53 protein-coding genes and 4 tRNA genes (2 of these 57 cut by a window edge) are annotated in these 57,671 nt (G+C 70.1%); 39 read left to right on the top strand and 18 right to left on the bottom strand.

Translation table 11 applies throughout. The features are described from left to right. A protein-coding gene (gene hflX / locus H483_RS29525; RefSeq protein ID WP_017836911.1) for a GTPase HflX crosses the window boundary here: on the top strand, window positions 1-54 show its final stretch. It extends 1,395 nt beyond the left edge of the window; the window shows 54 of its 1,449 coding nt (coding positions 1,396-1,449); the start codon falls outside the window, past its left edge; the stop codon is at window positions 52-54. A 98-nt stretch (window positions 55-152) separates the two neighbouring features. Here hflX and lexA read toward each other — a convergent pair whose 3' ends face one another. Beyond that, the gene (gene lexA / locus H483_RS29520) at window positions 153-821 is read right to left on the bottom strand and encodes a transcriptional repressor LexA (RefSeq protein WP_017836910.1); all 669 of its coding nucleotides are present in this window, start codon (window positions 819-821) and stop codon (window positions 153-155) included. A 229-nt stretch (window positions 822-1,050) separates the two neighbouring features. On the opposite strand from lexA, the gene H483_RS29515 reads away from it, so the two are divergent. The 3 genes from H483_RS29515 to H483_RS29505 all read left to right on the top strand — a co-directional run bounded on the left by H483_RS29515 (window position 1,051) and on the right by H483_RS29505 (window position 2,612). Then, window positions 1,051-1,413: a hypothetical protein gene (locus H483_RS29515; protein ID WP_017836909.1), complete on the top strand. Its 363-nt coding sequence runs from the start codon at window positions 1,051-1,053 to the stop codon at window positions 1,411-1,413. Window positions 1,414-1,527: 114 nt separating this feature from the next. Continuing rightward, on the top strand, window positions 1,528-1,986 hold the full coding sequence (nrdR, locus tag H483_RS29510) for a transcriptional regulator NrdR (protein WP_031264877.1): 459 nt from the start codon (window positions 1,528-1,530) through the stop codon (window positions 1,984-1,986). An 80-nt stretch (window positions 1,987-2,066) separates the two neighbouring features. Beyond that, complete coding sequence (locus H483_RS29505) at window positions 2,067-2,612, top strand: hypothetical protein (RefSeq protein WP_141244194.1); 546 nt, start codon at window positions 2,067-2,069, stop codon at window positions 2,610-2,612. A 30-nt stretch (window positions 2,613-2,642) separates the two neighbouring features. Here H483_RS29505 and hrpA read toward each other — a convergent pair whose 3' ends face one another. Together hrpA and H483_RS29495 are read right to left on the bottom strand one after the other, a co-directional pair. Next, window positions 2,643-6,554, bottom strand: coding sequence for an ATP-dependent RNA helicase HrpA (gene hrpA / locus H483_RS29500; RefSeq protein ID WP_017836906.1), 3,912 nt, complete (start codon window positions 6,552-6,554; stop codon window positions 2,643-2,645). A gap of 47 nt (window positions 6,555-6,601) precedes the next feature. Then, on the bottom strand, window positions 6,602-6,790 hold the full coding sequence (locus H483_RS29495) for a hypothetical protein (RefSeq protein ID WP_017836905.1): 189 nt from the start codon (window positions 6,788-6,790) through the stop codon (window positions 6,602-6,604). 47 nt (window positions 6,791-6,837) lie between these two features. Between H483_RS29495 and H483_RS29490 the strand changes: the two genes are divergently transcribed. Then, window positions 6,838-7,596: a hypothetical protein gene (locus H483_RS29490; protein ID WP_017836904.1), complete on the top strand. Its 759-nt coding sequence runs from the start codon at window positions 6,838-6,840 to the stop codon at window positions 7,594-7,596. A gap of 56 nt (window positions 7,597-7,652) precedes the next feature. Here H483_RS29490 and H483_RS29485 read toward each other — a convergent pair whose 3' ends face one another. Both H483_RS29485 and H483_RS29480 read right to left on the bottom strand, forming a co-directional pair. Beyond that, window positions 7,653-8,312, bottom strand: a complete 660-nt coding sequence (locus tag H483_RS29485; protein WP_031264876.1) for a TrkA family potassium uptake protein — start codon at window positions 8,310-8,312, stop codon at window positions 7,653-7,655. Window positions 8,313-8,448: 136 nt separating this feature from the next. Next, window positions 8,449-9,111, bottom strand: coding sequence for a TrkA family potassium uptake protein (locus H483_RS29480; protein ID WP_017836902.1), 663 nt, complete (start codon window positions 9,109-9,111; stop codon window positions 8,449-8,451). Between the two features lie 114 nt (window positions 9,112-9,225). On the opposite strand from H483_RS29480, the gene H483_RS29475 reads away from it, so the two are divergent. From H483_RS29475 to dxs, 3 genes are all read left to right on the top strand, one after another. Further along, entirely contained in the window at window positions 9,226-11,217 is a 1,992-nt protein-coding gene (locus H483_RS29475; protein WP_042329852.1) for an APC family permease, read from the top strand. Window positions 11,218-11,230: 13 nt separating this feature from the next. Further along, window positions 11,231-12,556: a class I SAM-dependent RNA methyltransferase gene (locus H483_RS29470; RefSeq protein ID WP_017836900.1), complete on the top strand. Its 1,326-nt coding sequence runs from the start codon at window positions 11,231-11,233 to the stop codon at window positions 12,554-12,556. Between the two features lie 143 nt (window positions 12,557-12,699). After that, on the top strand, window positions 12,700-14,589 hold the full coding sequence (gene dxs, locus H483_RS29465) for a 1-deoxy-D-xylulose-5-phosphate synthase (RefSeq protein ID WP_017836899.1): 1,890 nt from the start codon (window positions 12,700-12,702) through the stop codon (window positions 14,587-14,589). Between the two features lie 13 nt (window positions 14,590-14,602). Here dxs and H483_RS29460 read toward each other — a convergent pair whose 3' ends face one another. Both H483_RS29460 and H483_RS29455 read right to left on the bottom strand, forming a co-directional pair. Continuing rightward, window positions 14,603-15,841 carry an HRDC domain-containing protein gene (locus H483_RS29460; RefSeq protein ID WP_017836898.1) on the bottom strand — a complete coding sequence of 413 codons (1,239 nt, stop codon included), beginning with the start codon at window positions 15,839-15,841 and terminating at the stop codon, window positions 14,603-14,605. After that, window positions 15,838-16,425, bottom strand: a complete 588-nt coding sequence (locus tag H483_RS29455) for a DUF3000 domain-containing protein (protein ID WP_017836897.1) — start codon at window positions 16,423-16,425, stop codon at window positions 15,838-15,840. Before H483_RS29455 ends, H483_RS29460 begins: the two co-directional genes overlap by 4 nt. A 106-nt stretch (window positions 16,426-16,531) precedes the next feature. Here H483_RS29455 and hemE point away from each other — a divergent pair, with 106 nt between their 5' ends. The 3 genes from hemE to hemQ are packed head-to-tail and all read left to right on the top strand — an operon-like array spanning window position 16,532 to window position 19,731. Next, window positions 16,532-17,647 carry a uroporphyrinogen decarboxylase gene (hemE, locus tag H483_RS29450; protein ID WP_017836896.1) on the top strand — a complete coding sequence of 372 codons (1,116 nt, stop codon included), beginning with the start codon at window positions 16,532-16,534 and terminating at the stop codon, window positions 17,645-17,647. A 2-nt stretch (window positions 17,648-17,649) separates the two neighbouring features. Then, the gene (locus H483_RS29445) at window positions 17,650-19,032 is read left to right on the top strand and encodes an FAD-dependent oxidoreductase (RefSeq protein WP_017836895.1); all 1,383 of its coding nucleotides are present in this window, start codon (window positions 17,650-17,652) and stop codon (window positions 19,030-19,032) included. A gap of 3 nt (window positions 19,033-19,035) precedes the next feature. After that, entirely contained in the window at window positions 19,036-19,731 is a 696-nt protein-coding gene (gene hemQ, locus H483_RS29440) for a hydrogen peroxide-dependent heme synthase (RefSeq protein WP_017836894.1), read from the top strand. On the opposite strand, the gene msrB is transcribed toward hemQ, so the two are convergent. The 4 genes from msrB to H483_RS29420 are packed head-to-tail and all read right to left on the bottom strand — an operon-like array spanning window position 19,732 to window position 23,707. Further along, complete coding sequence (gene msrB / locus H483_RS29435) at window positions 19,732-20,172, bottom strand: peptide-methionine (R)-S-oxide reductase MsrB (RefSeq protein ID WP_017836893.1); 441 nt, start codon at window positions 20,170-20,172, stop codon at window positions 19,732-19,734. Window positions 20,173-20,181: 9 nt separating this feature from the next. After that, window positions 20,182-21,378, bottom strand: a complete 1,197-nt coding sequence (locus H483_RS29430) for a glycosyltransferase family 87 protein (protein ID WP_238556290.1) — start codon at window positions 21,376-21,378, stop codon at window positions 20,182-20,184. Between the two features lie 50 nt (window positions 21,379-21,428). Then, window positions 21,429-22,958: an alpha/beta hydrolase gene (locus H483_RS29425; protein ID WP_152427951.1), complete on the bottom strand. Its 1,530-nt coding sequence runs from the start codon at window positions 22,956-22,958 to the stop codon at window positions 21,429-21,431. Continuing rightward, window positions 22,955-23,707, bottom strand: a complete 753-nt coding sequence (locus tag H483_RS29420) for a dihydrofolate reductase family protein (protein WP_017836890.1) — start codon at window positions 23,705-23,707, stop codon at window positions 22,955-22,957. Before H483_RS29420 ends, H483_RS29425 begins: the two co-directional genes overlap by 4 nt. Window positions 23,708-23,758: 51 nt before the next feature. Between H483_RS29420 and zapE the strand changes: the two genes are divergently transcribed. After that, the gene (zapE, locus tag H483_RS29415; protein ID WP_017836889.1) at window positions 23,759-24,775 is read left to right on the top strand and encodes a cell division protein ZapE; all 1,017 of its coding nucleotides are present in this window, start codon (window positions 23,759-23,761) and stop codon (window positions 24,773-24,775) included. Here zapE and H483_RS29410 read toward each other — a convergent pair. The 4 genes from H483_RS29410 to H483_RS29395 all read right to left on the bottom strand — a co-directional run bounded on the left by H483_RS29410 (window position 24,749) and on the right by H483_RS29395 (window position 25,806). Then, on the bottom strand, window positions 24,749-25,381 hold the full coding sequence (locus tag H483_RS29410; protein ID WP_017836888.1) for a GNAT family N-acetyltransferase: 633 nt from the start codon (window positions 25,379-25,381) through the stop codon (window positions 24,749-24,751). The genes zapE and H483_RS29410 overlap by 27 nt on opposite strands. A 127-nt stretch (window positions 25,382-25,508) precedes the next feature. Then, window positions 25,509-25,583: transfer RNA gene (locus H483_RS29405), tRNA-Val, on the bottom strand. A gap of 28 nt (window positions 25,584-25,611) precedes the next feature. Continuing rightward, window positions 25,612-25,685, bottom strand: a tRNA-Cys gene (locus H483_RS29400). A gap of 48 nt (window positions 25,686-25,733) precedes the next feature. Next, window positions 25,734-25,806 (bottom strand) — tRNA-Gly (locus H483_RS29395). A gap of 269 nt (window positions 25,807-26,075) precedes the next feature. Between H483_RS29395 and H483_RS29390 the strand changes: the two genes are divergently transcribed. The 19 genes from H483_RS29390 to H483_RS29300 all read left to right on the top strand — a co-directional run bounded on the left by H483_RS29390 (window position 26,076) and on the right by H483_RS29300 (window position 44,466). Continuing rightward, window positions 26,076-26,147: transfer RNA gene (locus tag H483_RS29390), tRNA-Val, on the top strand. A 334-nt stretch (window positions 26,148-26,481) separates the two neighbouring features. Further along, a complete protein-coding gene (thrS, locus tag H483_RS29385) occupies window positions 26,482-28,569 on the top strand; it encodes a threonine--tRNA ligase (RefSeq protein WP_031264873.1) in 2,088 nt (695 codons plus the stop codon). Then, the gene (locus H483_RS29380; RefSeq protein ID WP_017836886.1) at window positions 28,566-29,144 is read left to right on the top strand and encodes an HIT domain-containing protein; all 579 of its coding nucleotides are present in this window, start codon (window positions 28,566-28,568) and stop codon (window positions 29,142-29,144) included. The genes thrS and H483_RS29380 overlap by 4 nt, the downstream gene beginning before the upstream one ends. Before the next feature lie 13 nt (window positions 29,145-29,157). Then, a complete protein-coding gene (gene pgsA / locus H483_RS29375; RefSeq protein WP_017836885.1) occupies window positions 29,158-29,802 on the top strand; it encodes a phosphatidylinositol phosphate synthase in 645 nt (214 codons plus the stop codon). Beyond that, window positions 29,799-30,707, top strand: a complete 909-nt coding sequence (locus H483_RS29370) for a phosphatidylinositol mannoside acyltransferase (RefSeq protein WP_017836884.1) — start codon at window positions 29,799-29,801, stop codon at window positions 30,705-30,707. The genes pgsA and H483_RS29370 overlap by 4 nt, the downstream gene beginning before the upstream one ends. A 7-nt stretch (window positions 30,708-30,714) precedes the next feature. Then, entirely contained in the window at window positions 30,715-31,830 is a 1,116-nt protein-coding gene (locus tag H483_RS29365) for a glycosyltransferase family 4 protein (RefSeq protein WP_017836883.1), read from the top strand. Next, window positions 31,820-32,455 carry a hypothetical protein gene (locus tag H483_RS29360; RefSeq protein ID WP_017836882.1) on the top strand — a complete coding sequence of 212 codons (636 nt, stop codon included), beginning with the start codon at window positions 31,820-31,822 and terminating at the stop codon, window positions 32,453-32,455. Before H483_RS29365 ends, H483_RS29360 begins: the two co-directional genes overlap by 11 nt. Window positions 32,456-32,550: 95 nt before the next feature. Then, the gene (gene pdxS, locus H483_RS29355) at window positions 32,551-33,456 is read left to right on the top strand and encodes a pyridoxal 5'-phosphate synthase lyase subunit PdxS (RefSeq protein ID WP_017836881.1); all 906 of its coding nucleotides are present in this window, start codon (window positions 32,551-32,553) and stop codon (window positions 33,454-33,456) included. 7 nt (window positions 33,457-33,463) lie between these two features. Further along, entirely contained in the window at window positions 33,464-34,342 is an 879-nt protein-coding gene (locus H483_RS29350; RefSeq protein WP_017836880.1) for an acyl-CoA thioesterase II, read from the top strand. Next, on the top strand, window positions 34,339-34,956 hold the full coding sequence (gene pdxT / locus H483_RS29345; RefSeq protein WP_017836879.1) for a pyridoxal 5'-phosphate synthase glutaminase subunit PdxT: 618 nt from the start codon (window positions 34,339-34,341) through the stop codon (window positions 34,954-34,956). Before H483_RS29350 ends, pdxT begins: the two co-directional genes overlap by 4 nt. 81 nt (window positions 34,957-35,037) lie before the next feature. Further along, complete coding sequence (locus H483_RS29340) at window positions 35,038-35,790, top strand: YebC/PmpR family DNA-binding transcriptional regulator (RefSeq protein WP_017836878.1); 753 nt, start codon at window positions 35,038-35,040, stop codon at window positions 35,788-35,790. A gap of 59 nt (window positions 35,791-35,849) precedes the next feature. Next, on the top strand, window positions 35,850-36,521 hold the full coding sequence (locus H483_RS29335) for a crossover junction endodeoxyribonuclease RuvC (protein WP_017836877.1): 672 nt from the start codon (window positions 35,850-35,852) through the stop codon (window positions 36,519-36,521). Next, on the top strand, window positions 36,518-37,117 hold the full coding sequence (gene ruvA, locus H483_RS29330) for a Holliday junction branch migration protein RuvA (RefSeq protein WP_017836876.1): 600 nt from the start codon (window positions 36,518-36,520) through the stop codon (window positions 37,115-37,117). Before H483_RS29335 ends, ruvA begins: the two co-directional genes overlap by 4 nt. Next, complete coding sequence (ruvB, locus tag H483_RS29325) at window positions 37,117-38,208, top strand: Holliday junction branch migration DNA helicase RuvB (protein ID WP_017836875.1); 1,092 nt, start codon at window positions 37,117-37,119, stop codon at window positions 38,206-38,208. Before ruvA ends, ruvB begins: the two co-directional genes overlap by 1 nt. Next, on the top strand, window positions 38,205-38,639 hold the full coding sequence (gene yajC / locus H483_RS29320; RefSeq protein ID WP_017836874.1) for a preprotein translocase subunit YajC: 435 nt from the start codon (window positions 38,205-38,207) through the stop codon (window positions 38,637-38,639). The genes ruvB and yajC overlap by 4 nt, the downstream gene beginning before the upstream one ends. A 126-nt stretch (window positions 38,640-38,765) precedes the next feature. Further along, entirely contained in the window at window positions 38,766-40,427 is a 1,662-nt protein-coding gene (gene secD, locus H483_RS29315) for a protein translocase subunit SecD (protein WP_017836873.1), read from the top strand. Beyond that, window positions 40,424-41,479, top strand: a complete 1,056-nt coding sequence (gene secF, locus H483_RS29310) for a protein translocase subunit SecF (RefSeq protein WP_017836872.1) — start codon at window positions 40,424-40,426, stop codon at window positions 41,477-41,479. The genes secD and secF overlap by 4 nt, the downstream gene beginning before the upstream one ends. Further along, complete coding sequence (locus tag H483_RS29305; RefSeq protein ID WP_017836871.1) at window positions 41,476-42,033, top strand: adenine phosphoribosyltransferase; 558 nt, start codon at window positions 41,476-41,478, stop codon at window positions 42,031-42,033. The genes secF and H483_RS29305 overlap by 4 nt, the downstream gene beginning before the upstream one ends. A gap of 45 nt (window positions 42,034-42,078) precedes the next feature. Beyond that, the gene (locus H483_RS29300) at window positions 42,079-44,466 is read left to right on the top strand and encodes a bifunctional (p)ppGpp synthetase/guanosine-3',5'-bis(diphosphate) 3'-pyrophosphohydrolase (protein WP_017836870.1); all 2,388 of its coding nucleotides are present in this window, start codon (window positions 42,079-42,081) and stop codon (window positions 44,464-44,466) included. A gap of 51 nt (window positions 44,467-44,517) precedes the next feature. Here the strand turns inward: H483_RS29300 and H483_RS29295 are convergent, their stop codons facing one another. After that, window positions 44,518-45,465: a peptidylprolyl isomerase gene (locus H483_RS29295; RefSeq protein ID WP_017836869.1), complete on the bottom strand. Its 948-nt coding sequence runs from the start codon at window positions 45,463-45,465 to the stop codon at window positions 44,518-44,520. Between the two features lie 204 nt (window positions 45,466-45,669). Here H483_RS29295 and H483_RS29290 point away from each other — a divergent pair, with 204 nt between their 5' ends. Continuing rightward, complete coding sequence (locus H483_RS29290) at window positions 45,670-46,335, top strand: MBL fold metallo-hydrolase (protein WP_017836868.1); 666 nt, start codon at window positions 45,670-45,672, stop codon at window positions 46,333-46,335. Between the two features lie 50 nt (window positions 46,336-46,385). Continuing rightward, window positions 46,386-47,666, top strand: a complete 1,281-nt coding sequence (hisS, locus tag H483_RS29285; protein WP_017836867.1) for a histidine--tRNA ligase — start codon at window positions 46,386-46,388, stop codon at window positions 47,664-47,666. A 16-nt stretch (window positions 47,667-47,682) separates the two neighbouring features. Here the strand turns inward: hisS and H483_RS29280 are convergent, their stop codons facing one another. Next, window positions 47,683-48,597 (bottom strand): neutral zinc metallopeptidase, encoded by a 915-nt coding sequence (locus H483_RS29280; protein ID WP_017836866.1) that lies wholly within the window; start codon window positions 48,595-48,597, stop codon window positions 47,683-47,685. A 273-nt stretch (window positions 48,598-48,870) separates the two neighbouring features. Between H483_RS29280 and aspS the strand changes: the two genes are divergently transcribed. After that, window positions 48,871-50,673, top strand: coding sequence for an aspartate--tRNA ligase (gene aspS, locus H483_RS29275; RefSeq protein ID WP_017836865.1), 1,803 nt, complete (start codon window positions 48,871-48,873; stop codon window positions 50,671-50,673). 22 nt (window positions 50,674-50,695) lie between these two features. On the opposite strand, the gene H483_RS29270 is transcribed toward aspS, so the two are convergent. Continuing rightward, entirely contained in the window at window positions 50,696-52,000 is a 1,305-nt protein-coding gene (locus H483_RS29270) for an alkaline phosphatase family protein (protein ID WP_017836864.1), read from the bottom strand. Between the two features lie 156 nt (window positions 52,001-52,156). On the opposite strand from H483_RS29270, the gene H483_RS29265 reads away from it, so the two are divergent. From H483_RS29265 to mltG, 5 genes are all read left to right on the top strand, one after another. Further along, window positions 52,157-53,536, top strand: coding sequence for a replication-associated recombination protein A (locus H483_RS29265; RefSeq protein ID WP_371204451.1), 1,380 nt, complete (start codon window positions 52,157-52,159; stop codon window positions 53,534-53,536). Between the two features lie 85 nt (window positions 53,537-53,621). Then, window positions 53,622-53,777: a hypothetical protein gene (locus H483_RS39625; protein WP_017836862.1), complete on the top strand. Its 156-nt coding sequence runs from the start codon at window positions 53,622-53,624 to the stop codon at window positions 53,775-53,777. A 187-nt stretch (window positions 53,778-53,964) separates the two neighbouring features. After that, window positions 53,965-56,625, top strand: coding sequence for an alanine--tRNA ligase (alaS, locus tag H483_RS29260; RefSeq protein ID WP_017836861.1), 2,661 nt, complete (start codon window positions 53,965-53,967; stop codon window positions 56,623-56,625). Continuing rightward, window positions 56,622-57,095, top strand: coding sequence for a Holliday junction resolvase RuvX (gene ruvX / locus H483_RS29255; RefSeq protein WP_017836860.1), 474 nt, complete (start codon window positions 56,622-56,624; stop codon window positions 57,093-57,095). The genes alaS and ruvX overlap by 4 nt, the downstream gene beginning before the upstream one ends. Window positions 57,096-57,186: 91 nt before the next feature. After that, a protein-coding gene (mltG, locus tag H483_RS29250) for an endolytic transglycosylase MltG (protein WP_017836859.1) crosses the window boundary here: on the top strand, window positions 57,187-57,671 show its 5' end (the start). It continues 688 nt past the right edge of the window; the window shows 485 of its 1,173 coding nt (coding positions 1-485); its start codon is at window positions 57,187-57,189; the stop codon falls past the right edge of the window.

Raw genomic sequence — 57,671 nt, 5'->3', positions numbered from 1 at the left:
GCGGGAGAACTCGGCGAGTATCGCGTCGCCGACCAGCGTGACGGGGTCGCCTGACCAGAGCGCCGTGCGGGTCGGAACCGCCCCGGCTCTCGTGGTGATGGAGGCGCCCGCCTCGGTCGGGTGAGGTCAGGCGACGCACCATCGGCACAGGCTCAGAGCTTGCGGAAGACGGTCACGACCTTTCCGAGGATCGTCGCGTGCTCACCGGGGATCGGGCGGAACGACGGGTTGTGGGGTAGGAGCCACACCCCGGTCGAATCCCTGCGGAACGTCTTGACCGTGGCCTCGCCGTCGATCATCGCCGCCACGATCTCGCCGTTATCGGCGACATTCTGCCGACGGACCACTACATAGTCGCCGTCACAGATCGCGGCGTCGATCATCGATTCGCCGACAACCCTGAGCATGAACAGGTCCCCGGATCCCACCAGGTCGGAGGGGAGGGGGAAGACCTCCTCCACAGCCTGTTCGGCGAGGATCGGACCGCCCGCCGCGATCCGCCCCAGGACCGGGACGTAGACCGGTTCGACGGCTCCGCCGGGCCGCACGTCCTCCTGCGCGGGTGCACGTCGCCCCCGCGATCGCTGACCAGGGACACCGTGAACGTCGACCGCCCGCGGCTTGTGGGGGTCGCGGGTCAGGAAGCCCTTCTTCTCCAGGGTCCGCAGCTGATGCGCCACGGAGGAGGTCGACTGTAGGCCGACCGCATCACCGATCTCCCGGATGCTCGGCGGATACCCCCTCTCCTTGACGGTGTCGTGGATGTGCAACAGCACGCTCTTCTGGCGTGTGGTCAGGGCCTCGAAGTCTGGTTTGGGCATGCGGCGGTCCCTTCAGCGAATGGGTGTTCGACGTCTTCTGTCTGTGTACACCCTACGTCGCCCCGGGCGGGTGCGCCACACAGGTGTTCGAAAAATGTGCTCGCGAGTGTCGACTCTGTCGGACCCGCGTGATACAACTCTAGTCACGTTCGAGTTCGAACAGATGTGCACAATGAGGCACACGCGTGTGCGAATAGGGTTCGCACATCGTATCGAGTGGGGAGTTGTCATGACCGTCCTGGAGATACAGCAACGATCGCGTCCGTCCATCCCGTGGACAGAGGTCTGCCTGGCCGCGCACGACCGGTTCGATCCGCCTAGGGCAGGTACCCGCGTCCACGCCGAGGTCCCGTCCGTCACCCGCACCCTCGACCGTGGCCGGAAGGTGCCCACGCGGTCGGTGGCGCCCGGTCGCCGGGTGAGCGTGCGGCCGGCGTCCACGGGTCAGGTCAGGGCGTGCGGAGTGGAGGCGCGATCGGTCGCACCGGTGGTGGACGACGTGCCGACCTGGGCACTGGTGGTCGGGGGCATCGTCTTCGGAATCCTGATGTTGTTGGCGTTGGCCCTCGTGGGTGGGCCCGCCTACGCGTGACCCACGGCATCGCCTTCTAGAATGGTCCCGGGACGGCGGCCCGTCGCCCTCGCACCGCCGTCGGCTCCGGCCGGTGGACAGGTTCGGACCAGGTCGACGAATGGCGAAGCTGGAATGTACTGCCCCATATGTCACCACGAGGACTCTCGGGTGATCGACTCGCGGTCGGTCGACGAAGGGCAGGCGATACGGCGTCGACGCGAGTGCCCCGATTGCGGTCACCGGTTCACCACCCTTGAGACGCCGCTGTTGACCGTCCTCAAACGCAACGGCGTGACGGAGCGTTTCAGCCGCGACAAAGTGGTCCGCGGCGTCCGCCGTGCGTGCCAGGGCAGGTCGGTCGACGAGGACGCGCTCCGGCGGCTCGCTCAGCAGGTCGAGGACGCCGTCCGGGCCGGCGGGGCTTCCGAGGTCCCGGCTCATGAGATCGGGCTTGCCATCCTCGGACCTCTCCAGGACCTAGACGAGGTCGCCTATCTGCGTTTCGCCTCCGTGTACAAGCAGTTCAGTTCTGCCGCGGACTTCGAGAGGGAGATCATCGCTCTTCGAGAGCGACACGCCGCCCACCGGTGATCGAGCATTCGTCGCCGTATCGACGAGCGCGGGTGCGCCGCGCTGAGCCCCATTTCGCGGCCCTGTTCTACTCTCAGACCATGCTCCGCGTGGTTGCGAGCGCCGTGCTGTCGGTGCTGTTCGTCGTGAGCGCCTGGCTTGTCATCGGGCCTCACCACCCGGTATTCCCGTGGGCGTTCTCGGCCGGAGTCTTCGGGATCCTGGGCGTCATGGGCCCCGTGCCCGAAGCGGTGATTCCGAGATGGGTGACCACGACGTCGCAGCGGACGATCCCCCGCGCCCGGTTGTTCGGTATCCCCTCCACCCTCCGTGTGCTGGATCGGGTCGGGTGGAACCGCGCTCTGGGGCGACGAGGCAACAGCGGTCGCGGTCGAGCCGGTCTGGTGGGGATCCGCGCGGACGCCATGCAGAGCCAGATCGCCCACGGGGTCGGCGCGGGGATTCACGCCTTGGTGGCCATCCCACTCGTGTTCGTGAGCGCCTGGTCGAGCGCGGTGATCGTGGTGGTACTCGGTGTCCTGGTGCACCTGCTCCCGGTCGCGATGCAGCGGTACGTGCTGGCGCGGGTGGACCGGGTCGCCCGAGTGACACAGGGTCGCGGGGCGGGCGACACTCGGGACTGGTGACGGTGGTGACGCACGGCGGGCGTCGTGGGCTCACCGCCCGGGGCGACGGGAGAGAGAGGCGGCCACCGCCTTGTCGATCCTCTCGGCGGAGACAGGGCGCGAGGTTCCCAGGGACTGTGCGAAGAGTCCGACGCGATACTCCGCCAGCATCCATCGCAGATCCCGGGACGTCCTCGCCCCACCCGGCCGCCCGCGAAGTGCCGCCGTCGCCTGCGCAACGGTCGCCTCCGACTCCTCGAGCCGGGCGGTGAGCTCCCGATACCTCGACGGTGACTTCTCCGCCAGGTCGAGCCTGAGATCGATCGCTCTCACATGACGTTCCAGTTGCGGCAGGACCTCGACGGGGTGTCGCGCGAGGAACCCCTTGCCCACGAGGAAGTCCAGCGCGGGCCGGACGTCGTCTGCGACGTCACGCGGAGCCTGCTCCAACCGCGCCATCACCGATCGCGCGGCAACCAGTGCCGGGAGAGCGGCGGTAATCGACGCCGAGACGGCGGCCGGCGCTTCGGCCCTGGCCTTCGCACGCAGCTCCTCGAACTCCTGAACGGTGAGGACCGGCACTCCCTTACGTGCGGCGACGATCCGTCCACACGCAGCCAGGGCCGCGTCCGAGACCAGACCGTCGGCCCCGCCGTGGGGATACTGGGTGAGCGCGAGGCGCTGCTCCACCGGACGGCCCCGGACTACCGACGCCGCGGAGATCACGTCCTTCGAGATCATCGTCAACACGGCCGCGGTCTGCGCGGCTCTCCTCTCCTCCTCGGTGGCGCACGCGATCCGGTGGAGGCCGTCGGGGCGCACCTGCAGCGCCGGATAGACCGTCACCTCGACACCGTCAACGGTCCCGCTGATCGAGGTCTCCAGGTCCCCGATCGTGTCCGCGGTCCAGTTCCGATGAGGCCCGTCATCGGGGACGAGTCGCGAGTTGAGAGTTGCTCGGACCTTCTCCACCAGGCGGCTGCGCAGGGCGGCCAGATCGGTACCCGCGGCCACCACCTCGTCGCCGTCGACGACCTCGAAGCGCATGCGCAAATGGTCGGGGAGGCGTTCCGGATGGAAATCGCGGGGATCGACGGTCGTCCCGATCCTGGCCGAGAGGGCCCCGGCGAGCGCCACCGGGAGAGGAGCCGAGCGTGGGGTGAGATCCCCGGCCAGCAGGGCCGCGTATTCGGCGGGCGGGGAGCACAGACGCCGGAGGTACTTGGGCAGAGTCCGGAGCATCTCGGTGTACAGCTCCTCCCGAAGGCCGGGGACCAGCCACTCGAAACCGGAGGTCGCGACCGACGACAACTGGGGGAGAGGGATGCGCACGGTGATGCCATCGGAGTCGACACCCGGGTCGAACGCGTACTTGAGCTCGAAGTCCCGGTCTCCCTGCTTCCAGATCGGCGGGAACTCGGAGGCGGCCGGAGCGGTGTCCGAGGTGCGGATCCGCTCGGGCGTCAGTCGTAGACGGTCCGGATCCTTGCGTCCCTCCCTCTTCCACCACGACTCCAGGTGCCGCCCGGAGGTGATGTCGGCGGGGAGTCGCTCGAGGTAGAACTCGACCATCGCGTCGTCGTCGATGACCAGACCCCGGCGCCTGCTCCGGGTCTCCAGTTCGCGCGCCTGCTCCACCGCCGCGGCGTTCTCCGTGAGGACCGGGATGCGGGTCGACCACCGGCCCTCGACGATTCCGTGCCGGACCAGCATCTCCCGGGCCAGCGATGCGTCGACCCGGGACAGGAGGATGCGCCGCGACTCGACCACTGGCAGACCCAGGAGGAGAACCTTCTCGTAGGCCATCGCGGCGCCCTGGGCGTCGGACCAGTGCGGCTCGGAGTACTGGGACCGGACCAGGTGCTCCCCGAGGGTCTCGATCCACGCCGGGTCGATGCGGGCGACGTCACGGGCCCACAGTCTGGAGGTCTCCACCAGCTCGGAGGCCATAAGCCATCGTGGTGGCTTGCGGGCGAGATCGGAACCGGGGAACACCTGGAAGCGGATGCCGCGGGTGCCGCGGAACTCCCTGGTGTCCTCGTCTTTCACCCCGACGTTGGTGAGCAGTCCGGACAGGATCGCCTTGTGGAGGTCGTCCTCTGCGGCGTGACCGGACGGTGGGTGCCATCCCCGGTCCCGGCACATGCTGGTCAACTGCGCGGTGAGGTCCTGCCACTCCCGGATCCGCAACCAGTGCAGATACTCGGCCTTGCACATCTTGCGGAACGCGCTGCCGGAGAGTTCGCGGCGCTGTTCCGTGAGGTAGCGCCACAGGTTGAGGTAACCGAGGAAGTCCGAGGACTTGTCGGCGAACCGGCGGTGGAACTGGTCCGCCTTCTCGCGCTCCTCGGCGGGTCGTTCCCGCACGTCCTGAACGGTCAGCGCCGCCACCACCACCAGAACGTCCCCCAGCGACCGGTTGCGGTGTCCCTCCACCACCATCCGCGCCAGTCGGGGATCGAGGGGGAGGGACGCCATGTCGCGACCCACCCTCGTCAGGTGCGGGCGCTCGTCGTCGATCCGGAGCGCACCGAGTTCGGTGAGCAGTGTCATCCCGTCCCGGACGGCCTTGCGGTCGGGTGGTTCGACGAACGGGAAGTCGTCCACGGCGCCCAGGTCGAGATCGGCCATCGACAGGATGACCGACGCCAGATTGGTGCGCAGGATCTCCGGGTCGGTGAACTCCGGCCGGGAGTCGAAATCGTCCTCCGAGTAGAGGCGGATGCAGATGCCGTCGGCCACGCGTCCGCAGCGGCCCGCGCGCTGGGCGGCGGAGGCCTGTGAGATGGGTTCGATCGGCAGCCGCTGGACCTTGGTGCGTGTCGAATAGCGGGAGATCCGCGCGACGCCGGTGTCCACGACGTACCGGATCCCCGGAACCGTCACCGAGGTCTCCGCGATGTTGGTCGACAGGACGACGCGCCGGGTCGAGTGCTGACGGAACGCCCGGTGCTGCTCGGCGGTGGTGAGCCGGGCGAAGAGAGGGAAGATCTCCGTTCCCTTGAATCTCCGGCCCCGGAGTACCTCCTCGGCGTCGCGGATCTCACGCTCCCCGGACAGGAACACGAGGACGTCGCCATCCCCTTCGGCGAGGAGTTCGCCCACGGCATCGGCGAGCGCGTCCAGTGGATCCAGGTCGACGGTGCGGTCCGCGTGGTCGACCTGCAGTGGCCGGTAGCGGATCTCCACCGGGAACGTGCGACCGGAGACCTCGATGACAGGGGCGGGCCGGCCCGCCGAATCCGCGAAGTGGCGCGCGAAGCGGTCCGGGTCGATCGTGGCGGAGGTGATGATGACCTTGAGGTCCGGTCGCCTGGGCAGGATCTGCCGGAGGTAGCCCACCAGGAAGTCGATGTTGAGACTGCGCTCGTGCGCCTCGTCGATGATGATCGTGTCGTAGGCGCGCAGCAGCCGGTCCCTCCGGATCTCGGCGAGCAGGATGCCGTCGGTCATGAGCTTGACAGCCGTGTCGGCACCGGTGCGGTCGTCGAATCGCACGGCGGAACCGACCAGGTGTCCGGGCTCCGTTCCGAGCTCCTGGGCGATGCGTTCGGCGACCGTCCGGGCCGCCAGACGGCGGGGCTGGGTGTGACCGATCATCCCGCGGACGCCTCGGCCGAGTTCCAGACAGATCTTGGGGATCTGCGTGGTCTTGCCGGACCCGGTCTCACCGGCGATCACCACGACCTGGTGGTCGCGGATCGCCGCCGCGATCTCGTCCTTGCGGGCGCTGACGGGGAGGTGCTCGGGGTACTCCGGTGTCGGGATCGACTCGGCGCGGCGGCGCAGTCGGTCGGCGGCGTCGTCGATCCTCCCGCCCAGGTCGGCCAGTTGGTCCGCGCGCGCCTTCCGGATCCTCGACCGGAGCCGGTGGGCGTCGAGGATGCCGACGTCGTCGAGCCGGACCAGGAGATCGTGCCGGGCCCGGCGCAGGTCGGGGGCGGGCTCGGAGGGCGTCGTCATGGTGTGGACCAGCGTATCGCCACCCGGTGACGCGACAGACCCGGGTGTCAGCCCGATGAGCCGTCCCGGCGGGACTGCAGGCGGGTGTAACGCTGGTGGAGCCGCTCCCGTATCTCGTCGGGCTCGTAGGCCTGCCGCCGGCGTTCGGTCCGTGCGGCGAGGATCCCGGTGGCGGCCACGCCGACCACTCCGGCCGCGCCGACCACCTTGAACCACTGCCGTCCGCGGGGTGCCATGGTTCAAGGGTAGGTCCTGGGCCCGCGTCGCCTGGCAGGATCACGGCATGAGCCTCGACACCGTCCCGCTCGCCGCCGCAGCCCACCGCACCCGTACCGGCGACCTCTGGCTCTTCCGTGGGCGCACGACCGCCGACCGGCTCATCCAGACCCTCACCAATTCCCCCGTGAACCACGTGGGGGTGGCCGTCGTGCTCGACGACCTACCCCCGCTCCTCTGGCACGCGGAGATGGGGCGCGCGCTGACGGACGTCTGGACGGGTCGCAGGCAACGCGGCGTCCAACTGCACGATCTCGAGGCGGCGGTGCGTCACTGGACCGGGCCGTACGGACAACGCGCATGGTTCCGGCAGATCAGTCCGGAGACCGGTGACGCGCAGGAGGACGCGGTCCTGGAGACGATCGCCCGACTGAACGGTGTGTCGTTCCCGTCCGCGGGGCGCTTGACCGCCCGGTGGGCCCGGGGCCGGTGGGCGGCTCGGGGACGGCACCGATCCGACCGCGACGCGGACTCGGGGTCCGGGACCCGAGGGGACGGTGAGGCCGATGCGCGGGGGAGGCGGGGCATCGGTCTGCCCTGGCGCAGAACCGTCGACACCGGGCCGGTACTGCGCATGGAGGCCGCCTACTGCGCCGAGGTCGTCGGGATGACACTCGAGGCGATGGGCGTGCTGTTGCCGGCCGGGGACGCCAGCTGGTACGACCCCGGTCGGTTCTGGAGCGGCGACGCTCTGCCCCTCGCCCCGGGATGGGGCTACGGGCGGGAGGTCGCGGTCACCGTTCCCGCGGCCGCGGACCGCGGCTGAACAAGGTTTTCGGAAGGGCTGCCTGACAGGGCTGCTCGAGCGGGCGTCGAGGGGAGTCAGCCGCCGAGGATCGCGGAGCTCAGGTCCTCCTCGGCCGTCTCCGGGGCCACGACGAGCAGTTCGTCACCGGGTTCGAACGGCACGTCGGGTTCGGGAGTGATCACCCTGCCTCCCCGGAGGATGGCCACCAGCGCCGCGTCGCGGGGGAGCCGGACGCGGGAGACGGGTCTGCCCGCGAGGGGGGTCTGGTCCGGCAGCGTCACGCTCACCAGGTTGACCCCGCCGCGACGCAGGGTCATCAGCCGCACGACGTCCCCGACGGCGACGGCCTCCTCGACCACAGAGACCATGAGCCGGGGGGTGGAGACGGCCACGTCGACCCCCCAGCGGTCGTCGAACAGCCACTCGTTCCGCGGGTCGTTGACGCGAGCGACCACCCGGGGAACGGCGAACTCCGTCTTGGCCAGCAGGCTCACGACCAGGTTCACCTTGTCGTCGCCGGTGGCCGCGACCACCACGTCGGACTCCTCCGCCCGGAGCCGGTCGAGGACGCTCAGCTCGCACGCGTCCCCCACCAGTTGCCGGGCACCGGTGACCGCGTCGCGGTCGAACACCGCCGCGCGTCGGTCGACGAGCGTCACGTGGTGGTCGTTGGCCAGGAGCTCGCGGGCGATCGATCGCCCCACCACGCCGGCGCCGGCCACCAGCACCCGCATGGTGGAGGCGCGGAACGTGCGGGTGGAGGCGCGGTCCAACAGGCCCGCGCCGTCCGCGTAATCGGGGACCGGGCCCCCCGGGACCGGGGGCCCCGGGACTGCGTCCCCGGCAACCGGGTCGCTGCCGACGGGCCGGTCAGTCATCAGCTGGTCCTCGCTTCACGATGTCGTCGAGATCGCCCACCACGGCGGAGGGTACGGCCAGGTGGATCAGGTCCTCCGCCTGGGCGAGCGTGCCGCCATCGGGGACCCGGCACTCGCCGAAGCGGGTGAGCGCGACCGCGGTGCCACCGACGGACCCGGCGAGAGAGGCGAGGGTGGCCCCGACCCACACCGGGGGAGGGACCACCGCGACCAGCGAGACCTCGCCGGTCTGATCGCGCCAGACCACCGGGCTCGAACCGGATGTGATGTATCTGATGAGGCGGCCGGTCGCCCAGGGCACAGTCGCGACGGTGGGGATTCCCAACCGCTCGTAGACCTCGGCGCGTCCGGCGTCGTAGATCCTGGCGATCACCCGCTCGACGCCGTAGGTCTCGCGGGCCACCCTCGCGGCGATGATGTTGGAGTTGTCCCCGGAGGAGACCGCCGCGAACGCGTCGGCGCCGTGGAGCCCGGCGTCCACGAGGACCTCGCGGTCGAAACCGAGCCCGGCGACGGTGCGGCCACCGAACTGCCCGGGCAACCTGGCGAACGCCGCGGGGTCCCGGTCGATCACGACCACCTCGTGACCGTCCTCGTCGAGTTCGGTCGCCAGCTCCGCCCCGACCCGCCCGCAGCCCATGATGATGACCCTCATGGCCAGTACCGCTCCTCACGGTCCGCGACGCGCGGACCCGTCCCTATCACGCTACTCCCGTCGGCAGAACTGTCCCTGCGGCACGCGGACCCCTACGATGTGTCGGTGTCCAGGATCTCCCGGGTATCGGTCGGAACCAAGCGCCTGCTGCTGGGGCGCCCTTTCCGCAGCGACACCTCCGGGGACTCGCCCCTGCGCAAGCGGATCGCGCTGCCGGTCTTCGCCTCGGACGCGTTGTCGTCCGTCGCCTACGCCCCCGAGGAGATCTTCCTCATCCTGTCGTTGGCCGGGATGTCGGCCCTCGTCTTCACCCCGTGGGTAGGTCTCGCCGTGGCGGGCGTCATGGTGGTCGTGATCGCCTGTTATCGCCAGAACGTCCGCGCCTATCCGTCCGGCGACGGCGACTACGAGGTCGCCACCGTGAACCTCGGTCCCAACGCCGGACTGGGCGTCGGTGCGGCCCTGCTCATCGACTACGTGCTCACCGTGGCGGTGTCCATCTCGGCGGCGGCCGCCAACATCGGCTCCGCGATCCCGTTCGTCTACTCGAACGAGGTCGTCTTCGCCGTCATCGCGATCGTCGTGCTCACCGCGATCAACCTCCGGGGCATCCGGGAGTCACGAGCGATGTTCGCGGTCCCCGTCTACGCGTTCATGGCGGCCATGACCGCACTGGTGGTGTGGGGGTTGTTCCAGGTGGACGTCCTGGGCCGTGACCTGAGAGCGGAGTCCGCGGACTTCGAACTCGTCACGCCCGACGGGGTGGCCGTCGCCGGGCTCGCCCTCGCCTTCGTGGTGGCCAAGTCCTTCGCCTCGGGCTGTGCCGCACTGACCGGCGTGGAGGCGATCCACAACGGTGTGCCCGCGTTCCGCAGTCCCCGGGCCCGGAACGCCGCCAAGACCCTGGTCATGCTCGGGGTGGTGTCGATCTCGTTCCTGCTCGGACTGATCGTGTTGGCGAACAAGCTCGGGGTCCAGATCGCGGAGGACCCGGCCGCCCAACTGATCGGCGCCCCGGAGGACTACCACCAGAAGACGATGATCGCGCAGCTGGCCGACCCCGTCTTCGCGGGCCTCCCGGTCGCCTTCTACGTGATCATGACCATCACCACCCTCATCCTGGTCCTCGCGGCCAACACCGCGTTCAACGGTTTCCCCGTTCTCGCCTCGGTCCTCGCGCGGGACAAGTACCTCCCGAGGCAGCTCGCCACGCGCGGTGACCGCCTCGCCTTCTCCAACGGGATCGTCCTGCTCGCCATCGCGGCGATCGTCCTCGTGGTGGCCTTCGACGCCCAGGTCACCGTGCTCATCCAGCTTTACATCGTGGGCGTCTTCGTGGCGTTCACCCTCAGTCAGCTCGGGATGGTCCGCCACTGGACGCGGCGGCTGGAGAACGAAGAGGTCCCGGCCGCCCGACGACGGGTGCAGCGCGCCCGCGCGGTCAACGCGGTCGGCTTCGTGCTCACCTCGGGCGTCCTGGTGATCGTCATGTCCACCAAGTTCTTCGCGGGCGCCTACATCGCGGTGCTGGCGATGCTGGCCGTGTTCGGGGTCATGAAACTCATCAAACGTCACTACGAGTCGGTCGCACGAGAGCTCGAGGACTCCTCCTGGGAGGTCGTGCTCCCGAGCCGCACCCATTGCGTCGTGCTGGTGTCCAAGCTCCACCTGCCCACCCTCCGGGCCCTGGCCTACGCCCGGGCGACCAGACCGGACACCATCGAGGCACTGACGGTGAACATCGAGACCGCGGAGACCCGGGTGCTGGTGCGGGAGTGGGAGCGCAGGCGCATCTCCGTACCGCTCAAGGTGGTGGAGTCCCCGTACCGGGAGATCAACCGACCGGTGGTCGACTACGTCAAGCGGCTGCGGGACCAGTCGCCCCGGGACGTGGTGATCGTGTACATCCCGGAGTACGTGGTGGGCCATTGGTGGGAGCAGCTGCTGCACAACCAGAGTGCCCTGCGCCTGAAGACCCGCCTGCTGTACGAGCGGGGCGTCATGGTGACCAGCGTCCCGTGGCAGCTGTCGTCGTCGGACGGCCGCGCGGAGCAGGCGCGCGACGAACCTATCATCGGGCGCTGGGGCGCGCCGGAGGACCGATGACACCGGAGGACCGATGACACCGCCGACGAGGACCGACTGGACGGGGCGTGTGCTGCGCCTGCGCATCGAGGGGCCGGCGCAGGGCGGTGAGTTCGTGGCCCGGCACTCCGGACGAGTGGTGTTCTGCCGTGGCGGGATCACGGGGGAACTGGCCGAGGTGGTGATCGACGACGACCCGGGGCGGGCCTTCTGCCGCGGAACCGTGACCCGGGTCCTCGAACCGTCACCCGACCGGGTCGACCCCGTCTGTCCGGCGGCGGCGGCGGGTGCCGGGTGTTGCGACTGGAGCCACATCGGCCCGTCGGCCGCCCGGGTGTTCGCGGGAACCGTGCTGGCCGACCAGGCTCGTCGTATCGGGCGGATCCAGTCCGTCCCGGATCGCCTCTCCGTGGAGGTCCCCGGTGGCGACGACGCGACCACCGGGTGGCGAACGGTGGCCCGGTGGGTGACGGGGCACGACGGCGTACCGGGTGTCCGACGCTCGCGCTCGCGCGAGGTGGTGACCCATCCATGCGTCCAGGCGGACCCGCGGATCGGCGAGGCCATCCGGGCCGCGGGCGTGGGACCACACCGGGAGATCCTCGGTGTGCTGGGGGACGACGGGCAGGTGCACGTCGCTCACCGACCGGTCACCGACCCGGCGTCGCGAGGTCGCGACCGCCGGTCCCGGCGGGGCGCGGCGACCCGGGCGCGGGCCAGGGCCTCGCGAGCCGGGCGATGGGAGCACGTCTCGGGCGCGCCGACTGTGTCCCGAACAGTGGGCGGGCGTACCTGGCGGTTGCCCGTCGACGCGTTCTGGCAGGCGCACAGGTCCGCCGCGGCGCACTACAGCGATCTCGTCCGCGGTGCCGTGTCCGGTGCCCCCGCGCTCCCCGGCGACCCGGTGGTCTGGGACCTCTACGGGGGAGCGGGCCTGTTCTCCGCCGCCGTCCTCGACGTGGTCCCTCGGGCCCGTGTGACCGTGGTCGAATCCTCGCGCGCCTCCTTGGAGGCCGTGGGATCCGCCCTCGAGATCGGCCCCGCGGTCGTCCCGGTGGCGTCGAGGGTGGAGCAGTTCCTGGAGCGGTCGAGCGGTGCTGCCGACCGCGGCGGCGACCCCGACCTCGTGATCCTGGACCCGCCGAGAGGCGGCGCGGGGATCGAGGTGATGACCGCGCTCGCTCGTGGCACGGCGTCCCGGATCATCCATGTGGGGTGCGACCCGGCCAGCCTCGCGCGCGATGTCGGTGTGCTCGTGTCAGCCGGGTGGACACCTGCGGGGATCCAGGGTGTCGCGGCGTTCCCCGCGACACATCACGTGGAGGGGCTCGCCGTCCTCGACTCGCCGCGGGCGCGCTGAGCCCGGAGAGACGCGCTCGCCCGATCAACGTAGTCGGCCGGAGAACTGGCCCGTTCGGCCGGCGGCGGGCGCGCAGACCGTTTCCCCGTAGACTGTGGGTTCGACCCTGCGGGGTGCGGCCAGGGAAGGGGCAGTCGACGGCAATGAGTGTGCTCGATCAGGTGAACGGCCCCTCCGACCTCCGTGCACTCGGATCCGACGAGCTGGTCCGGCTCTGCGGTGAGATCAGGGAGTTCCTCATCCGGAAGGTCTCCGCCACGGGTGGGCACCTGGGGCCCAATCTCGGCGTGGTGGAACTGACGGTCGCGCTTCACCGGGTGTTCGACTCCCCGCGGGACCCCATCGTCTTCGATACCGGACACCAGTCGTACGTCCACAAGATCGTCACGGGCCGGAAGGACCAGTTCGACGGTCTCAGGACGCGCGGGGGCCTGTCCGGATATCCGTGCCGTGCGGAGAGTGAACACGACATCGTCGAGTCCTCGCACGCGACCTCGTCTCTCTCGTACGCCGACGGACTCGCCAAGGCGTACTCCCTCAGCGGCCAGGACGACCGGACCGTCGTCGCGGTGATCGGCGACGGAGCGATGACCGGGGGCATGGCCTGGGAGGCGCTGAACAACATCGCCGCCGGCAAGGACCGGCCCATGGTGATCGTCGTCAACGACAACGGCCGGTCGTACTCGCCCACGATCGGCGGACTGGCCGAGCGACTCGGGGTCCTGCGGCTCCAGCCCGCCTACGAGAAGGCGATGGACCACACCAAGCGCACGCTGGGCGCGCGCAAGGACCTCATCGGCAAGGCCGTGTACTCGATCCTGCACGGGATCAAGACGGGGCTCAAGGACGTGGTCTCCCCGCAGGAACTGTTCGCCGACCTGGGACTGAAGTACATGGGGCCCGTCGACGGGCACAATCTGGCGGCCACAGAATCGGCGTTGCGGTTGGCAAAGGACTTCGGAGGACCGGTGGTGGTCCACGTGGTGACACGCAAGGGGATGGGCTACGTCCACGCCGAGAACAACGTCGCCGACCAGATGCACGCGACCGGGGTCATCGACCCCGACACCGGCCGCCCGCTCTCGGCGTCGTCGTCAGTCGACTGGACGTCGGTCTTCTCCGAGGAACTGTGCGAGATCGGGGCGGAGCGCGACGACGTCGTGGCCATCACCGCGGCCATGGCCGGACCGACGGGGTTGACCGCCTTCGGTGACCGTTTCCCGGATCGCATGTTCGACGTGGGCATCGCCGAGCAGCACGCGATAGCCTCGGCCGCCGGCCTCGCGCTCGGTGGGCTGCACCCCGTGGTGGCCGTCTACTCCACGTTCCTCAACCGGGCGTTCGACCAGCTGCTGATGGACGTCGCCCTTCTCGGGCAACCGGTCACCCTGGTACTCGATCGCTCCGGGGTGACCGGCCCCGACGGTGCCAGCCACAACGGGATGTGGGACCTGTCCCTGACCGGGATCGTCCCGGGCGTGCGGGTGGCCGCACCGCGCGATGCCGAAACCCTCCGCGCGGAACTGCGTGAAGCGGTGGAGGTGACGGACGGCCCGACCGTGGTGCGGTTCCCCAAGGGGTCCGTCGGCGAGCCGCTGCCGGCGTTGGAGACGTCGTCGGACGGTGTGGACCGGGTGTTCGGGACCGGGGACGCCGACATCCTGGTGGTCGCGGTCGGGTCGATGGTCGCGCCGTCGACGGCGGCGGCGCGGGAACTCCGGGCCGAGGGGGTGTCGGTCGACGTGGTCGATCCGCGGTGGGTCTATCCCGTCCCGCAGTCGATCATCGACTCCGCCCGGGATCGTCGGCTCGTGGTGACGGTCGAGGACAACGGGATCCACGGCGGCGTCGGTTCGGCGGTCTCGGCGGTGTTGGAGCGCGCAGGGGTCAGGGTGGACCGACTGTCGCTCGGCCTCCCGCAGGAGTTCCTCGATCACGCCTCCCGTGGCGAGATCCTCTCCGACATCGGGTTGACCGCGGACGGGATCGCCGACGGGATCCGCCGCCGGCTCTACGACCGGGTCGAGAGCTGAGGGACGCCGGGCCTCAGCCGTCCGCTCGGAACCGGTGCACCGCCTCGAGCAGCGGCGTCTGCGTCAGGTCGATCTGCCATCGGCGGGCACCCTCGTCCCGGAGGACCCGGTGCAGCAGCTCCGCGTCGTCGCCCGGGTGGGTGGTGGCCGCCCGCCACGCCCACAGTCGTAGTGATGACGGCTTGAGCAGCAGGCCCTGGTCGATGCCGAGCTCACCGGCGAGCGACCCGATCGCCTCGCGAGCGGCATCCAGCAGCGCGGCCGCCTCCGGCTCCGTGCGCTTCCAGGTGGTGTGCGGAGGATGTTCGCCGCGCGGCGCCTGACGGGCGGGTAGGTCGCTACGCCCGAGCTCGGCGGCCCACTCCAACGCGGCCAGCCAGTCGTCGGCCAGTCGTCTGCGATGCGGACCCTCGAAACCCTCGATGGCCAGGAGGTCCGACCGGTTCGTCGGCGCGGTCCGGGCCGCCTCGATGATCGCCGCGTCCGTGAGCAACCTCTTGGGCGCGATGTCCCGCTCTGCGGCCACCCGGTCACGCGCCATCCACAACTCCCGCGCCCGGGCGAGTTGCCGAGCGTCACGAAGTGAGCTCAGGCGGTCCAGTCGACGCCATGGCTCCGGCGCGGTCGGAGCCGGACCGGAGTCGACGAGGTGTCGGCATTCCGCCTCGAACCAGTCGCGCCGACCGAGCTCGTCGAGGCGGGGGAGTACCGCGTCCGCCAGTTCGTGGAGGAACAACACGTCGTAGGCGGCGTAGTCGAGCCACGACGCGGGTAAGGGGCGTCGTGACCAGTCCGCCGCCGAGTGCGCTTTGGCCAACCCGATCCCCAGGTACTCGGAGATCATCGTGCCCAGGTTGACCCGCTCCAGGCCGAGGAATCGCCCGGCGAGTTCGGTGTCGATGACAGCGCTCGGGCTGATCCCGAGCCCACGGAGTGAGGGCAGGTCCTGGCTCGCGGCGTGCAGGAGCAGGGGGCGCTCGGAGAGGAGGCCGGCCAGCGGCCCGACCGTCCGACCCGGTGTCTCGGGGTCGACCAGCAGCGCGGGCCCGTCGGCCGGACGCAGCTGCAGCAGGAAAGCACGCTCGGAGTAGCGGATCCCTGACGCTCGTTCGACGTCCACCGCCACGGGTCCGGCGGAGGACGTGATTACGGAGGCGACCGACCGGAGGCCGGGGGCGTCGTCGACGAAGTCGTACTCGGCCGGGGGCGGTGGGGCCCCCGGCGGGGTCTCGCCGCGACGTCGGCCGCTCACGCCCGACGGGGCAGTGACGTCACACCGACCGGCGGGAGCCCGGCGGCGAGCGACAGGGTCTTGCAGAACGCGGCCGCGTGGCCGGTCAGGTCGGGGTCGAGCGCGGTCCACGATGCACGCAGCTCGAGCTGGTGGGCCTGCGGTGGCCCGGAGATGTCGCCGTAGCGCACCGAGGCGGTACTGGTGACGGTCCCGCCCAGTGACGTGTAGGGGCCGGCGTCCTCGTCGAGGGCCTCGGTGAGCCAGCTCCAGGCGACCCGGGGCAGCAGCGGATCACCGGCGAGCGAGGCCTCCATGTCGGCCTGGATGTAGGCGACCAGTCGGAGGGTGCCGTTCCACGCGTCGTCCCCGGAGGGGTCGTGGAGGAGGATCAGACGGCCGAAGGCGTCGCCGTCGGAGAACTCGGGCACATCGTCCCCGTTGGGCAGAATGATCTCCACGCCGAGCGCGTGACTGTACGGCGCCAGTCTCTGCGGCGGACGGATCGGGCCGACGGAGATCTCAGGGCGGACCTCGAGCCGGGACAGCGACTCGACCGCTTCCCGGAAGACCTCGGGCTCGCCGTCATTGACCGATGTGCTCACGGGACCTCACGCTAGCGACCGGCCGACGGCGGCCCGAGGAGGCGCGCCGTCCGCCACCGGGGCGGGGTGGACGGCCCCGGTGGCGGACTCATGGGACCATGGGGGTGTGCTGAACTCCGATGTGCCCTCGAATTCCAGGCTTGTTGACCCCCAGGGTGCCGGGCCGGCCACGGCTCGACGAGCCGGGACCGGACCCTACCTCGACGAAGTCAGGGGCACCGGCGCCGCCCACACCCCGGTGTGGTTCATGCGTCAGGCGGGACGCTCGCTCCCCGAGTACCGCGAGCTCAGGGCCGGGAGCACCATGCTCGAGGCCTGTTTCGACCCCGAGATGACCTGCGAGATCACGGTGCAGCCCGTCAGGCGACACGGGGTGGACGCCGCGATCTTCTTCTCCGACATCGTCATCCCGCTCGCGGCGGCGGGGGTGGACATCGACATCGTCCCGGGCACCGGGCCGGTGGTCGCCACGCCGATCCGTGACGAGGCCGGGGTCGCCGCCCTGCCCGACCTCACCCCGGACCGCCTCGAGAAGATCGGCGAGGCCGTCCGCCTGGTGATCGCCGAGCTCGACCCGCACGTCGCGCTCATCGGATTCGCCGGCGCCCCGTTCACCCTGGCCTCCTACCTCATCGAGGGAGGCCCCAGCCGCAACCACGAGCACACCAAGTCCCTGATGTACTCGCGACCCGATGTCTGGCACGCGTTGATGTCCAAGTTGGCGGATCTGACCACGGTGTTCCTGCGCGCGCAGATCGGCGCCGGGGTGGACGCGGTGCAGCTGTTCGACTCCTGGGCGGGGGCGCTGAGCCTGCGCGACTACCGTTCGATGGTGCTGCCGCATTCGGCCGGGATCTTCGCCGACGAGGTGATCTCCACCGTTCCCCGCACGCACTTCGGGGTGGGCACCGGGGAGTTGCTCGGCGCCATGGGGGAGGCCGGCCCGGAGGTGGTCGGGGTGGACTGGCGCATCCCGCTGGACGACGCCGCCGGGCGGGTGCCGGGGAAGGTGCTCCAGGGCAACCTCGACCCCGCCATGCTGTTCGCCGATCGTTCCGCTCTGGACTCCGAGGTCCGCCGGATTCTCGACGAGGGTTCGCGCGCGCGCGAGCTCGGCGCCCGCGGCCACGTGTTCAACCTGGGGCACGGGGTCCTGCCCGCCACCGACCCGGGCGCCGTGACCCACGTGGTGGAGCTGGTCCACGAACTGACCGGGAAGTAGGGATGGCGCCTCGTGTCGCGGTGATCGGTGCTGGCCTGAGCGGCCTCACCGCCGCCTATCAGCTCGCCCTCGACCTTCCCGACGCCCGGATCACGGTGCTCGAGGCGTCCGACATCCCGGGCGGGGCGCTGCACACGGTCGACTTCCCGTCCGGCCCCATGGAGCTCGGGGCCGAGGCCTTCATCGGCCGTCGCCCGGAAGCATCCGAGCTCGTCGCCGAGCTGGGGCTGACCGACGCCCTGCGGCATCCCGGCCCGCTCGGCCCGGCGATCCTCACCGGCGGCCGGCTGGTGTCGATGCCGGTCGGCACGGTCATGGGGCTGCCGTCCGACGTGGCCGCCCTGACCGGCGTCCTGACCCCCGCGGAGACGGACGTGGCCGCCCGCGAGAGGGACACCCCACTGGAGTGGGAGCCCGGCGGGGACGTCTCGCTGGGCCGTCTCGTCGCCGAGAGGTTCGGGGACGCGGTGGTCTCGCGACTCGTCGACCCCATGCTCGGCGGGGTGTACGCGGCTCCCAGTTCGGGGCTCGGACTGCGTCAGGTGGTCCCCGGGCTCGCCGAGGTGTTGGACCGGGGTGCCCCGTCGCTGACAGAGGCCGTCGGTCAGCTGGTGGGTGACCGCGTCCCGGGACCCGTGTTCGCCGCCCTCGACGGTGGATACAGGACACTCGTGGCGTCGCTGATCGAGGCCTCGGGGGCGCGGGTGCGCACCCAGGCCGCCTGCACCGCGATCCACCGCGAGCCCTCCGGCTACGCCCTGACGGTCACCGGTGAGCGCGGGTCTTGGGTCGAGGACGCCGACCTCGTCGTCGTCGCCGTCCCCGTCCCCCACGCCGCGCCGCTCCTGGCCGCGGCCGGTGGTGTGGACGACGCGGTGACCGGCCTGACCGGCATCCGGACGGCCTCGTCCGCGGTGGTGGCGATGGAGGTGGACAGGGGGCTGGACCTCCCCGGGTTGTCCGGCGTGTTGGTGGCCACCGACGAGCCGGTGCCGTTCAAGGCGATGACCTTCACCAGTCGCAAGTGGCCCCATCTCGACACCCGACCCGGCCACCTGGTGCGGGTGTCGTTCGGGCGGCTGGACGACGACGAGGTGCTCCTCGCCGACGACATCGCGCTCGCCCGGATGGCTGAATCCGCCCTGGCCGGGGTATGCGGATCCGCGCCGAGGATCCTGCACTCCCGCGTCCGGCGCTGGGAGGACTCCCTCGCTGAGATCGGGCCGGCGCACGCCGACCGGATCGCGGACGTGCGGGCCGGGCTGGCGGACCGGCTGCCCGGGGTGGAATTGGTCGGAGGGGCGACCGAGGGGGTCGGCGTGCCCGCGTGCATCGGTTCCGCGCGGGCCGCGGCCCGGCGGCTGGCGGCAGGGTGGCAGGATTGAGCCATGGCACGCCTCGACTACAAGAAGCTCAACTCGACCCTCCGGTACCTCATGTTCTCGGTCTTCACCGTGACCCCCGGGGAGCTGGGGGAGGACCGGGCCGCGGTCACCGCTGACCTCGAGCGGTTCCTCGCCCGGTTCGACGGCACGGACGTGGTGGTCCGCGGACTGTACGACGTCTCCGGGCTCCGGGCCGAGGCCGACTTCATGATCTGGACCCACGCCGAGCACATGGAGGATCTCCAGCGGTTCTACAACGAGTTCCGGCGCACCACCATCCTGGGTCGAGCCAGCACCGCCTACTGGTCCAACACCGCCCTGCACCGTCCCGCGGAGTTCAACAAGAGCCACATCCCGGCCTTCCTCGCCGAGGAGGAACCGGGCGCCTACATCTCCGTGTACCCGTTCGTCCGGTCCTACGAGTGGTATCTGCTCCCCGACGAGGAGCGTCGCCGGATCCTCGCCGAGCACGGGCGGGCCGCTCGCGAGTACCCGGACGTCCGCGCCAACACCGTGCCGTCCTTCTCGCTCGGCGACTACGAATGGCTCCTGGCCTTCGAGGCCCCGCAGCTGGATCGGATCGTCGACCTCATGCGCGTCATGCGCAGCACCGAGGCGCGCCGTCACGTGCGCGAGGAGATCCCGTTCTTCACCGGACCCCGGGTCAGCGCCGAGCAGCTCGCCACCTCGATGCCCTGATCAGTCCTCGGCGGGTTCGAGGGTCATGCTCACCGAGTTGATGCAGTACCTCAGATCGGTGGGGGTGGGGTAGCCCTCGCCCGAGAAGACATGCCCCAGGTGGCCGTGGCAGTTCGCGCACAGCACCTCGGTCCGGGTCATCCCGAGGGAGGTGTCCGTCCGCTCGATGACGGCCCCGCCGGCCAGGGGCGTGAAGAACGAGGGCCAGCCGCAGTGGGAGTCGAACTTGGCGTCACTGCGGAACAGCTCGGCCCCGCAGCCACGGCACCGGTAGACCCCTTTGGTCTTGGTGTCGGTGTACGCGCCGGTGTACGGCCGCTCGGTGCCCGCCCGGCGTAGGACCTGGTATTCCTCCGGGGTCAGCCTGCGGCGCCACTCGGCGTCGTCGAGGGTGAAGGAGGGGTGCGGAGTGCTGGAGGGGGTGTCGGTGCGCTCACTCATGTCCGCAGGCTACGCCGCGGCGGCGGCCGGTGCGATCCGCTCGTGTCGGCGCGGGTCCGTCCGCCGCCACAGCAGGATCGTCAGCACGGTGCAGAGCAGCAGCAGCCATCCGAGCGTGGGGTGGGCGAACTCCAGCAGACGCCCGTAGTACGGCCACCGCGCCGACTCCCAGAAGTCGAGTGTGAAGAACCCGTACGCCGCCAACCAGGCGGGCCAGTTGCGGACGAACGACTTGTCCAGCACCACGGTGAGCATGATGGGGATGAGCATCATCGAGTAGTACATCTGGCCGAGACTGGAGACCAGGAACACGCCGGTCAGGATGACCCCGGAGGTGGTGGCGAGCCACAACACCTCGTGGTTGTGCCGGTAGTCCAGCAGGAGATACACGGCCAGCAGGGTGGCCACCACGATGAGGATCCGGGCCACCAGGATGAGCGGCTCGGGGACGCCGTAGTACAGACCGAGCCCGGCGATGGAGCTGTTGTAGTAGTCGCGGACCTCGCTCATGTAGGGCGCGGTGACCTCGAGATACCGGCCGGCGTCCACGGTGAGCGCCCACCCCGCGGCCATCGCGGCGGCGGGGATCGCCAGGGCGGCCACGAAAGGCTGCCACTGTCGACGGATCAGGGGGAGGACCAACAGTGGCGCGAGCATCGGCTTGATCGCCAGTGACAGCCCCATCGCGACCCCGGCCCACCACAGTCGCCTGCGGTACAGCAGATAGAGGAAGGCCACCTGGCACAGGAAGATCACGCCGTTGACGTTCGTGAACACCAGGGTGTTGGTGACCGCCTCGGTACAGAACGCGCCCAGCAGGATCGCCGGGGCGGCGAACGACCGCACGTCGAGGTCGAACAATCGCATGAGGAGCCACAGTGCGGCGATGATCGCGGCGGTGTTGAGCAGGATGAACAACCACCGGGCCACCGTGTAGTTGTCGATCACGCCGAAGGGGGCCAGCAGGAACGTGCCGCTCGGGGCGTAGAGATAGTGCGGTTGAACCGTGAGCAGGTTCTCGCTGTAGACGGGTTCGCCCGCGAGGAAGCGCCTGGTCGCGGCGTAGACGGTACCGAAGTCGTTCGTGATGGATCCGTTGACGGCCTTGATGAGCACGCGATGGATCACTGTCATGATCGCCAACGGCCACAGGATCTGGTTCAACAGGCGGGGCACGGAGTCAGTGCTTCGGGTCGGCAACGGCACGGTGTGCAGGCTACCGGTCGGGGGTGCGTCCCTCTCGGAGGCGCCCCGGGTCAGGATGGGCAGGCCACAGATCGGTCGACGGTGGTCGGGTCGGCGAGGAAGTCCGAGAGGGTCGACCGGGCGCACGCCGAGTGGAGCACCACCCGCGATCCGGGAGCGCCCCAGGTGAGAATCCGGATGTCGCCCGCCCCGGCGCCGGTCAGCATGCCCGCGGTGGGTTCCAGGGCGGCGGCGCCGGCGACGGGGTCCGCGATCCCTCCCATGAGGAGCACGGGCACGGATCCGGGCAGCTCCACGGGCGTGCCTTGCGGGACGGGCCAGGTCGAACACGCTGAGAGCTGGGCGGCCAGGATCTCGCCGAAGGGTGGGGCGTCCGCCCACTCGGTGGCGAGCTCGGGTACTCGGTTGACCGGAACCCGCCTGGGCAGGTCCGAGCACTCCGCGACGTACGGCAGTGAGGAACTCCCCAACGCCTCTGCCCGGGCACGCACCAACGGCCCGGGAGCACCCACGCCGGGGTCCGTCCCCGCGATCTCACCGAGGATCTCGTCCCCGTCTGACGCCTGCTCGCCGGAGGCGCCGGACAGGTCGGCGAGTGCGGATCGGACCACGTCGGACAGGAGCGCGGCCGGCACGCGGGCCCCGGGATCTCTCGCGGCGTCGAGGGCGCGGGAGACGGCCTCGACCCTCTGCTCCCCGTCACCCGGGCCGCACTCGGTCCGAGTGCAGGACGCCGCCCACAGTCGCAACGCGGTATCGGAGCCGTCGAGCGCGGATCGTGCGGCGGTCTCCTGGTCGCCGTCCCACGGTGCGGGGGAGTCCAGGACCAGGAGCGACAACCGATCGGGGTGCGCCCCGGCGTAATCCAGGGCGGTGCGGGCGCCCGAGCCCAGGGCGAGCACCGCGAGCCCCGGCACATCCCACGACTGCCGCAGTTCCTCCAGATTCTCCGCCGCACCGACGGCTCCGAAGTCGAGTTCCCGCCCGGTGAGCTGGTCCGTGCAGGACTGTGCGGTCTGCGCGAGGTCACCGCGGAGCTCCGGCGCCCCGGGGTCCGTACCCCGCTCGGCGAGTCCGTCCAGGGTGCGGCGCGCCGCCGGGGTCAGGCAGGTCCCGGCGGGCCCGGTGCGTCCGATGTGGTCGACGATCACCAGCGGATGCGATCGCACGATCTCGCCACCTGCCGAGGCGAGCCTGATCGCGAGCGAGTCGGCGGGATCACCGGGGCCGGCCACCACGACCAGGGGGGCCGCGTCCTGCGGGGTGTCCCCGGTGGTGAGGCGGAGGACCGGGGTCTCCCCGAGCAGCGCGCAGTCGACCCGGGCGTTCTGGGGAAGCCCTCGGGTCCCGCCCTCCGCACAGGGGATCCACTGGAGCTCGGATCGGGGCGTCTCCCAGCTGGGCGGGGTGATGAGTCCCGCTTCGCTGTCGGGAGCGGGGGCGCGACCGGGCCCGTCGCCGGTGGCCAGTCGCGGACCCGAGGCGGGTAGGGGAGCACACCCGGCCACGCCCACGGCCACGACTGCCGCGAGTGCGGTGATCACCGCGCCGGTGGAACGGGCGGCACGTCTCCCGGTCAACGGCTGGCCTCGCCGACAACCCAGCGGGTGTACAGGCCCCCCAGGGGGCAGGAGAACGCCGAGACGACGCGCATCGGGACCCGGGTGTAGCCATGCTCGTGCCCCGGGGTGAGAGTCGAGTCGTCGCCACCGACGATCGCCTCCGGCGCCACCGACAGGACGAGATCGTCCACGGCACCTTCCGCGAGAAGCTCCCCGAGGAGTCGGGGGCCACCCTCGAAGTCCACCTCGGCGGCGTGGAGGCGGGATGCCAGCGCACGGACCGCGGCTCCGGTCGGGCCCGGGTCGAGAACATGGACCGTCACGCCCCGTGCCCGCGCGACCCCGACGAGCCGGGGGTCCGTCTCGTGCGCCGCCGCGATCTGCATCCTGTCGTCGGTGTCTGCGCAGAGGTCGATCAGCTCATCCGGAAGGGACCTCGTGAGTACCAGAATGATGGGCGCGGGCCCCGTCCGTCTGTCCGCCCAGACCGGGCTCACCTCGGCGGGGCCGTAGTCCTCGGCCACGGCCGTACCGGAACCCACCAGGACGAGATCGGCGCGGGCCCTCATGGCGTCGTAGACCAGGCGGTCGGTGGGCGTTCCCAGGCCCCCACTCCGGCCGTCGACGGTCGTGGTGCCGTCGACGGAGGCGATCATGACGGCACGGATCACCGGGGCCGCGGTCGGGCTCTCCGGCCGGAGCGCGGCCCAGATCGCGTCGAGCGACGCCGGGTCGTCGCCGATCGCTGGTGGTCGTGTCGACAGCACCTGGGGCTCCTTCCGTTCTTCACCTCTGTCGCCCCACGATAGGCTCATCGCATGGTCTCCCGCCTCGTTGACGTCACTCCAGTGGTCCCTGCCGACCAACTCGTGGCGCAGATGGTCCCGCCGTCGATGTTCGACGACGTGAGTTTCGATTCCTACATCCCCGACCCTGCCGAGCCCTCGCAGGAGGCCGCTGTCACCGCGTGTCGGCGATTCGCGGAGTCGGTGGTGGCCCGTCGCACCCCGAAGAAGGGACTGTTCGGGCGTCGGCCCAAGTCGGCGGAGGGTGCGGGGATCTACCTCGACGGTGGCTTCGGGGTGGGCAAGACCCACCTGTTGACCTCGATCTATCACACGTGTCCCGAACCGAAGGCGTTCGGCACGTTCGTCGAGCTCACGCACGTCGTGGGTGCATTGGGCTTCAACCGGGCGGTCGAGGAGCTGTCCGGGCACTCCGTCCTGTGCATCGACGAGTTCGAGCTCGACGATCCCGGTGACACCATGCTGGTGTCCCGGCTGCTCGCGGAACTCACGACGGCGGGGGTCAGCGTCGCCGCGACCTCTAACACCCTCCCCGAGCAGCTCGGAGAGGGGCGTTTCGCGGCCAAGGACTTCATGCGCGAGATCCGCAAGATGTCGGGGATCTTCGAGTCGATCCGGGTCGACGGCCCGGACTACCGGCATCGCAACCTGCCTCCGGCGCCGGACCCGATGTCCGACGAGGCACTCGAGTCGGACGCCGAGGCGGAACCCGGGGCGACGCTGGACGACTTCGACGCGCTCTGCGGGCACCTGGCCACCCTCCACCCGTCCAAGTACAACCGCCTCGTCGACGGGGTGACCAGGGTGTGCCTCCGGGACGTCGTCCCGCTGCCGGACCAGGCCATCGCACTGCGCCTGGTCGTCCTGGCGGACCGCCTCTACGACGCCGGTATCCCCGTCCGTAACTCGGGGCAGAAGCTGGACGCGATCTTCACTGATGAAATGCTCGCCGGCGGCTACCGGAAGAAGTACCTCCGGGCCACGTCCCGGCTCCTCGCTCTGTCACGCTTCGAGACGGTCGGCGGCTGAGCCGGGCTCGAGAATGTCCGTACCGGCAGTCCACCCATCCGGCCCACCCTGGCCCATCGCACACAGTGGTCGCTGGACCGGACGTTCCAGGACGACGTCGAGGTTCCGCACGCCCCCGACCATGAAGTCGCGGTGTCCCCGCCTCTCGAAACCGCTCCGGGCGTAGAAGGCGAGCGCTCTCGAGTTCGCCACGTTCGTCGCCAGCCACAGACTCCGCGCCCCGGAGTCCTGTGCGAGCCGTATCACCACGTCGAGGAGCCGACCGGCTTCGCCGCTGCCGTGCAGGCACGGGTGCAGATAGAACTTGCTGACCCCCACGGTCGGGCGGCTCGAGATCACCCGCGCGCAGGACTCGTCCATCGCGGTGCCCTCGATCAGCAGGGCGTAGGCCAGGACGTCGCCATCGGGCCCGACACCGGCGAGGAGTCGATGGGTCGGGTCTTCCAGGTAACCGCGGAACGAGGCGGGCCCGAGACTGTCGCGCACGAACGCCTCCACCGAGGCTCGGGGCAGGTCGCGCGGACACGCGAGCGGGAAGGTCAGCCCGGCCAGGGCCGAGAGGCCGTCGACATCGGTCGCCAGCGCCGGTCGGATCGTGAGCGTCATCGTCGACAAGGCTAGACTCCGCCCGGCCCGAACCGGTAGCGCGCCCGCCAGGATTCCGCCGGCCCGGATCTGCGCGACGCCACGGTGAAAGCACGACGCCCCGGCGGGAAACCGGGGCGTCGTGTCGTGGTGCGCGATACTGGGATTGAACCAGTGACCTCTTCCGTGTCAGGGAAGCGCTCTCCCGCTGAGCTAATCGCGCGGGACTCACCAACCGGATCGCTCCGGCGTGGAGGTGGAGACGGGAATCGAACCCGTGTTGACGGCTTTGCAGGCCGCTGCCTCACCACTCGGCCACTCCACCGAAAAGGTATCGAGCCCGGTGAGGACTCCTGGCTCCTCGATCCCTCCGAGCGGATGACGGGATTCGAACCCGCGACCCTCACCTTGGCAAGGTGATGCGCTACCAGCTGCGCCACATCCGCACTGCTCCCCGGCGTGCTGTTGCTCGCCGCGTTGCGAGAATGAACATTAGCCGACGGCGATCTTGGAACACAAATCGGGGGATAAATACCGCTTCCCACCAGCGCCGACCATCCGTTCCGGCCGATCGCCACCCGGTACAGTCCGGAAGCAGGCCGCGCCCCGCCGCCACCCAGCCGCGGCGCCCACCACCGACGGCGGCCCCGAATTGGGGCCGCCGGATCGGCTTGCTACAGTGTGGCGGTGCCGATCGAGAGATCGGGCCACGTACGGTCCTATAGCTCAGTGGAAGAGCGCTCCGTTCACACCGGAGAGGTCACTGGTTCGAACCCAGTTAGGACCACACTTCGCCTACAGGTACAGCCCCCGCCCCGGTATCCGGGACACGGGGGCTGTATTCGTGTCCACCGACTCGGCGGCGGGCGCCCTGTCCGATACGTCTGCAGTGCGGTCTCGCTATGGCGTGTGCCGATCCACCAGGACGGGCAGACGACGTCTGACCAGATGTCTATGCGCATGGCGGCTACAACGGTTCGAGGCGGTCTGGGATCCCGGGAGCCGCCGGGTAGCATGAACCGGCCCAGGTCCGACACCGGAGTTGGGCGCCGCATCACGGGTGGCCGAGGGCCGCCCGTCGTCCACTGCCGAGGAGATCGCCCCCCGTGTCCGAGAACCGCATGCCGGAAGCCGACGTCGACGCAACGGATGCGGGCACCGTGACCACCACCGTCATTCCGGCGGGGGAGCCGGCGGGCAAGATCCTCACCGAGCGGGAACTCCAGTCGAGGAGCGGCCCCGAGACCATCGTGGTGGTGCGCGACTCCACAGGTGCGCTCCGTGACCTGTCATGGGCGCCCGAGGCCGACACCGAGGTCGAGCTCGTCCGCGCCGACACCGAGGACGGCAGGTCCGTCATCAGGCACTCCTGTGCCCACGTCCTGGCGCAGGCCGTGCAGGACAGGTTCCCCGAGGCGAAGCTGGGAATCGGCCCGCCGATCGAGAACGGCTTTTACTACGACTTCGACGTGGCCGAACCGTTCACCCCCGAGGACCTCAAGGACCTCGAGAAGCGAATGAAGAAGATCATCAAGTCGGGCCAGCGGTTCTCCCGGCGCGAGTACGCCTCGCTGGACGAGGCCCGCGCCGAGCTCGCGGGCGAGCCCTACAAGCTCGAGCTGGTCGAGGACAAGGGCCGCGCCGACTCCGGTGACGCAGGGGGCGCCGAGGCGCTCGCGGACGCGGAGATCATGGAGGTCGGGGCGGGAGCGCTGACCGCGTACGACAACCTCAATCCGCGGACCGGTGAGGTGATCTGGTCGGACCTGTGCCGGGGGCCCCACACGCCGACCACCAAGTTCATCCCCGCGTTCACCCTCACCCGTTCCTCCGCGGCGTACTGGCGCGGGGACCAGAAGAACGCCGGCCTCCAGCGCATCTACGGCACGGCGTGGGAGAGCACGGAGGCGATGGACGCCTACCTCGATCGCCTCGCCGAGGCGGAGAAGAGGGACCACCGCCGGCTGGGCACCGAGCTCGACCTGTTCAGCTTCCCGGACGAGATCGGTTCGGGGTTCCCGGTGTTCCACCCGCGCGGCGGGATCATCCGCAACGAGATGGAACAGCACTCCCTGCGCCGCCACCTCGCGGCCGGATACTCACTGGTCAACACGCCCCACGTGACCAAGGGGGACCTCTTCCGCAAGTCCCAGCACCTGAGCTGGTACTCGGAGGGGATGTTCCCCCCCATGGTGCTCGACGCGGAGTACGACGCCGAGGGCAACGAGACCAAGCCGGGCCAGGACTATTACGTCAAGCCCATGAACTGCCCCATGCACAACCTGGTCTTCGACTCCCGCGGCCGCTCGTACCGCGAACTACCACTGCGGATGTTCGAGTTCGGCACGGTCTACCGCTACGAGAAGTCCGGCGTCATCCACGGCCTCACCCGCGCACGCGGATTCACCCAGGACGACGCCCACATCTACTGCACCGAGGACCAGATGGAGGGCGAGATCGCCTCCGTCCTGTCCTTCATCATCTCGCTGCTGCGCGACTACGGACTCGAGGACTTCTACCTCGAGCTGTCCACCAAGGACCCCGAGAAGTACGTCGGGGGCGACGAGATCTGGGAGCGGGCCACCGAGACGCTCCGTCGGGTCGCCACCAACTCGGGCCTCGAACTGGTTCCGGATCCGGGCGGGGCGGCGTTCTACGGCCCCAAGATCTCGGTCCAGGCGCGGGATGCGATCGGCCGTACCTGGCAGATGTCCACCGTGCAGCTCGACTTCAACCTGCCCGAGCTGTTCGATCTCACCTACAACGCCGCCGACGGCACCAAGAAGCGTCCCGTCATGATCCACCGGGCCCTCTTCGGTTCGATCGAGCGGTTCTTCGCCGTCCTGCTCGAGCACTACGCGGGGATGTTCCCGGCGTGGCTGGCCCCCGTGCAGGTGGTCGGGATCCCCGTGGCGGAGGCCCACGAGAAGCACCTCGAGGACGTGATCGACGAGCTCCGGGGCCGGGGGATCCGCGCCGAGCTCGACCTGGCTGACGAGCGGATGCAGAAGAAGATCCGCACACACACGACCGGCAAGGTGCCGTTCATGCTGTTGGCCGGCGACCGGGACGTGGAGGCGGGGGCGGTGAGCTTCCGGTTCCCCGACGGCACCCAATTGAACGGGGTCTCGCGAACCGCCGCGATGGACAAGATCGGCTACTGGATCAACTCGCGGCGCAATGACGTGCCCACCGCGGAGCGGGTGTGACGCCCCGGGAGCCGACCCGGTCGGAAGGCTACCGCCAGTACGGGGCGGGGGAGGACCGCCTCCAGCGGCTGTGGACCCCGTACCGCATGTCCTACATCGCGGAGTCGGCCCCCCCGCCCGTCGAGGGTATGACCGGGGAGCCGTTCCTCGACATCCCCCGGATGAGTGACGAGGACGGCCTGGTGGTCGCCCGCGGCGCGGCTGTCTATGTGGTGCTCAACCTGTACCCCTACAACCCGGGGCACGCCATGGTGGTGCCGTACCGCAAGGTGGCCGAACTGGAGGATCTCGACGACGACGAGTCGCGCGAACTCATGTCCTACACGCAGCACCTCATCCGGGTCATCAAAGCGGTCTCGCGTCCGGATTCCTTCAACGTGGGGCTCAATCTGGGGAGCGCTGCGGGGGGATCGCTGTCCGACCATCTCCACCAGCATGTCGTGCCGCGCTGGATCGGGGACGCCAACTTCATTACCGTGACCGGCGACACCAAGGTGCTGCCGCAGCTGCTCCGCCAGACCCGACAGCTCCTGGCCGAGGCGTGGTCGACGGTGCCCGGTCCCGACCACACCTGATTCGGGGGAAGAGATGCTCAGCGAGTTCGGAAGGTCGGGCGTCACCAAGGTGGCGCACCCCTTCGCGGCGTTCCTGGTCCGGATCGGGGTCACGGCCAACGGCATCACCCTGACCGGGCTCATCCTGACCTGCGCGGCGGCTGTCGTCCTCTTCGGCAACGGCCATCTGGTCGCCGGGGCGATCGTGATCGCCCTGTGCACCCTGCTGGACCTGGTCGACGGCGCGGTCGCCCGGGCGGGAGACGGGGGGTCCCCGTACGGCGCACTGGTCGACGCGGTCTCGGACCGGGTGGCGGACGGCGTCATACTCGCCTCCCTGCTGTGGTGGCTCGTGGACGCGCACCCCGACGACAAGTACGCACTCGGCATGCTGCTGGCCTGCCTCGTGCTCTCGCAGGTGGTCTCCTATTCCAAGGCGCGTGCGGACGCCGGCGGTCTGCGCACGCCCGGTGGCCTCATGGAACGCGCCGACCGTCTGGTGTTGATCCTCCTCGGCGCCGGGCTGGAGGGACTGGGGGTGCCCTGGGCCCTCGCGATCGCGCTCACGGTGGTGGCGGTCGGCAGCCTCGTCACCGTCATCCAACGGGTGTGGGGCGGGCGGGCCGACTACCTCGGGCGGCCCGACCGGCTCGGGTCACCGTCGGCGGGCGACCTGTGACCCGCACGGGCCAGCGCCTCTCGGACCTCGGATACGCCGCGGGGTGGGCTGTGGTCCGCGCGCTTCCCGAACCGGTGGCGCGAGCCCTGTTCCGGGCAGGCGCGGATCTCGCCGCCCGACGTCAGGGCGAGGACTCCCAACTACGCAGGAACCTGGCGCGGGTCCTCGGCGTCGAGCCGGCGCAGGTTCCGGACGACCTCGTCCGGGACTCCTTCCGGTCCTACGCCCGCTACTGGCGCGAGGCGTTCCGACTCCCGTCGATGGACCGCGAGGCGGTGGCCCGCGAGATGGATCGGACCATCGAGGGCGTCGAGCATCTCGATGCGGCGCTCGCCGGGGGCCGCGGCGTGATCGTGGCCCTCCCGCACTCGGCCAACTGGGATCTCGGCGGGACCTGGTTGGCCCGCCGGTACGGCACCTTCGCGACGGTCGCGGAGAGGTTGGAGCCGGAATCGCTCTACCAGCGTTTCCTGGCGTACCGGGAGAGCCTGGGCTTCACCATCTATCCGCACACCGGTGGTCCGACGCCTCCGTTCGAGGCGCTGCGCGAGTTCCTCACCGGGGGCGGGATCGTGTGCCTGCCCGGCGAGCGCGACCTGCGACACACCGGTGTCCCCGTCACCTTCTTCGGTGAGACCACCCGAATGCCCGCCGGGGCCGCCAGGCTCGCGGTCGAGACCGGGGCCCCGCTCCTGGTGGCGCAGTTCTGGTACCCCGACGAGGAGACGATGCGCGTGCGGATCACCCCGCCCGTGGACGTCTCCGGGGGCGTCGAGGCGGGCGTCCAGGCGATGGCCGACCTGTTCGCCGAGGGGATAGCCCGTCACCCGGCGGACTGGCACATGCTCCAACCCCTCTGGCTGGCCGACCTGTCCGCCGACCGTCGCGCACGGATCGAGGGTTGATCGACCCGTGCGCATCGGCATGATCTGCCCCTATTCCTTCGATGCGCCGGGGGGCGTCCAGGCGCATGTGGTGGACCTGACCGAGGAGCTGCGTCGGCGCGGCCACACGGTCCGCGTACTCGCTCCCGGTCGCGCCGAGAACGCCCCCGTCTCCGGCATGACGCTGACCGGCCCGGGGGTGCCGATCCCGTACAACGGTTCCGTGGCCCGGTTGAGCTTCGGCCCGGCGGCCTGGCGCGCGACCCGTCACTGGCTGCGCGACGAGCCGCTCGACGTGTTGCACATCCACGAGCCCAACGCCCCCGGGGTGGGGATGTTCGCCCTGGCCATGTCCTCCGGGCCCATCACGGCCACGTTCCACACGTCGACCACGGGGTCGATGATCCTCGGTGCGGCAGACGGGGCCCTCGCGCCACTGCTGGAGAAGATCCGCGGTCGGATCGCGGTCTCGACCCTGGCCCGGCGGTGGCAGATGGAGGCCCTGGGGTCCGGCGCGGTGGAGATCCCCAACGGGGTCGACGTATCGGCGTTCCGCGAGGTCGACGCCTCCGACGAGCACAGCGACTCACCCACGGTGGCCTTCCTCGGACGCTACGACGAACCGCGCAAGGGTATGGACGTGCTCGTCTCCGCGCTCCCGGACGTGCTGAGGGCCGTGCCCGGCCTCCGGTTGCGGATCATGGGTGACGGTGACGAACGGGCCCTGCGCGCCCGGTTGCCGTCAGGCCTCGACGTGGAGTTCCTCGGCCGGGTCGACGACACCCGCAAGGCAGCGGTACTCGCGGCCGCGGACGTCTACTGCGCGCCCAACACCGGCGGCGAGAGCTTCGGGATCGTCCTGGTGGAGGCCATGGCCGCCGGGACCGCCGTGGTGGCCTCGGACCTCGACGCGTTCCGCCGTGTCCTGAGCGACGGGGAGTGCGGAGAACTCGCCCCCGTCGGGGATCCCGACGCGCTGGCCCGCGCCCTCATCCGTGTCCTCGGCGACCCCTCGCACCGCGCCGATCTGTGCGCCCGCGCGTCGGAGGCCGTCCGGGAGTTCGACTGGCCGGTCGTGGCCGAGCGCGTGATCCGCGTGTACGAGACCGTCCGCGCCCCCGGGGAGACGCTTCATGTCCGCTGAGGTCGTCCTCGTCGTCGTACTGGCCCTCCTGCTGGTCGCCGCCCTGATCACCGCCTACGTCACCGCCCACCGTCTCGACCGGCTGCACATCCGGACGGATCTCGCCCGGGCGGCCCTGATCGGCGCGCTGGAGCGCCGCCACACGGTGACCGCGGCGATCATCGCCGAACTGGGGGGCAGGGACCCCGTGGCGGCCCAGCGTCTGTCGCACGCCCTCGTGCGGGCTCGGGCCCACCCCTCGGACACCGTCACGGGGACCGACCCCCGTCCGGAGCCGTCGCCGGACAGACCCGGGCGATCCGGTCGGGCCGGTCCGCCCGGTCAGGGGGAACGGCCCCCGGACGACAGTTCCCCGGCCGACGGTTCCCCGGACGCCGAACGGGCGGAGAACAGCCTCGGCACGCTGCTGGCGGGGCTGGACGTGGCCGCGCTCCCGGCCGACCTCGCCGCGGAGCTCGAGGACGTGACCGACAGGGTGGCGATGGCCCGGAGTTTCTACAACGACGCGGTCCGCGACACGAGGAACCTGCGCGAGAAGGCCACCGTGAGAGCGCTCCGGCTGGCGGGACGCGCACCGATGCCCGACTACGTCGAACTCGTCGACCACCCACCTGCGGGAGGCTGACCCCGCACGGTGGGGCGGCGGTTGGGGAACCGAGGTCAGGGCGACCTACACTGGACGCCTACTACGAGTCATCGACGCCAGGAAAGGCCTATTTCGTGAGCGAGCCGCAGTCCACCGAGAACACCACCGGAACCGCACGCGTCAAGCGAGGTATGGCCGAGATGCTCAAGGGTGGCGTCATCATGGACGTCGTGACCGCCGAGCAGGCGAAGATCGCCGAGGACGCCGGCGCCGTGGCCGTCATGGCCCTCGAGCGCGTCCCCGCCGACATCCGCGCCCAGGGCGGGGTCGCGCGGATGAGCGACCCGGACCTCATCGACGGGATCATCGAGGCCGTCTCCATCCCCGTGATGGCCAAGGCACGCATCGGTCACTTCGTCGAGGCGCAGATCCTCCAGGCGCTCGGGGTCGACTACGTCGACGAGTCCGAGGTCCTCACGCCGGCCGACTACGCCAACCACATCGACAAGTTCGCGTTCACCGTCCCGTTCGTCTGCGGTGCGACCAATCTCGGTGAGGCGCTGCGCCGTATCACCGAGGGCGCGGCGATGATCCGGTCCAAGGGCGAGGCCGGCACGGGCGACGTCTCCAACGCCACCACCCACATGCGCAAGATCCGCCAGGAGATCCGCCGCCTGCAGAACCTGCCCGAGGACGAGCTCTACGTGGCGGCGAAGGAGCTCCAGGCGCCGTACGAGCTGGTCAAGGAGGTCGCGGAGAAGGGCAAGCTCCCCGTGGTGCTGTTCACCGCCGGCGGCATCGCCACCCCCGCCGACGCCGCGATGATGATGCAGCTCGGCGCCGAGGGCGTGTTCGTCGGGTCGGGCATCTTCAAGTCCGGCAATCCCTCCGAGCGTGCCAAGGCGATCGTCAAGGCGACCACCTTCCACGACGACCCCGAGACGCTGGCGAGCATCTCCCGCGGTCTGGGCGAGGCCATGGTGGGCATCAACGTCGACGACATCCCGGAGCCGCACCGGCTCGCCGAGCGGGGTTGGTGACCCGCCGGTGGCCAAGATCGAGGACATCCTCGCGATCGAGCGGATCGACCGCGACCTCTACCGCGGTCACGCGATCGAGACCCACCTGCAGCGCACCTTCGGCGGTCAGGTCGCCGGGCAGACGTTGACCGCCGCGGTCAGCACCGTCGACGACGACAAGCACGTCCATTCCCTCCACGGGTACTTCATCCGGCCGGGGGTCCCGTCGGCACCCACCGTGTTCCAGGTGGACCGGCTCCGGGACGGGAGGAGCTTCGCCACCCGGCGGGTCACCGCGATCCAGGAGGGTGAGCCGATCTTCTCGATGTCGGCCTCCTTCCACCTCCGCGACCAGGAGGGGATCGAGCACCAGGACCCGATCCCCGACGTGATCGACGCCGAGGAGATCCCCGCGCCCCGGTACGAGGACCTGGACGAGACCCACCGCGTCTTCGTCGACGAGTGGGCGCAGTGGGACATCCGGATGGTGCCGCGGGAGAGACTCCGCGGATCCTCACAGATCGCCTCACAGCAGCGGGTGTGGTTCCGGTGCGTGGACGAGCTGCCGGACGACCCCAACTTCCATGTCTGCACCCTCGCCTACATGTCGGACATGACGCTGCTCAGCTCGGCGAAGGTCATCCATCCCGACGAACCGACCCAGGACGCCTCCCTCGATCACGCCATGTGGTTCCTGCGCCCGTTCCGTGCCGACGAGTGGCTGCTGTACGACCAGACGTCGCCGTCCGCCTTCGGGGGGCGGGCCCTCACGCAGGGCCGCATCTTCGACCGGACGGGGCGCCTGGTCGCGGCGGTCACCCAGGAGGGGCTGTCGCGACGGCTCCGGGAGGGTGCTCAGCCCTTCCCGGTCAACCTGTCGGGTGGCACCGGCTCGGACCGAGGGTGAGCGCCTCGCGCCGACCCCGGATCGGTGTGCTCGCCCTCCAGGGCGACGTCGCCGAGCACCTGCGGCACCTCGAGACCGTCGGCGCCGAGGCCGTCACGGTGCGCCGCCGGTCGGAACTGGACTCCGTGGACGGGCTGGTGCTCCCGGGCGGTGAATCGACCGCGATGAGCCGCCTGTTGGACGTGTACGACATGTACGCCCCGGTGTCGACGCGCATCGCGGACGGTATGCCCGTCTACGGATCGTGCGCGGGCATGATCCTGCTGGCGTCATTGGTGCTCGACACCCGCCCGGACGCGACCTGGTTCTCCGCCATCGACATGACGGTCCGTCGCAACGCCTTCGGCCGGCAGGTCGACTCCTTCGAGGCCGACCTCGTCATCGACGCCCTCGGCCCCGACCCGCTGCGTACCGTGTTCATCCGCGCACCCTGGGTGGAGAGCGTCGGACCGGACGTGGACGTCCTCGCGGGCGTCCGAGCGTCGGACGGCCGGGAACACGTGGTCGCCGTGCGCCAAGGCAACGCCCTGGCCACGTCGTTCCACCCCGAGGTCACCGACGACGTGCGCGTCCATCGGTACTTCCTCGACATGGTGAGGGCGGCGACCTCGTAGAGTGGGCCGTCAGCGGCACCTGTAAGTCACCCGGAGGTCATCCAGGCCTCATCCCCAGACACCCGGAGGGCGGAACTCCCCATGTCAGGCCATTCCAAGTGGGCCACCACCAAGCACAAGAAGGCGGCGATCGACGCCAAGCGCGGCAAGCTCTTCGCCAAGCTCGTCAAGAACATCGAGGTGGCGGCCCGCACCGGTGGTGGTGACCCCGACGGCAACCCGACCCTGTTCGACGCCATCCAGAAGGCCAAGAAGAACTCGGTCCCGGGCGACAACGTCGAGCGGGCGCGTCGGCGTGGTGCCGGCGAGGAGGCGGGTGGCGCCGACTGGGAGACCATCATGTACGAGGGCTACGGGCCCAACGGCGTGGCGATGCTCATCGAATGCCTGACGGACAACCGCAACCGCGCGGCGATGGAGGTCCGGACGGCCATGACCCGGGGCGGCGGCAACCTGGCCGACCCGGGTTCCGTGGCGTACCTCTTCACCCGGAAGGGCGAGATCATCCTGGACAAGGGCGATCTCGAGGAGGACGACGTCCTCATGGCGGTGCTCGACGCGGGGGCCGAGGAGGTCAATGACCTCGGTGACCGTTTCGAGGTCATCTGCGAGCCCACCGATCTCGTCCAGGTCCGGACGGCCCTCCAGGCCGCCGGGATCGACTACGACTCGGCCGAGTCGGCCTTCCGGGCCTCCGTCGAGGTGACGGTCGATGCCGAGGGGGCGGGGAAGATCTTCCGCCTCATCGACGCGCTCGAGGACTCGGACGACGTCCAGAACGTGTACTCGAACGTCGACGTACCGGACGACGTGCTGGCGTCGCTGGAGTCCTGACGACGCCACCGCTGGTACGCTATCGAACGTAGGTTCTACCACCGATCGGCGGAGGTTCGATGCGCGTCATGGGAGTGGACCCCGGGCTGACCCGGTGCGGTCTCGCGTTGATCGAGACCGCACCCGGCCGCGGCGTCACCGCCCTCGACGTGGATGTGGTGCGGACCAGAGCGGACGAACCCATCGAGCGCCGCCTGCGTGCGGTGCACGAGGTCGCCGACGAGTGGATGGACATCCACCGCCCTGACGTGGTGGCCATCGAGCGGGTCTTCGCCCAGAACCAGGTGTCCACCGCGATGGGCACGGCGCAGGCGGCCGGGGTCGTGGCCATGGCCGCGGCCTACCGGGACATCCCGGTGGCGTTCCACACCCCCTCCGAGGTCAAGGCGGCCGTCACCGGGAGCGGTCGCGCCGACAAGAAGCAGATGACACTCATGATCACCCGGATACTCGGCCTGCAGAAACCCCCGAGCCCGGCGGACGCCGCCGACGCGTTGGCGTTGGCCGTCTGCCACAGCTGGCGGGCGCCCATGCAGGGTCGGGTGGCCGCCCTCGACGCGCAGGTGTCGAGATCCCGCGCGGGCTTCGAGGCCAAGGTCGTCGAGGGCAGGGCGGCGGCGACCCGCACCGCCGGGGTCGGTCGGTCGCACGGCGGGACGAGTACCGCCGACCAGGAACGCGCGCGGGCGGCGGCACGGGGGATGGCTCGAACGAAGGGAGTGCGCTGGTGATCGCCTCGATCAGGGGGACGGTGGCCGAGATCGGTCTGGACCGCTGCGTGGTGGAGGCCGGCGGCGTCGGCGTGCTGGTCCATGCGACGCCGGCCGCGCTGGCCGGACTGCGCCGGGGTGCGGAGGGCACACTGCACACCGAGCTCGTGGTGCGTGAGGACTCGCTGACGCTCTACGGTTTCGACTCCGTGGACGCCCGTCGCCTCTTCTCGACGGTCCAGACGGTCTCCGGTGTGGGACCGCGTCTGGCCCTGGCGATCCTGGCCACTCTCGAACCCGACCAGCTGGTGAGAGCGCTGGGGACCGAGGACGTCACGGCGCTCACCCGCGTCCCCGGGGTGGGTAAGCGGACCGCCGAGCGGATGGTGCTCGAGCTCAAGGACAAGGTCGGGCCCGTACACGACGCCGACAGCAGCGGCGCCGGGCCGGGCTCGTCCGCGGCCCCGGCGGCGACCGAGGTGGCCGGAGCGCTCGAGGGACTCGGCTTCTCGGCCACCGAGGCGGAGAAGACGGCGGCCGCCGTCCTGTCGAGCGACCCTGACCTGGGGCCGGCGGAGGCCCTGCGGCTGGCACTGCGGTCGCTCGGTAGGCGCTGATGACCGGGCCGTACCGCGATGCGGACGGGGACGAGACGGAGGTCGAGCTGTCCGCTGCGTCGACCCCCTTCGACTCCGATGTCGAGGGCGCCCTGCGCCCGCGGAACCTCGGGGAGTTCATCGGCCAGGAGACGGTCCGCGAGCAGCTCGAACTCGTTCTCACCGCGGCGACCCGGCGCGGGGTGGTCCCGGACCACCTACTGTTCTCCGGCCCACCGGGACTGGGAAAGACGAGCCTGGCGATGATCGTCGCAGCCGAGCTCGGGGGATCGCTCCGCATCACCTCCGGCCCTGCCCTGGAACGCCCGGGGGACCTCGCCGCCATGCTCTCCAATCTCATCGAGGGCGACGTCCTGTTCATCGACGAGATCCACCGGATCGCGCGTCCTGCTGAAGAGATGCTGTACCTCGCCATGGAGGACTTCCGGATCGACATCATGGTGGGCAAAGGGCCCGGCGCGACCTCCATCCCGCTGGAGATCGCCCCGTTCACACTGGTCGGCGCCACCACACGGTCGGGTGCGCTCACCGGCCCGTTGCGCGATCGCTTCGGCTTCACGGCGCACATGGACTTCTACACGGACGAAGACCTGGCCCGCATCGTCTCCCGGGCGGCCGAGATCCTCGATATCCCGGTGCAACCGGACGCGGCGATGGAGATCGCCGGGCGCTCCCGCGGCACACCGCGGATCGCGAACCGCCTGCTGCGCCGCGTCCGCGACTACGCCGAGGTCCGGGCGGACGGGCGGGTCACCGTTCCGGTTGCCCGCGCGGCGCTCCGGGTCTACGAGGTCGACGAGCTGGGCCTGGACAGACTGGACCGTGCGGTCCTGCGCGCGCTGCTCGTGCAGCACGAGGGCGGGCCGGTCGGATTGAGCACGCTCGCCGTGGCCGTGGGAGAGGAGGCGACGACCCTCGAGGAGGTCTGCGAACCGTTCCTCGTCCGTGCCGGTCTCCTCGCCCGCACGCCCCGTGGCCGGGTCGCCACCGCCGCGGCGTGGGAGCACCTCGGACTGCGCCGATCGGACAGGGATCTGACCGAACCGATGCTGCCGGTGGAGACGGAGACGGGACCCGGCCCGCGCGGATGACCACCCGGGTGGCATCCTCGGACGAGACCGGTCCGACGCCCGGACCCGATACCTTCGGACCCACCGACGGGTCCCGACCCGAGAGGACCCCCATGGGACTGGAACTCCTGTTGCCACTCATGATCATCGCGCTCGTCGCGCTGATGTTCCTCCAGAGCTCCAAGCAGCGGAAGGCGATGAAGGAACTGCAGGAGATGCAGGCCTCACTCTCGGTCGGTGATCAGGTGCTCACCACCTCGGGGCTACACGCCACGGTCGTCACGGTCGGCGAGGAGACCCTGGTCCTGGAGATCGCCCCCGGGGTCCGGACGCAGTGGGACCGTCGGGTGATCCGCGAGAAGCTCGACCCCGGCACGACCCCGGGTTCGGCCCCCGGCTCGACCACCGGTGAAGACGGCGCTGATTCCGGACGAGGGGCTACCGGCGAGTAGTGTGATGGGGCCGTCCAGCCGGAGGCCCCTGCAGAAGACCGAGAGAGATCACCCGTGTCACCAGTCCGTTCTCGGCGTGTAGACGCCCGCCCCAGGCCCTGGGCGCTGCTGTCCTCTTTCTGCTTGGTGTTTTTCATCCTCTTCCTCGCGGCGTTCGCCGTCGCTGACCGGGGACTCGCACCCAAGCTCGGCATCGACCTGCAGGGCGGTACCCGGGTCACGTTGATCCCCATCGGGCAGCCGGACGAGCAGGACCTGCGTCTGGCCCAGGACATCATCCGCGATCGGGTGGATGGTCTCGGTGTGGCCGGGACCTCGGTGGTCATCGAGGGCAGCAACATCGTCCTCACGGTCCCCGGCGAGGACTCGAGCCAGGCCCGGGACCTCGGGACCACCTCGCAGCTGACGATCCGACCGGTGCTCGAGGTCCAGCCGGTGGCAGAAGGCGACGTGGAGCCCGTCGATGCCGCGGTCGGTGACCGCGAGGCGGTCGCCCAGGCTGTCGAGGAGGCCCTCGAGGTACGGCAGGGCGACCCCCAGGAACTCATCCAGCGCCTGCCGGAGTTCCGGTGCCCCGAGAGGGAGATCACCGCGGGATTCGAGGATCAGTCCCAGGCGTTGATCGCGTGCGGAGAGGGCGCGAAATACGTTCTCGGCCCAGTGCCGTTGCTGGTCGGCGAACCGGAGGACGGCGAGCGCCTCGACGGCCAACAGATCGTCAAGGACTCGGTGAGCTCCGGCTTCAGCCAGCAGGCCGGTCAGAACGAGGTGTCGTTCCGGTTCAACGCCGGACCCGGACAGCAGGGCAGCGCCACCTGGTCGCGACTGACCCAGGAGTACCTGCAGCGCCAGATCGCCATCCTCCTCGACGGCGAGGTGATCAGTGCCCCGGTGGTCCAGGGGGTCACCCCGGTCGGGTCGGCCACGTCGATCACCGGCAGTTTCACCATGGACGAGGCGGCGACGCTCGCCGGGAACCTCCGGTTCGGCGCACTGCCGATCTCGTTCGAGGACCCGAACGTCGACAACGTGCCGGCCTCGCTGGGCCTTGCCTCGCTCGAGGCCGGCCTGCTCGCCGGCGCGATCGGTTTCCTGCTGGTGCTGGTGTACACGGTGCTGTACTACCGGTTGCTCGGCGTGATCGCGTTCTTCTCCCTCGTGGTCTCGTTCCTCGTCACCTATGTGATGCTCGTGTTCCTCGGGTACACAGTGGACTACAGCCTCGATCTGGCCGGGGTGGCCGGGCTGATCATCGGCATCGGCATGACCGCGGACTCCTACGTCGTGTTCTTCGAGAGGATCAAGGACGAGCTCCGCGACGGTCACCGGTTCAGATCCTCGGTACCCAGAGCGTGGAAGAGCGCGAGTCGCACCATCATCACCGGCAACGTGGTCAGTCTGATCGGCGCCGTGGTGCTGTACCTGCTGGCCACCGGAGAGGTCCGTGGCTTCGCCTTCACCCTGGCACTGAGCACCGTCATGGACGTCCTCGTCGCCTTCACCGCCCTGTGGCCGCTGGTCTACCTGGCCTCGACCAAACCGCTGTTCACCAAGCCGTGGGCCAACGGCCTCGGCCGGATGGAGTCCCTGCGGGCCGACTCCGCCGAGCGACGCCGGCTCGAGCAGGACGCCGAGAAGGCCGGCGCCGAACCGGGGCCCGACGGGGGCCGTGGGGTGTCCGCGACCGTCCGGGGTCCTGATGGGCGACCCACCGATCCGGGGCCGGCGTCCCCGGGCGTGACGATGATCCTGCCGCGCCGCGACGACTCCGAGGAGGAGGGCCGATGAGCGCCCCGGGAACGATCGACACCGACGGCACGGCGGGTCCGGACCAGCCGGAGAGCCTGTTCAACCGTCTCTACACGGGGACCGGCGCGTTCCCGATCGTGCAGCGCCGCCGCCTGTACTTCCTCCTGACCGGGGCGATCGTCGCGATCTGCCTCGCGAGCATCATCTTCCGGGGGTTCACCTTCGGCATCGACTTCACCGGCGGCACCAAGTTGACGATGCCGGCAGGGGATGCGGACACCGGCCGGGTGGCCACCGTCGTCGAGGAGACTCTCGGTCAGGAGCCCCAGACGGTCCAGATCGTGGGCGCCGGCAACGCGCGCATCGTCGAGGTGGAGACCGGCTTCCTCACCAGTGACGAGATCTACGCGACCAAACTCGCGCTCGTCGAGGAGTTCCAGCCCGTCGCGGCGAGCGGCGAGGTCTCGATCGAGGCCGTCGGCGACTCCGCGCGCAGCGAGAGCTGGGGTGGACAGGTCACCCAGCAGATGATCATCGCCCTGGTGGTCTTCATCGTCATCGTGTTCGGCTACATGGCGCTGCGCTTCGAGTGGCGGATGTCGGTGGCCGGCGTCGTCGCGCTCTTCTTCGACGTCATCACCACGGCGGGCATCTATTCGCTACTCGGATTCGAGGTCTCACCCGCCACGGTCATCGGCCTGCTCACCATTCTCGGTTTCTCCCTCTATGACACGGTCATCGTGTTCGACAAGGTGGACGAGAACACCCGCGGCAGCAAACACTCCTCGAGCAGCACCTACGCCGAAGAGGCGAACCTCGCGGTCAACCAGACGCTCATGCGATCGATCCACACCACCACCATCGGCATCCTCCCGTTGCTGGCGCTGCTGGTGGTCGCGGTGTGGATCCTCGGGGTGGGCACGCTGCTCGACCTCGCCATCGTCCAGGTGGTCGGCATCATCACGGGCACGTTCTCGTCGATCTTCCTCGCGACCCCGCTGCTGGTGTGGCTCAAGGAGTTCGACCCCGCCACCAAGCGCCAGACCGCCAAGGTCCTGGCCCGCCGGGAGAAGGCCGGGGCCACCGCATGAGGGACCACGGGACCTCGGGGGTCTCCCCGGGGGTCGTGGCCGCCGTCGAGCGCCTGATGCGCCGGGTCGAGGACTTCCCGGTGGCCGGCGTCCAGTTCTGCGACCTCACCCCCGTGCTGGCCGACCCCGAGGGTTTCGACGCCGTGGTGGCAGGCCTCGCCGCAGGCCACGAGATCGGGTCGGTGGACTACGTGGCAGGGCTGGACGCGCGTGGCTTCCTGCTCGCCGGGGCGGTCGCGCTGCGGCTGCAGACGGGTGTGCTGGCCATCCGTAAGGCGGGCAAACTCCCACCACCGGTGCACTCGCGCTCCTACGAACTCGAGTACGGGGCGGCGACGCTCGAACTCCCCGCCGACGGCCTCGACCTCAGCGGCACGCGAATCCTGGTGGTGGACGACGTCCTGGCCACCGGCGGCACTCTCGGGGCGGCCGTCGGGCTCCTCGACGACTGTGGCGCCGTGGTGACGGGCCTGTCGGTGGTGCTCGAAGTTCCCGGACTGGGGGGTAGGGATAGACTGTCCGGCACACCGCTGACCTGCCTCACGGTCGCGTGACCACCGCCCGTCGTTGACGGACCGGACATGGAGGGAGAAGCCGGAATGACCGATCGGCAGGATCCCACCGCGAACCTCGGAACCGGCCCCCAGCCCGCACCCGCGGAGCAGACCCGGTCCACCACCCAGCCCAACCCCCAGCCCAACACCCAGCCGCTCCCGGTGATCCCGGGCGCCCGCCCGTCCGCCGGCCGGCGTGTCCGGGCCAGATGGGCTCGGCGCCTCACCTCGGGGTTGACGGTGACGTCCACTCCCGCCGTCCTGGAACCCCTGGTGCGGGTGCACCGTATCCACCACGCCAAAGCCGACGTGGCGCTGCTCTCGCGTGCCTACGCACTCGCCGAACGCCAGCACGAGGGCGTGTTCCGCAAGTCCGGCGACCCCTACATCACCCATCCACTGGCGGTGGCGACCATCTGCGCCGAGATGGGCATGGACACCACCACCCTCGTGGCAGCGCTGTTGCACGACACCGTGGAGGACACCGACTACTCACTCGACTCCCTGGCCTCGGATTTCGGTGACGAGGTCGCACATCTCGTGAACGGGGTCACGAAGCTGGAAAAGGTCGACTTCGGCGAGGCGGCCGAGGCCGAGACGATCCGCAAGATGATCATCGCGATGGCGCATGATCCGCGGGTGCTGGTGATCAAGGTCGCCGACCGCCTGCACAACATGCGGACCATGCGGTTCCTACCGCCGGAGAAGCAGGTCAAGAAGGCCCGCGAGACCCTGGAGGTGATCGCGCCTCTGGCCCACCGTCTCGGAATGGCCACCGTGAAGTGGGAACTCGAGGACCTGGCGTTCGCGATCCTGGAGCCCAAGAAGTACCAGGAGATCGTGCGACTGGTCGCCGACCGGGCGCCGAGCCGGGACGTCTACCTGGGAACGGTGATCACCCGGGTGAGGGCCGAGCTGGAGAACGCCCACATCCAGGCCCGGGTCGAGGGCCGTCCCAAGCACTACTGGTCGATCTACCAGAAAATGATCGTCCGAGGACGGGAGTTCGACGAGATCCACGACCTGGTGGGCATCCGCGTGCTGTGTGAGGACGTCCGGGACTGCTACGCCGCCATCGGCGTGGTGCATTCCGCCTGGAAACCGATGCCGGGGAGATTCAAGGACTACATCGCCCAGCCGCGCTTCGGCGTCTACCGCTCACTGCACACCACCGTGATCGGTCCCGACGGCAAACCGCTGGAGATCCAGATCCGGACCCACGAGATGCACCGGAACGCCGAGTACGGGATCGCCGCGCACTGGCGGTACAAGGAGACCCGCGGCAAGCACCACGGCGATCCCGCCGAGGTGGACGAGATGGCGTGGATGCGCCAACTGCTGAGCTGGCAGCGGGAGGCCGCGGATCCGGGGGAGTTCCTGGACTCCCTCCGGTTCGAGATGACCAGCAAGGAGATCTTCGTCTTCACGCCCAAGGGCGACGTGATCAACCTGCCTGTCGGTGCGACACCGGTGGATTTCGCCTACGCCGTCCACACCGAGGTCGGTCACCGGTGTATCGGTGCGCGCGTCAACGGCAAGCTCGTCGCGCTCGAGAGGCCCCTGGAGAACGGCGAGGTCGTCGAGGTCTTCACCTCCAAGGACCCCAACGCCGGCCCCAGTCTGGACTGGCAGAAGTTCGTCGTGTCCGGCAGGGCCAAGAGCTCGATCCGCCAGTGGTTCGCCAAGGAGCGGCGCGAGGAGGCCCTCGAGCGGGGCAAGGACCTGATCACCCGGGAGGTACGCCGAGGCGGGGTGCCCGTCCACCGGGTCTTCTCCAACGAGTCGCTGGCCGGCGTCGCACGTGAGCTAGGCTTCGCCGACGTCACCGCGCTCTACACGGCCATCGGGGAGAACCACGTCTCCGCCAAGCACATCATCGGTCGGCTCGTCGCCGCCCACGGGGGAGTCGACGAGGTCACCGAGGAGCTGGCGGACCGGTCGCGGGACAAGAACATCACCTCGAACCGTCCGGCGCCGCCGGGTCCGGGGATCCTGGTGGGCGGGGTGAAGGACGTGCACGCCAAGCTCGCCCGCTGCTGCATGCCGGTGCCCGGTGACGAGGTGCTGGGGTTCATCACGCGCGGTGGCACCGTGAGCGTTCACCGCACCGACTGCACCAACGCGTCAGACCTACACAGAGAGCCCGAGCGACTCGTCAAGGTCGAGTGGGCACCCCAGCCCGGGGCGGTGTTCCTGGTGGCGATCCAGGTGGAGGCGCTCGACAGGCACCGGCTGTTGTCGGACGTGACCAAGGTGCTGGCGGACGAGAAGGTCAACATCCTGTCCGCGTCCGTCCAGACGGCCGGGGACGACCGGGTGGCGATCTCGCGGTTCACCTTCGAGATGGCCGATCCCAAACACCTCGGACACGTCCTGCAGACGGTCCGAGGTGTCGAAGGGGTCTTCGACGTCAACCGGATGACGTCGAACTGAGCGGTGACGTCACCTGAGCCGAGAGGGTTGCCCCGCCCGTCCCGCCCGGCCTCAGCGGTCGGGGAGCCCTGACTGTTCGTCGACGACCACGGTCTCGATGGTGACGGGACGACGCGGCACCTGGTTGTCGCGGTCGGTGGGGTCATCGCTCTTCACACCGGTCTCGGCGATGTCGTCGAGCACCTCCAGTCCCGGTTCGCCGACGGTCCCCATGACGGTGTACTCGGGCGGGAGGGCGGAGTCCTCGTAGACCAGGAAGAACTGGCTCCCGGCACTGTCGGGGGCCTGCGACTTGGCCATGGCGACGGTTCCGCGGGGGTAGATGGCGGCGCCCGATCCGTCGGCCGCGAGTTCGAGGGTGTCGGGCGCGGGCGGCTCGTCCACCACGGAGTACCCGGGCCCGGACAGTCCGGTTCCCGTCGGGTCGCCGCACTGCAGGACCGACAGGCCGGGAACCTCCTCCGGGCCCGTGGTCTCCTCCGCGACGGTCAGACGGTGGCACTCGGTGTCGTCGAAGTACCGCTGCTCGGCCAGGTGGACGAAGCTCGCGACGTTGCAGGGCGCGTCGGAACGGTCGAGCGTGAGGGGGATCTCGCCGCGGTCGGTGGTGATGGTGAGTTCCGCGATGCCCCGGCGGGCCTGGTCGCCCGACGGCGGTTCGGCGTCACGCCTGTTCTCGTTGACGGTCTCGACCTGCGCGTTGAACTCCTCCACCTCGGCCACCACCTCGTCGCCCTGATCCTCGAACTCCGCGGGGTCGAGCGGTTCGGGAGTCTCGGTGTCGGCGGGGTACTCGCAGGTGAGCCAGTTGGCCGCGTACTCCTCCGCGCGCTTGCGGTCGTAATTGATCCAGGCGACCACCCCGACGATCCCCAGCAGGACCGCGACGACGACCGAGGCCGCCACGATCTTGAGTTGCTTCTCGCGACGAGCCTGCGCCTCCATCTGCTCGCGCAGGCGCTGGCGCGCCTCGGCTCGGCGTTCCTGGTTGGTGGACACTGACCCTCCTGGGTACCTGGACTAGGCTGGAACAGTCGGCTGGAGCCGCGGTGGGGACTGGAGTGAGCAGACCACAGCGCTCCAGCCCAGGGGTCTTGTCTACCAGGTCGGGGCGAGACGGTTGCACACCACTCCGGTGTGCGGCCCAGTCGGCCCGGGGCCCTGCGACGGAGTCCTCGGGCCATCGAGGAAGGGAGCGCGGACGTGCAGATCATCGGATTCCCGGCAGGGATGTTCCAGACCAACTGCTACATCGTCTCCGACGCCGCAGGGGACTGCGTCATCGTGGACCCGGGCCAGGACGCCGAGGAACAGGTGCGCCGCCAGGTGTCCGAGGCGGGACTGCGGCCACGGGCGGTACTGCTCACCCACGGTCACCTGGACCACATCTGGAACGCCCGGCAGGTCGCCGATCACTACGGTGTGCCGGCGTACATCCACCCGGAGGACCGCGTGATGCTCTCCGATCCGGGCAAGGGGCTCTCGCTCGATCTGTCGGCCATGCTCAAGGACCTCACCTTCACGGAGCCGGCGGAGGTCGTCGAGGTGTTCGACGGCGACACCCTGAGATTCGGGTCGATGACCTTCGACGTGGACCACGTGCCCGGTCACAGCCCCGGATCGGTGTCCTTCCGGATCATGGCCGACACAGAGGAGGGGCGCCGGACCATCGTGCTGGGTGGCGACGTCCTGTTCCAGGACGGGGTGGGTCGCACCGATCTGCCCGCGGGCGACACCGACGTGCTCATGCAGTCGATCGCCAAGAAGTTCCTCACCCTGGACGACGACGCGGTCGTGCTCCCCGGGCACGGTCCCTCGACCACCGTCGGCCGGGAACGGCGTTCCAACCCGTTCCTGCGTGACCTCTAGACCCCCACCCCCAGATCCACCCACCGACTACACGCAAGGACCCACCACACGTGACCGGCACCCAAAAGAAGACCGCGCTCAAGGCACCGAAGGGGGTGCCGGACTACGTCCCCCCGACCTCTGCCGGGTTCGTCACGGTCCGGGAGGCGATCACCTCGGCCGCCAGGCGCGCGGGCTACGGGCACATCGAGCTGCCGATCTTCGAGGACACCGCGCTGTTCGCCCGCGGCGTGGGTGAGTCCACCGATGTCGTCTCCAAGGAGATGTACACGTTCTCCGATCGCGGCGGCCGGAGCGTCACCCTCCGGCCCGAGGGGACGGCCGGGGTCATGCGCGCGGTCATCGAGAACGGCCTGGATCGCGGGCAGCTTCCGGTCAAGCTCTGCTACGCCGGCCCGTTCTTCCGCTACGAGCGTCCCCAGGCCGGGCGGTACCGCCAGTTGCAGCAGGTCGGCATCGAGGCGATCGGGATCGACGACCCCGCCCTCGACGCCGAGGTGATCGCGGTGGCGGACGAGGCGTTCCGCTCCCTCGGGTTGACCGGGTTCCGTCTGGAGCTCACCTCGCTCGGGGACGAGACATGCCGCCCCGGGTACCGGGACCGGCTGCAGGCCTTCCTCGCCGGGTTGGATCTCGACGAGGCCACCCGGGAGCGCGCCCGGATCAACCCGCTGCGCGTGCTCGACGACAAGCGCCCGGAGGTCCGTGCCCAGCTCGCGGACGCCCCGCTGATGGTCGATCACCTCTCCGACCAGAGCGCGGCCCACTTCGCGGAGGTCCGGTCACACCTCGACGCGCTCGGCGTGGCCTACGAGGTCAATCCCCGGATGGTCCGCGGCCTGGACTACTACACCAAGACCACGTTCGAGTTCGTGCACGACGGACTCGGCGCCCAGTCTGGGATCGGGGGCGGCGGACGCTACGACGGCCTGATGCAACAGCTCGGGGGGCAGGACCTGTCCGGCATCGGTTTCGGTATCGGCGTGGACCGCACCATGCTGGCGCTGCAGGCGGAGGGCATCGACCCCGCCGCGGGAGGTCGGGTGGACGTGTACGGCGTGGCGCTCGGCGCTCCGGCCCGGGCCGCGATGGTGCCCGTGTTGGCGGGGTTCCGTCGGGCGGGCCTGCGCGCCGACATGGCCTACGGTGACCGCGGCATGAAGGGGGCGTTCAAGGCCGCCGACAGGTCGGGAGCCGCGGTCACCCTCGTGCTGGGTGAGAACGAGCTGGCCTCTGGCACCGTTGTGGTCAAGACGATGGCGACGGGTGAGCAGAACGCGGTCCCGCTGGACTCGGTGGTCGCCCACGTCACGGGGCTCGTCGCCCGCTGAGCGTCGCGGGGGATCGCTACACCCGCGCACCGAAGGTGTCGCACGCCCGGATCGATCCCTGGTCGTAGCCGGTGAGGAACCACTGGCGCCGCATCTGCGACGAGCCGTGGGTCCACGAACCCGGATCGACCCGGGCGCCGCCTGAGGACTGGATGTGGTCGTCACCGATCACCTCGGCGGTCCGGACGATCTCGTCCACGTCCTCGTCGGTCAGGCTCTCCAGCAGGGGATCCCCGCCGCCGGGGCCGGGGGTCGAGGTGGCGTAGTGGGCCCACAGTCCCGCGTAGCAGTCGGCCTGGAGCTCGACGCGGACCGCAGCCGAGGAGGGGCCCCGCGGATCCTGCTGTGAACGGCGGATGTCGCCGAGCATGGTCTGCAGGTGATGCCCGAACTCGTGCGCGACCACGTACATCTGCGCCGCCCCGGAAGGAGGGGCCCCGAGGCGACCGACCAGCACCTCGTCGAAGAAGGCCGGGTCGATGTAGACGTCCTGGTCGGCCGGGCAGTAGAACGGTCCGACGGCGGAGGAGGCCGCGCCGCAGGCGGTGTCGACATCGCCGGTGAACACGGTGGTGTGGGGCTGGACCCATCGCATCCCCGCCTGAGCGGGCAGTTCGGAGCTCCAGACGTCCTCCAGGCTCTCCGTGGTGGCGACGATCCGGCAGACCGTGTCCGTGTTGGCCTGCCGGAGATCGCACTGGTCGATATGGGACTGGAACCGCTGCGCTGAGTCCGAGGTCGGTCCCCGCCCGCCGTCGCCCTGCTCCAAGCCGAGGAGGGACGGGTCGACTCCGAGGAACAGGGCGACCAGGACCACCGCGAGGCCGCCCACACCCCCACCGACGGCGATCCCGCGGCGGCCTCCCCGCCCACCGCGGCCACCACCGGAGACCCCACTGGTGTCCAGGCTCCCGCTCTGTCGGAACGTCATGTCCGTCGCCCTCCCGTCCGCGGGGTGGCACCCCGCCCCTGCGGCCCGGGCCGCTCCGATCCGGCAGGACGCCGGAGTGCTCCACACTGTATTGCGCGACCGTGGTGCACGCGGGACGGTCGGCGCCGGGCGTCGGCCGCAGCCGACGCCGGGAACACCGGGGGGTGGACGTAGACTGTGCGTCGTCCGAACCCGGGTCCGACCGCACGAACCGCGGCGGGTCCCGTCGCCGTTCGCCCACCATCCAGCATTCCCGACGAGAGGACCACCCCCGTGCTGCGCACCCATTCCGCCGGCCAGCTCCGAGCCGCCGACGCCGGTGACACCGTCACCCTGGCCGGCTGGGTGGCGCGCCGCCGGGATCACGGCGGGGTCATCTTCGTTGATCTCCGTGACTCCACCGGCGTGTGCCAGGTGGTGTTCCGCTCCGAGGAGATCGCCGACCGCGCGCACCGTCTCCGGAACGAGTTCTGCGTCGCCGTCACCGGCGTCGTGGACCGCCGCCCGGAGGGGTCGGAGAACCCTGCTCTCGCGTCCGGTGAGATCGAGGTCGACGTGGTCTCGTTCGAGGTGCTCGGCGAGGCCGCGGCTCTGCCGTTCCAGCTCGACGACGAGGTGGGGGAGGAGGCGCGCCTGCGTCACCGCTATCTCGATCTCCGCCGTGAGGGTCCGGGTGCCGCACTGCGACTGCGGTCGAAGGTCAACTCCGCCGCGCGGAGCGTCATGGCACGCCACGACTTCGTCGAGATCGAGACCCCCACCCTCACCCGCTCCACCCCGGAGGGCGCGCGCGACTTCCTCGTCCCCGCACGTCTGCAGCCCGGTACCTTCTACGCCCTCCCGCAGTCGCCGCAGCTGTTCAAGCAGCTCCTCATGGTGGCCGGGATGGAGAAGTACTACCAGATCGCCCGCTGCTACCGGGACGAGGATTTCCGGGCCGACCGGCAGCCGGAGTTCACCCAGCTGGACGTGGAGATGAGCTTCGTCGACCAGGACGACGTGATCGCGGTCGCGGAGGAGATCCTCACCGAGGTGTGGGCGACGGCGGGCTACGAGATCCAGGCCCCCATCCCGCGGATGACCTATGACGAGGCGATGCGTCGGTACGGCTCCGACAAGCCCGACCTGCGCTTTGACATCGAACTGGTCGAGTGCACCCAGTTCTTCGCCGACACGCCGTTCCGCGTGTTCAAGGCCCCCTACGTCGGCGCGGTGGTCATGAAGGGCGGCGCGTCGCAGCCGCGACGTCAGCTCGACGCCTGGCAGGAGTGGGCCAAGCAGCGCGGAGCCAAGGGGCTGGCCTACATCCTGGTCGGTGAGGACGGCGAGCTGGGCGGTCCTGTCGCCAAGAACCTGTCGGACGCCGAGCGCGCCGGCATCGCCGCCCACGTCGGTGCGGAGCCCGGGGATTGCATCTTCTTCGGTGCCGGGGCCGTCAAATCCACCCGCGCGCTCCTCGGTGCGGCTCGTGGCGAGATCGCGGACAAGCTCGGACTGATCGACCCCGAGGCCTGGGCGTTCACCTGGGTGGTCGACGCCCCGATGTTCGAGCCGGCTGACGACGCGACGGCCGCCGGCGACGTGGCGGTGGGCTCGGGCGCGTGGACGGCCGTGCACCATGCGTTCACCTCTCCCAAGCCGGAGCACCTGGACACCTTCGACACCGACCCGGGCTCGGCCCTGGCCTACGCCTACGACATCGTGTGCAACGGCAACGAGATCGGGGGCGGCTCGATCCGCATCCACCGCAAGGACGTCCAGGAGCGGGTGTTCGGCGTGATGGGGATCTCCGCCGAGGAGGCGCAGGAGAAGTTCGGCTTCCTGCTCGACGCCTTCTCCTACGGCGCGCCGCCGCACGGCGGCATCGCGTTCGGTTGGGACCGCATCTGTGCGTTGCTGGCCCGGACCGAATCCATCCGCGACGTCATCGCCTTCCCCAAGTCCGGCGGCGGAGTCGACCCGCTCACCGACGCCCCCGCCCCCATCACTCCGCAGCAGCGCAAGGAGTCGGGACTCGACGCCGCGCCCGTGACCCGCGGTCAGGGGACCCAGGCGGAGCCCGCGTCAGCCGGGTAGTCGGTCTTCGGCGGACCGGCGGTCAGAGGTGGAACGCCTCGAGCGCCGGGCGGCCGTCCATCCCGGAGTGGTCGAGCCCGAACAACCGGGCGACCGTCGGTGCCACGTCGAGGGTGCGGACCGGTCGGTCGACGGTGACCCCCCGACGCACGATGCGGTGCCCGCCGCCGATGAAGAACGGGATCCCCAGGGTGACCTCGTGCCCGTGGTTCCCGGGAATCGGGTTGGAGAACGGCGTGGGGTCGGAGAACCGCCAACCGGGGTGGCACGTGGCGACCAGGTCCCCGCCCCGTTCCCCCAGGGAGAGTTCGGCGGGATCGTAGAGCCGGTTGACCCCGGGGAGCGCGCCGACGACCTCGCGCAGCCGCCGGACCGAGGCGTCGCGCTCGCTCGCCGGGCCGAGATAGGCGAACGTGTCGGCCCCGCCGTTCTGGGCGATGCCGAACCGCCCGCGGATCGCCGCGTCGGCCTCGATCGCCCCGGCGGCGCTGATCAGGCTGAGCGGCTCCGACCAGTCCATCCCGTGATCCGCCAGGACGATGACCACCGAGCGTTCCCACCGGCCCGTCGAGCGCAGGAACTGTTCGAACTCCCAGAGTTTGTGGTCGGAGTTGTACACCGCCTGGTTGCGGGCCAGTCGCAGCGAGGTGCCCGAGAGATCCATGTGGCCGAATCGGTCCATGTCGCCCAGGTTGACGAAGGTCATCCTGGGGGCGTGGTCGGTGACGGTCTGCTTGAGGGCCTCGACGGTGAACCAGTCGAGTGAGTGGTCGGTGACCGGGACGAGGGGGAACGGTGCCCACTGCACGCTCGCGCGTCCGCCGAACAGGCCGTGGAGATAGTCCTTGCTCAGCACGCTCGCGGTGGTCAGGCCCGCCTCGGTCCGGATCCGGTCGAGCACCGTCGGTGCGCGGAGGTCGTCGGGCCGGTCGAGTGTCCTGTCGGTGCCGCTCACGTGGTCCCAGACCGAGTTGGCGGGGACCCCGTTCCGCTCGGGCAGGACCCCGGTCACCATCGCCGCGTGGTTGGGGAGCGTCTCGGCGATCATGACCGACGTCGCGTCGGTGAACCTGGTCCCCTCCGAGGCCCACCGGTGCAGGGTGGGGGCCTGGGCGGGGTTGAGTTCGTCGGGTCGCATCCCGTCGGTGACCAGGACGTAGACGTCGAGGTCGTCGGCGACCGGCCGCGTCGGCGTGGCCCAGACCGGGGCCGGTTCGGCGAGCATGGTGACCCCGACCGTGCCGGCGGCGACGACCACACCGGCTCCGGCCAGTGCCTCCCGGCGGGTGAGGGTGGGTCCGTGGCAGGCGTCGTGATGGCGACTCATCGGGCGGGGCTCCTCGGGGGGCGGGCTGGACGGGAGGGGACTGGACACAGGTCTACCCCGTGGGGACGGGGCACACGCCGGTTCCACTCAACTCCATCGCGACGGACCGGACCACCCGGATGGTCCGTTCGTCTCCTGATGTTCACCCCGCGGGCGGTGTCGGGGCCCGTCGGTAGCCTGGGTCGCGTGAGCGAAGACGCAGGGTTGTTCGCGGCCGGGGATGCGCGACCGGGCCCGAAGGAGGGGTCTGTCCCGCAGGTCGACCCGGGGTCCCCGCTGGCGGTCCGGATGAGGCCACGGACGCTGGAGGAGGTTATCGGGCAGGACCACCTCCTGCGCGCCAATTCGCCGCTGCGGCGGCTGGTCGAGGGTCGGGGAGGGTCCTCGGTGATCCTCTACGGGCCACCGGGGACGGGCAAGACGACGTTGGCCAATCTGGTGGCCAGCACATCCGGCCGGCACTTCGTCGCGTTGTCCGCCCTGAGCGCCGGGGTCAAGGACGTCCGCGCGGTGATCGAGGACGCCCGGACGCGCCAACTCCACGGCCGCCGCACGGTGCTGTTCATCGATGAGGTGCACCGTTTCTCGAAGAGCCAACAGGACGCGCTGCTGGCCGCGGTGGAGAACGGCATCGTCCTCCTGGTGGCCGCCACCACGGAGAACCCGCACTTCTCGGTCATAGCCCCGCTGTTGAGTCGCTCGCTCATCGCCGAGTTGCAGGGACTGGACGCAGCGGCGGTGGCGACGGTGGTCCGGCGGGCCGTCGCGGACGACCGGGGCTACGGGGGCGCGCTCGAGGTGACCGACGAGGCGGTGGAGGACATCGTCCGGCTCTCCGGTGGCGACGCTCGGCGCAGCCTGACCATCCTCGAGGCCGCCGCGGGCGCCGCCGAGGACGCGGTGGTGACCCCGGAGACGGTCGAACTCAGCCTGGACGCGGCGCCGGTGCGCTACGACCGTGACGGTGACCAGCACTACGACGTCACGAGTGCGTTCATCAAGTCGATCCGCGGATCGGACGCCGACGCGGCCCTGCACTATCTCGCGCGGATGCTGGTCGCGGGGGAGGATCCGCGGTTCATCGCGCGGCGACTGGTGGTGCACGCGAGCGAGGACATCGGAATGGCCGACCCCACCGCACTGCTCGCCGCCTCCGCCGCGGCGGAGGTCGTCCAGAAGGTCGGGCTGCCGGAATGCCGCCTCGCCCTGGCCCAGGCCACCATCCACCTGGCGACGGCGCCGAAGTCCAACGCCGTCATCTCCGCGATCGACGCCGCGATGGCCGACGTGCGCGCCGGTGGCGTCGGGGAGGTCCCCCGTCACCTCCGGGACGGTCACTACGCCGGGGCGAAGGGGCTGGGCAACGGCGTCGGATACCGCTACGCGCACCAGTCGCCGGCGGGGGTGGTGGCACAGCAGTACCCTCCCGACGAGCTCGTGGGCCGGGACTACTACTCGCCCACCGGACACGGCTACGAACGTGACCTGCTCGCGAGACTGACCCGGCTGCGGGGCATCGTCCGGGGCGGCACCTAGCAGCGCCGGGCGATATATGTGAAACTCATGAGGCCTGTCTTAACGGGCACAACATTCATGTCGTCGAACACTTTTCGGAGGAATCATGAGCGGAATCGCGAGCATCTTCTCGACCCTGGTCGGCGTGGCCACCTCGGTGGGCGTGTGGGGGACCGGAGCGCACAGCCTCGGCCTGCTTCCGCAGGAGGCGTTCATCACCGCCGCCAACTTCGGCATCATCCTGCCCCCGATGCCGCGCTGACCCGGCGACCTGCGTTTCGTTAGATCGCCGGCCGGATCACCGGTAGGAACCTCGGCACGGGCCCCGCACGCGGGGTCCGTGCCGATCTCGTCCGCAGGCTCCTCCGGTCCGTTCCTCGACGTCTGAGTGCCGCCGGTAGGCTGAGCAGTCGTCCGACCACCTCCTCAAGACCCCAGTGAGGCCCCCTGTGCAGACCCATGAGATCCGGCGCCGATTCCTCGACCACTTCGTCAGGGCCGGGCACGCCGAGGTCCCCAGCGCGTCACTGGTCCTGGACGACCCGAACCTGTTGTTCGTCAACGCCGGCATGGTCCCCTTCAAGCCCTACTTCCTCGGCCAGGAGACCCCGGAGCACGCCACCGCGACCTCCATCCAGAAGTGCGTGCGCACCCTCGACATCGAGGAGGTGGGCATCACCACCCGCCACAACACCTTCTTCCAGATGGCGGGCAACTTCTCCTTCGGTGACTACTTCAAGGAGGGGGCGATCCGCCACGCGTGGTCGCTGCTCACCTCGTCCGTTGATGACGGCGGGTTCGGTATCGACCCCGGGCTGCTGTGGGTCACCGTGTATCTCGACGACGACGAGGCCTACGGCATCTGGCGGGACGTGGTCGGCGTCCCCGAGGGTCGCATCCAACGTCGCGGCATGGCGGACAACTACTGGTCCATGGGCGTTCCCGGGCCCTGCGGTCCGTGCTCGGAGATCTTCTACGACCGCGGCCCGGCGTACGGGGTCGAGGGCGGTCCGGAGGCGGATGAGGACCGCTACATCGAGATCTGGAACCTCGTGTTCATGCAGAACGAGCGCGGCGAGGGCACCGGCAAGGACGCCTTCGAGATCCTGGGCCCGCTACCCAAGCAGAACATCGACACCGGGATGGGGATCGAGCGCGTCGCATTTCTGCTCCAGGGCGTCGAGAACGTCTACGAGACCGATCTGCTTCGCCCGGTGATCGACACCGCCGAGCGGCTCTCCGGCACCAGGTACGGGGTGGACAGCGCCTCCGACGTGCGCTTCCGGGTGATCGCCGACCACGCGCGGACGGCGTACATGCTCATCTCCGACGGCGTGACCCCCGGCAACGAGGGGCGCGGGTACATCCTGCGGCGTCTGCTGCGGCGCATCGTCCGGTCCGTCCGGCTCCTGGGTGCGACCGGGGACACGATGGCCGAGTTCATGGCCACCGTGAAGGAGGCGATCGGCCCGTCCTTCCCCGAGACGATCGCCGGGTACGAGCGCATCGAGCGCATCGCCGTGGCCGAGGAGATCGCCTTCCTCAAGACCCTCGAGTCGGGGACCCAGCTCTTCGAGCGTGCCGCCGAGGAGGCGAGGGAATCGGGCGCGGCCACCCTGTCGGGCCGCCAGGCCTTCGCGCTCCACGACACCCACGGGTTCCCCATCGACCTCACACTGGAGATGGCGGCCGAGGCCGGACTCCAGGTCGACGAGGCGGGCTTCCGGTCCCTGATGTCCGAGCAGCGGGCCAGGGCCAAGGCGGACTCGCGGTCCAAGAAGCACGCCCACGCCGACCTGTCGGTGTACCGCGACTTCCTCGACGCGGGCGAGACCGTCTTCACCGGGTTCACCGAACTTACCGACGAATCCACACTTCTGGGCATCGTCTCCGGCGGCGAGTCCGTGTCCGTGGCCAGAGAGGGCGACACGGTCGAGTTCGTCCTCGATCGCACCCCGTTCTACGCCGAGTCCGGTGGCCAGCTCGGAGACCGCGGCCTGATCTCCACGGCCGGTTTCCAGATGCAGGTCGACGACGTCCAGAAGATCGGCAAGAAGCTTTGGATTCACAAGGGCGTCCTCACGGGTGGCGAGGTCGAGGCCGGCCAGCTCGTCACCGCGGCCGTCGACCCGGAGTGGCGCAAGGGGGCCACCCAGGGCCACTCGGCCACCCACCTCGTGCACGCCGCGCTTCGTCAGATCCTCGGACCGGAGGCCGTCCAGGCCGGCTCGCTCAACAAGCCGGGGTACATGCGGTTCGACTTCAACTGGTCCGGCTCCATCCCGGCCGACGTCCTGGCACAGGTGGAGGAGATCACCAACGCCGCCGTCGACGCCGACTACGGCGTGAACACGATCGAGACCAGCCTCGACGAGGCCCGGCGGATGGGCGCGATGGCCCTGTTCGGCGAGAACTACGGGTCGCTGGTCCGGGTGGTGGAGATCGGCGGTCCGTTCTCGATGGAGCTGTGCGGCGGCACCCACGTCGCCAGCTCCGCTCAGATCGGCCCGGTGAGTCTGCTGGGCGAGGCCTCCGTCGGCTCCGGCATCCGGCGGGTGGAGGCGTACGTCGGCATGGACGCCTACCGACACCAGGCCCGGGAGCGCGCGCTCGTGTCGGGTCTCGCCACCTCGCTCAAGGCGCCAGCCGAGGAACTGCCCGACCGCGTGGCCGCGCTGACCGCGAAGCTGCGGGAGGCGGAGAAGGCCCTGGAGTCGATGCGTGCCGCCCAGCTCGCCTCGCGGGCCGGGGACCTCCTGTCGGCGGCCGAGGACCTCGACGGGATCCGGCTCCTCGCACACGACGACCCGGGAGGATCGGCGGGCGACCTGCGGACACTCGCCTCGGACCTCAAGGGTCGTCTCGGCGCAGACGCCGGCGTCATCTTCCTCACGGCCGCGGGGTCCGACAAGGTCCCGTTCGTCATCGCGGTGAGCCCGGCCGCCCAGGAGCGCGGTCTGCGCGCGGGGGATCTGGTCAAGGCCATCGCACCGACGCTCGGGGCTCGGGGTGGTGGGAAGCCCGATATGGCACAGGGCGCCGGCACCGACCCGTCCGGCATCGATGCGGCCGTGTCCGCGCTGCGCTCCGCCGTCAGGGACGCCGGGTGACGGCACCCGAGACCGGATCCCCCGGATGGACCCGTGGGCGTCGGATCGGACTGGACGTGGGGACGGCACGGATCGGTGTCGCCTCCTGCGATCCCGACGGGATCCTGGCTACTCCTGTCGAGACGGTTCGGGTCACCAGTGGGGACCCCGACTGGACGGCGGAGGTGAAGCGCCTGGGGGAGCTGGTCGAGGAGTACGACGCCGTCGGCGTCATCGTCGGACTGCCCACCTCTCTGAAGGGACGGGACACCGCCTCGACGGCGATGGCGCGATCGTTCGTCACGGCGCTGTCCGCCGCCTCGCCGGGCCTTGACGTAGAGACGGTGGACGAACGACTCACCACCGTGACGGCCGGGGCCGCCCTGCACGGCGCGGGCAGGAACACCCGGCAGCAGCGTGGCGTGATCGACCAGGCCGCCGCGGTGGTGCTGCTCCAGGCATGGCTCGACTCACGGCGCGCCCGCCGATGACGGGCGTCTCGGCCCACGCGGCTGGATAAACTGACACGATGCACGATGCTGTCCGGCGGGCAGCTCCCTGAACCACCGGCTAAGGAGCACGATGTCTGCGGCACGAGCACGCTCACGAACGAGTGGCACCATCCGGTTCATACTCCTCGCGGCCGTGGTCGGGGTGGTCCTGGCCTTCGCGGCGATGGTGTACCGGGCGACGAGTAGCGAGGTCTCGGCCGCGCCGGATTTCGAGGGTGGGGGTGTCGGTACCGCCCTGTTGCACGTCGAACCGGGTGACACCCTGGGTGTGGTCGGAGATCGCCTGTACGACATCGGCACCGTCGCCAGCACCCGGGCCTTCATCGGCGCAGCCTCCGGGACGTCGGTCGAGGGCATCCAACCGGGCTATTACCAGGTCCGTCAGGAGATGAGCGCCGCGTCGGCGGTCGAGGCCCTGTCCGACCCCCGCAGCAGGGTCGGCTACATGGACGTCAACCCCGGTGGGCGGCTGCTCGACACGGTCGTGGTCGGCGGCGGCACCGAGAAGGGCATCTTCACCCTCATCGCCGACGCAACCTGCCTGCGGGACCTCGA

Source organism: Dietzia sp. UCD-THP (genome assembly GCF_000349585.1).
Classification (GTDB): Bacteria; Actinomycetota; Actinomycetes; order Mycobacteriales; family Mycobacteriaceae; genus Dietzia; species Dietzia natronolimnaea_A.
This window is presented reverse-complemented; position numbering and strand designations above follow the sequence as displayed.

Excerpts from the sequence above, each read along its gene's own strand:
- lexA (WP_017836910.1), bottom strand. The coding sequence starts at position 821 with ATGCCCAAACCAGACTTCGAGGCCCTGACCACACGCCAGAAGAGCGTG.
- H483_RS29515 (WP_017836909.1), top strand. The coding sequence starts at position 1,051 with ATGACCGTCCTGGAGATACAGCAACGATCGCGTCCGTCCATCCCGTGG.
- nrdR (WP_031264877.1), top strand. The coding sequence starts at position 1,528 with ATGTACTGCCCCATATGTCACCACGAGGACTCTCGGGTGATCGACTCG.
- H483_RS29505 (WP_141244194.1), top strand. The coding sequence starts at position 2,067 with ATGCTCCGCGTGGTTGCGAGCGCCGTGCTGTCGGTGCTGTTCGTCGTG.
- hrpA (WP_017836906.1), bottom strand. The coding sequence starts at position 6,554 with ATGACGACGCCCTCCGAGCCCGCCCCCGACCTGCGCCGGGCCCGGCAC.
- H483_RS29495 (WP_017836905.1), bottom strand. The coding sequence starts at position 6,790 with ATGGCACCCCGCGGACGGCAGTGGTTCAAGGTGGTCGGCGCGGCCGGA.
- H483_RS29490 (WP_017836904.1), top strand. The coding sequence starts at position 6,838 with ATGAGCCTCGACACCGTCCCGCTCGCCGCCGCAGCCCACCGCACCCGT.
- H483_RS29485 (WP_031264876.1), bottom strand. The coding sequence starts at position 8,312 with ATGCGGGTGCTGGTGGCCGGCGCCGGCGTGGTGGGGCGATCGATCGCC.
- H483_RS29480 (WP_017836902.1), bottom strand. The coding sequence starts at position 9,111 with ATGAGGGTCATCATCATGGGCTGCGGGCGGGTCGGGGCGGAGCTGGCG.
- H483_RS29470 (WP_017836900.1), top strand. The coding sequence starts at position 11,231 with ATGACACCGCCGACGAGGACCGACTGGACGGGGCGTGTGCTGCGCCTG.
- dxs (WP_017836899.1), top strand. The coding sequence starts at position 12,700 with ATGAGTGTGCTCGATCAGGTGAACGGCCCCTCCGACCTCCGTGCACTC.
- H483_RS29445 (WP_017836895.1), top strand. The coding sequence starts at position 17,650 with ATGGCGCCTCGTGTCGCGGTGATCGGTGCTGGCCTGAGCGGCCTCACC.
- hemQ (WP_017836894.1), top strand. The coding sequence starts at position 19,036 with ATGGCACGCCTCGACTACAAGAAGCTCAACTCGACCCTCCGGTACCTC.
- msrB (WP_017836893.1), bottom strand. The coding sequence starts at position 20,172 with ATGAGTGAGCGCACCGACACCCCCTCCAGCACTCCGCACCCCTCCTTC.
- zapE (WP_017836889.1), top strand. The coding sequence starts at position 23,759 with ATGGTCTCCCGCCTCGTTGACGTCACTCCAGTGGTCCCTGCCGACCAA.
- H483_RS29410 (WP_017836888.1), bottom strand. The coding sequence starts at position 25,381 with ATGACGCTCACGATCCGACCGGCGCTGGCGACCGATGTCGACGGCCTC.
- thrS (WP_031264873.1), top strand. The coding sequence starts at position 26,482 with ATGCCGGAAGCCGACGTCGACGCAACGGATGCGGGCACCGTGACCACC.
- pgsA (WP_017836885.1), top strand. The coding sequence starts at position 29,158 with ATGCTCAGCGAGTTCGGAAGGTCGGGCGTCACCAAGGTGGCGCACCCC.
- H483_RS29360 (WP_017836882.1), top strand. The coding sequence starts at position 31,820 with ATGTCCGCTGAGGTCGTCCTCGTCGTCGTACTGGCCCTCCTGCTGGTC.
- H483_RS29340 (WP_017836878.1), top strand. The coding sequence starts at position 35,038 with ATGTCAGGCCATTCCAAGTGGGCCACCACCAAGCACAAGAAGGCGGCG.
- H483_RS29335 (WP_017836877.1), top strand. The coding sequence starts at position 35,850 with ATGCGCGTCATGGGAGTGGACCCCGGGCTGACCCGGTGCGGTCTCGCG.
- ruvB (WP_017836875.1), top strand. The coding sequence starts at position 37,117 with ATGACCGGGCCGTACCGCGATGCGGACGGGGACGAGACGGAGGTCGAG.
- yajC (WP_017836874.1), top strand. The coding sequence starts at position 38,205 with ATGACCACCCGGGTGGCATCCTCGGACGAGACCGGTCCGACGCCCGGA.
- secF (WP_017836872.1), top strand. The coding sequence starts at position 40,424 with ATGAGCGCCCCGGGAACGATCGACACCGACGGCACGGCGGGTCCGGAC.
- H483_RS29305 (WP_017836871.1), top strand. The coding sequence starts at position 41,476 with ATGAGGGACCACGGGACCTCGGGGGTCTCCCCGGGGGTCGTGGCCGCC.
- H483_RS29300 (WP_017836870.1), top strand. The coding sequence starts at position 42,079 with ATGACCGATCGGCAGGATCCCACCGCGAACCTCGGAACCGGCCCCCAG.
- H483_RS29280 (WP_017836866.1), bottom strand. The coding sequence starts at position 48,597 with ATGACGTTCCGACAGAGCGGGAGCCTGGACACCAGTGGGGTCTCCGGT.
- H483_RS29270 (WP_017836864.1), bottom strand. The coding sequence starts at position 52,000 with ATGAGTCGCCATCACGACGCCTGCCACGGACCCACCCTCACCCGCCGG.
- H483_RS39625 (WP_017836862.1), top strand. The coding sequence starts at position 53,622 with ATGAGCGGAATCGCGAGCATCTTCTCGACCCTGGTCGGCGTGGCCACC.